The organism is Rahnella sp. CG8 (assembly GCF_023701875.1).
Lineage (GTDB): Bacteria > Pseudomonadota > Gammaproteobacteria > Enterobacterales > Enterobacteriaceae > Rahnella > Rahnella aceris.
Genome location: NZ_JABAED010000033.1, coordinates 1 through 46001, shown reverse-complemented (window position 1 = coordinate 46001; position 46001 = coordinate 1). Strand labels below are relative to the sequence as shown.

The window sequence follows — 46001 nt, the reverse complement described above, 5'->3', positions numbered from 1 at the left end:
AGACGCCGTATAGATTTAAGCAAGCCCATCATAAATCAAAATCAACGTTGCAAAAAAGGGGGTGACCATAGATTTTTTATGACTGAAAATCCGCGCGGGCAGGCTGTGCTCAGGATTTTTTCCAGACATTGCCTTCACGTACAAAACCGCAGGCCAGCATAAATGCATCCAGCACGGGTTCCGGATCCGCTTTCATCGTCCAGCTTTCCACCTGCGGCAGTTGCGCCTGCACATCTTCCATCAGATACAATCCGACACCGCGACGGCGCGTGACTTCGCGCACCAGCAAATCACTCAGTTCAGCCTGATTACCGTCGAGCCTGATTTTCACTGCGCCCAGAATGCGTTCATTAAACACCGCAGCGAACAGCGCGCGGTTATTTTGCAGGCTGGCTTGCCAGTCACTTTCAGTTTGCTCCGGCCAGATTTTTGCCAGGTCGATCAGGTCCTGCACGCTGAGCGACGTCAGTTTTTGGATAGTTAATTTCATGATGCGCAAGGTCAGAAAAAGGGAGCGTCAGTGTAGCGGAATCCACTAGAAATCGGGCGTAACTTTTTTTGTACAGTAACAGGTCGAAAAGTTTTTTAGTGATCTCTGCATAAGCGATAAATGTTGGCTTTAATCAATAAAGCCAGTGTTAACGACTGATTGTTTAAATCTACACCGCCTTTTCAGCCAAATAAAATTCTGTTTACACCTCATATTTCTGATTGTGCTATTTGATTTGCAGAAGAAAATTCCTGTTTAATGATATGAATTATAAAGTCTTATTCGAAAATAAGACGAAATAAGCCGGTAACTCGTTATTACTTATACTAAATTTCCTAAGTGATGATGTTTTGAACAGGCAACAAAGAGCAAACCACAACACACACATGAACGGGGTAATCGGATGAAAGTAACAAAGGGTAAGATCTGGCTGGCAGGGTGTATTGCAATAGCAATGAGTCAGGCGGCGTTCGCAAAAGACATCAAAGTCGCCATTGTCGGTGCTATGTCAGGTCCGGTCGCCCAGTACGGTGACATGGAGTTTACGGGGGCAAAACAAGCGATCGCTGATATCAATGCCAAAGGCGGCGTGAAGGGCGACAAACTGGTTGGCGTGGAATATGACGATGCCTGTGATCCGAAACAAGCCGTTGCGGTTGCCAACAAAGTGATCAACGACGGTATTCGTTACGTGATCGGTCACCTGTGTTCTTCTTCCACTCAGCCCGCTTCCGACATCTATGAAGATGAAGGCGTGCTGATGATCACCCCGGCGGCGACTAACGCTGACCTGACCACCCGTGGTTATAAAATGGTGATGCGCACTACTGGCCTGGATTCTGATCAAGGCCCGACCGCAGCGAAATACATCCTCGACACTATCAAACCAAAACGTATCGCCGTGGTGCATGATAAACAGCAATACGGTGAAGGCCTGGCCCGTTCTGTACAGGATGCGCTGAAAAAAGGCGGCGGCAACGTTGTCCTGTTTGAAGGCGTGACCGCAGGCGACAAAGACTTCTCCACACTGGTGGCGCGTCTGAAGAAAGAAAACGTCGATTTCGTTTATTTCGGCGGCTATTACCCGGAAATGGGGCAGATCCTGCGTCAGTCAAAACAAGCCGGTCTGGCAGCTAAATTCATGGGCCCGGAAGGTGTGGGCAACTCCTCACTGTCTAACATTGCCGGTGATGCTTCTGAAGGCATGCTGGTGACCCTGCCAAAACGTTATGATCAGGTACCGGCTAACCAGCCAATTGTGGATGCCCTGAAAGCCAAGAAACTGGATCCAACCGGTCCGTTCGTCTGGACGACTTACGCCGCATTGCAGGCGCTGACTACCGGTATGGAACGCAGCGGCAGCATGGAACCGGCAGATATCGCCAAAAACCTGAAATCAGCGCCAGTGGATACCGTGATGGGCCCGCTGAGCTGGGATGCAAAAGGTGACCTGAAAGGATTCGAATTCGGTATTTTCGAGTGGCATAAAGACGGCACGTCTACCCCAATCAAATAAAACCGCACCAAAGTGGTTCTCCGCTCCCTCCCCTGCGAAGGGGAGGGCTGGGGTGGGGTAGTAATGGCAACGGCGTTGTTTGCAAAACCCCCTCCCAACCTCCCCCTTCGCAGGGGGAGGAGTAGCACAAGTTATCAAACCCTTGATTAATAAGGATAGGGTATGTCAGAGCAGTTCCTCTATTTCATTCAGCAGATGTTCAACGGTGTCACGTTGGGCAGTACTTATGCGCTGATCGCCATTGGTTACACCATGGTTTACGGCATTATCGGCATGATCAACTTCGCCCACGGCGAGGTGTATATGATCGGCAGTTATGTCTCCTTTATTGTTATCGCCGCCCTGATGATGATGGGTATCGACGCCAGCTGGTTGCTGATCGGTGCCGGTTTTATCGCCGCGATTGTAATTTCCAGTGCCTATGGCTGGAGTATTGAACGCGTGGCGTATAAGCCGGTGCGTAACTCCAAGCGGTTGATTGCACTGATTTCTGCCATCGGGATGTCAATTTTTCTGCAAAACTACGTCAGCCTCACGCAGGGCTCACGCGATCTCGCCTTACCGAGTCTGGTGACCGGCCAGTGGAAACTGGGTGAAACCAACGGCTTTGCGGCGACCATCAGCACCATGCAGCTGATTATCTGGGTCGTCACGTTTGTCGCGATGCTGGCGCTGACGCTGTTCATCCGTTATTCGCGTATGGGTCGCGCCTGTCGTGCCTGCGCCGAAGACCTCAAAATGGCCAGCCTGCTGGGGATCAGCACTGACCGCGTGATTTCGCTAACCTTCGTCATTGGCGCGTTAATGGCGGCCGTAGCGGGCGTTCTGCTCGGTCAGTTCTACGGCGTAATCAATCCGTATATCGGCTTCATGGCCGGTATGAAAGCTTTCACCGCCGCGGTTCTTGGTGGGATCGGCAGTATTCCGGGGGCGATGATCGGCGGCCTGATTCTGGGCGTGGCTGAAGCGCTGACCTCAGCGTATCTGAGCACCGAATACAAAGACGTGGTTTCCTTTGCACTGCTGATCGTCGTGTTGCTGGTGCTGCCGACCGGTATTCTGGGTCGTCCGGAGGTTGAGAAAGTATGAAGCGCCTGAATCTGTTAAATGCGCTGGTCTCCGCTTTCGTCCTGCTGGTGCTGGCCGCATTCATCATGGGATTGCAGCTGAGCCTCGACGGCACAAAACTGGTGGTCAACGGCGCCGGTGAAGTGCGCTGGACGTGGATTGCCATCGGCTGCGCCATCGTGTTCGTATTCCAGCTATTCCGCCCGATGGTCAGCAGCGGCCTGAAAAAGGTCTCGGGTCCGGGCTGGGTTTTGCCGAGCTTTGATGGCTCGACGCCGAAACAAAAACTGCTGGCGCTGGTGCTGATTATCGCCGCTATCGCCTGGCCGTTTATCGTCTCGCGCGGCACGGTGGATATCGCCACGCTGACGCTCATCTACATAATGCTCGGCCTCGGTCTGAACGTGGTGGTCGGATTGTCCGGCCTGCTGGTGCTGGGTTACGGCGGCTTTTATGCCATCGGCGCTTACACCTACGCGCTGCTCAATCACTATTACGGCATCGGATTCTGGGAAGCCTTACCGCTGGCCGGTCTGGTATCGGCGGCGTTTGGTTTCCTGCTTGGCTTCCCGGTTCTGCGGCTGCGCGGTGACTATCTGGCGATTGTGACGCTGGGCTTTGGGGAAATCGTCCGCATCCTGCTGCTCAATAATACCGAACTGACCGGCGGACCGAACGGCATCAGCCAGATCCCGAAACCCACGCTGTTCGGGCTGGAATTCAGCCGGACACCGCGCGACGGCGGCTGGGATACCTTCAGCAACTTCTTTAATGTTACGTATGATCCCAGCGACCGCATTATTTTCCTGTACATGGTGGCGCTGTTGCTGGTGATCGCCACATTGTTCATCATCAACCGTTTGCTGCGTATGCCGCTCGGCCGTGCATGGGAAGCCTTGCGTGAAGATGAAATTGCCTGCCGTTCACTGGGCCTGAACCCGACCCGCATCAAACTGACCGCGTTCACCATCAGCGCTGCGTTTGCCGGTTTTGCCGGTACGCTGTTTGCGGCGCGTCAGGGCTTTGTCAGCCCGGAATCCTTCACCTTTGCGGAATCCGCCTTCGTGCTGGCTATCGTCGTGCTCGGCGGGATGGGCTCGCAGTTTGCAGTCATTCTGGCGGCTATTTTGCTGGTGGTTTCCCGCGAACTGATGCGTGATCTCAACGAGTACAGCATGTTGCTGCTCGGCGCATTAATGGTGCTGATGATGATCTGGCGTCCGCAGGGCTTACTGCCGATGAAGCGCCCGCAACTGAAACTGAAGCTGTCTAAGCAACAAATCGCAGATCAGGGGGAAAAGGCATGAGTACGCAACCTCTGTTAGCGGTTGAAGGGTTGATGATGCGTTTTGGCGGCCTGCTGGCGGTCAACAATGTGGCGCTGAACCTCAATCAGGGCGAAATTGTTTCGCTGATCGGCCCGAACGGTGCCGGTAAAACCACGGTATTTAACTGCCTGACCGGTTTCTACAAACCGAGCGGCGGCACCATTAAACTGCGTGATCAGCATCTGGAAGGTTTACCGGGGCAGAAAATTGCCCGCATGGGCGTGGTACGTACTTTCCAGCACGTGCGTCTGTTCCGTGAAATGACGGTGATCGAAAACCTGCTGGTCGCGCAGCATCAGCACCTGAAAAGCGGCGTGCTGGCTGGGCTGTTCAAAACGCCGGGCTTCCGTCGCGCTGAAGCCGATGCTTTGGATCGCGCTGCTGACTGGCTGGAACGTGTCGGATTGCTCGAGCTGGCAAACCGTCAGGCGGGTAATCTGGCTTACGGCCAGCAACGCCGTCTGGAAATTGTCCGCTGCATGGTGACGCGTCCTGAAATCCTGATGCTCGACGAACCGGCTGCCGGTCTTAACCCGCGTGAAACCGAAGAGCTGAACCAGCTGATTGCCGAATTGCGTAACCAGCACAACGTGTCTGTTCTGCTGATTGAGCACGACATGAAACTCGTAATGGGTATTTCCGACCGCATCTACGTAGTGAATCAGGGCACGCCGCTGGCACAAGGCACACCGGCTGAAATTCGTAATAATCCTGACGTGATCCGCGCCTATTTAGGCGAAGGTTAATGGGCGAAGGCTAAGGGACAGAACAAGATGTTGTCATTTAATCAGGTATCCGCCCATTACGGCAAAATTCAGGCGCTGCATGAAGTCAGCCTGAGTATTAATAAAGGGGAAATCGTCACGCTGATCGGCGCGAACGGCGCGGGTAAAACCACACTACTTGGCAGTTTATGTGGCGAACCACGTGCGACGAATGGCTCGATTATTTTCGAAGGAAAAGACATCACGCAGTGGCAGACCGCCAAAATCATGCGTGGCGATATCGCGATTGTGCCGGAAGGCCGCCGCGTGTTCTCACGCATGACGGTGGAAGAGAATCTGGCGATGGGCGGTTTCTTTGCCACACGCGATCAGTATCAGGAACGGCTGGAGCGCGTGTTTACGTTGTTCCCGCGCCTGAAAGAGCGTCGTGTGCAGCGGTCAGGCACCATGTCCGGCGGTGAGCAACAGATGCTGGCGATTGGCCGTGCGCTGATGAGCCAGCCACGTTTGCTGCTGCTCGATGAGCCGTCGCTGGGGCTGGCGCCCATCATCATCCAGCAGATTTTCGATACTATCCAGCAATTGCGCGAAGAAGGAATGACCATCTTCCTGGTCGAGCAAAACGCCAATCAGGCGCTGAAACTCGCTGATCGTGGTTACGTTCTGGAGAATGGTCATGTGGTGCTGGAAGATACCGGTGCGGCATTGCTGGCGAACGAAGCGGTGCGTGCGGCCTATCTTGGCGCATAAATTGGCATCGGATTTTAAAAATCTGTGTTAAATCTAACAAACCGCACGGCAAGCGCTTTGCGGTTTTTATTTTGTCTATAAATTAACATCTCTTACATTCGTATAACTTTGCACATCATCAGGAACATGTCATGAACACAGAAGGTTTACTCGCCGCCCGTATGGTCAGGCTTAAAAGTTCAGCCATCCGGGAATTGCTGAAACATAGCAAGATGGAAGGCGTTATTTCGCTGGCGGGTGGTATTCCTTCTTCGGCGCTTTTTGATTTCGACGGCCTGCGTGAAGCCACACAGCTGGCCATTACTGAACAGCCGGAACATGCATTCCAGTATGGTCTGACCGAAGGCAGTTATACGCTGCGTGAGCGTATTGCTGAGCTTTGTCAGGAGCGTGGTGTGGTTGCGCAGCCTGAAGATATCGTGGTCACTGCAGGCTCCCAGCAGGCGCTGGACTTGGTGATGCGCGCCGTGGTGAACCCCGATGATGTTTTCGTGGTGGAGCGCCCGACCTATCTGGCGGCGTTACAAACCCTGGAACTGGCTGAAGCTAAACTGCTGTCCGTCGGTTCTGATGGCGACGGCATGATTGTTGATGAGCTGGCGGAACGCCTAAAAACGCAGAAGATTAAAGGCGTGTATCTGGTGCCAACGTTCGGAAACCCGAGCGGCGTAACCCTGAGCCGTGCCCGTCGTGAGCAACTGGTGAAACTGGCAGCACAGCACGAATTCCTGATTGTCGAAGATGACCCGTACGGCGAACTGCGTTTCACCGACGAACGCCAGCCGACGCTGTTTGAGCTGTCGAAAGCGATGTTTGGTCACGCGGATAACATCATCTATACCTCAACGTTTTCCAAAATTCTGGCGCCGGGCCTGCGTCTGGGCTGGGTCATTATGCCAGACTGGTTGCTGCATAAAGTCGCCATCATCAAACAGGCCGCAGATCTGCATGCCAGCGCGCTGTCGCAGACCATTGCGGAATATTATCTCGGTCTGGGTCGTCTGCCGAAGCAGATCGAAACCATCCGTGCGGCGTATAAAAATAAATGCCAGATCATGGCCGGACTGCTGGAACGCGAGCTGGGCGATGTGCTGACGTTTGAATATCCGAAAGGCGGCATGTTCCTGTGGGCGCGTTTCCGCGAGCCGCGTAACTGCGCTGACTGGATGAAAAAGACGCTGGAGCAGGGCGTGGTGTTTGTCCCGGGGGAATTCTTCTATGCCGATAATCCGGATCACTCGACCTTCCGTCTGTCATTCGCCACCGCGACCGAAGAGCAAATGCACGAGGCAGTCGCCCGTTTGAAACGCGCCCTGTAATTTTCCCGTATTTCTCATCTAAGGCGCTTTGTTTATACAAGGCGCTTTATTTTTGCTCCGTCGCTCTGGCGCCAGAAGAAGTGGGGTCGTTTAAGGGTAAACCTCTATCTGCCAGACAGCCAGGGGCAGTTGCTGGCAGGTACAGTACCTCATTCATATTGCTCCCTGATATTCCACGGTATACCGCACATTTAATAAAAAAAATTGAATTTATAACACTTGGTCATTTAACCCTTATTGTATTAAGGTCATATCAACACGAAATCAGGGAGGTTTATCGTGGCAGATATCAATAACGTTTCAAGTGATATAGACGATGTTGCAAATAGAATTTCAGATATCATCATGTCCCCAGCCACAATTACCGGATTAATAAATGGAGCGCTTACCGTTCCTTTAGATATGGGTTACCTGGCCATAGGATATTTTGATACAGATTCCCGTTTTGCACATCAGACACAGCGTTTTCGCATGGCTGAAGCAATACATAATGACATACTCAATTACAAGCATATAACAAATGCGGTAGAGATCATATTTAAAGAATTCGATAAATATGCTTCAGTGACCAAACAAAATAATGTCTATCGTGGCGTGGCATCCTCGATTGCCGGGCGTTTACTTACCGCGAAACTTATTGCGGTGATTGGTGCTGCTGTGCTGGCGAGAGTGTCATTTATCGGTGCACAAAGTGCCAAAAACTGGATTGGCAGGGTGACGATGATTTTGCTTATAGGGGGAATGAGTGAGCGCTCAATAAGAAAATCAGAAAGCCTTGCCATCGAAGCACCGGAGATTTACTGGCTCCTTCGACCCCATGATTATGACCTTACCTACTTTCTTTTTGAACCCGCTGTTAAGCCGTTCATTGATGCGGTGCACATAGGTGCTACGCGCGGACAGCCTGCGTTTGACAGGATAATCGATGCTGTAGGGCGAAAACTGCATGTCACACAATAAACCGCTTCTTGTTGTCGCAAAAGGCGCAGCGAAATGGGTGATATTTGCCGTCGTCAACGTATGGGATTTTTTTGAATCTGTGCTTTTTGTTGGCGGGTTAATCGGAAGCCTTATGCTGCCAGTTGTGTGGCCTATGAAATTCGTTTATGCCGCAGGATGGCTGGTTTGTTTCTTCTTTGTATCAAAGTGCATCGGAAAAATAGAAGGCTATAGGAAAAAAAAGCCGAAACATTAAATTAAGGAAATAAAAATGTCTAATCCTGCTTATTTGTGGTTAACGGATGAAAATGGTTCTCCTGTTATCGGAAGTTGTAATGTTCACGGGCGTGTGGGTTCTATTGAAGTGAAATCACTTTCACACCACCTGACAGTTCCGACGGATAGAAATACTGGGAAATTGACAGGTACGCGTATTCATACACCGATATTATTTCAAAAGGAATTTGATCGCACGACGCCAATACTTTACCGTACGATTAGTCAGGGAATTACGCTTAAATCTGCTGAGTTTAAGATGTATCACATATTAGACGCGGGTGTAGAAGCAGAGTATTTCAACATTCGCATGGAAAATGTGAAGATCACCGGAATTACTCCTAGCCTTCATCCCGGTTCGGGAACAGGAACGCATCTGGAAAATATTGAAATGCGCTATGAGTCAATTCAATGGAAATATGTCGATGGGAACATAATATTTAAAGACAGTTGGAATGAACGCACCGTAGCATAAATCTAATAAGATAAGCCGTCCTGCGGACGGTTTTTCCTAACGTTTAACCGGCATGAACCTCATTTTCTGCCATCTGTCTGTCATCCCCGCTTAACTTTCCCGTAACCTTATTGTCATTTTTCCGTGTCATTTTACCTCCCGACTCTACCCGGCTTACTTCAGGCTGCACTTGCAGCACACCAGCAGAATTCAGGAGACAGGCATGTTCATCAACCTCAAAAAAACGGTCATTGGCACCGCGCTGACGCTGGCTTTCAGCGCCAATGCTTTCGCTGTGACAGAAATCCCTTTCTGGCACTCTATGGACGGCGAATTAGGCAAAGAAGTGAACTCGCTGGCGGACCGTTTTAACCAGACGCACCCTGATGTCAAAATCATGCCTGTCTACAAAGGCAAATACGACGAAAGCCTGGCGGCCGGTATTGCCGCGTACCGCACCGGTAATGCGCCTGCGATTTTGCAGGTTTACGAAGTGGGCACCGCGACCATGATGGCCAGCAAAGCCATCAAACCGGTTTACGAAGTGTTCAGCGATGCGGGCATTAAAGAAGACGTTTCCCAGTTCGTGCCGACCGTTTCCGGTTATTACTCCGATTCCAAAGGCCGTCTGCTGTCTCAGCCTTTCAACAGCTCCACGCCTGTGCTGTATTACAACAAAGATGCCTTTAAGAAAGCCGGTCTGAACCCGGATCAGCCGCCGAAAACCTGGCAGGATATGGCTGCGTACACCGAGAAATTGCGTGAAGCGGGCATGAAATGTGGTTACGCCAGCGGCTGGCAGGGTTGGATCCAGATTGAGAACTTCAGTGCCTGGCACGGTCTGCCAATCGCCACCAAAAACAACGGCTTCGATGGCACCGATGCGGTTCTGGAATTCAACAAACCAGAGCAAATCAAACACATCCAGATGCTTGAAGATATGAACAAGAAAGGTGATTTCACCTATTTTGGTCGTAAAGACGAATCCACCGCCAAGTTCTATAACGGCGATTGCGCGATGACTACCGCGTCTTCCGGTTCACTGGCTGACATCCGTCAGTATTCTAAATTCAACTACGGCGTAGGCATGATGCCTTACGACGCAGATATCAAAGGCGCACCACAAAACGCCATCATCGGCGGTGCAAGCCTGTGGGTGATGAACGGCAAAGACAAAGACACCTACAAAGGCGTTGCCGAATTCCTGCAATTCCTGACCACGCCGGAAATCGCAGCCGAATGGCATCAGAAAACCGGTTATCTGCCGGTGACGACTGCCGCGTATGAGCTGACCAGGAAAGAAGGCTTCTACGAGAAGAACCCGGGTTCTGACGTCGCCACCCGCCAGATGCTGAACAAGCCACCGTTGCCGTTCACCAAAGGTCTGCGTCTGGGCAACATGCCTCAGATCCGTACCATCCTGGATGAAGAACTGGAAAGCGTGTGGAGCGGCAAGAAAACGGCCAAAGAAGCGTTAGACACTGCAGTACAGCGCGGGAACTTACTGTTACGTCGCTTCGAAGCTTCTACTAAGTAATCCAGTTTTGCTCCCACCCCTGCGAAGGGGAGGGCTGGGGTGGGGTATTAAAGACAACTCAGTCGCTTGCCAAACCCCCTCCCAACCTCCCCCTTCGCAGGGGGAGGAGCCAAAAGCCAAATTCAAAACCAACCTGGTTTGCTCCCTTTCGGGGAGTCTTTTATATCAACGAGTAAACCATCATGAGTTCACACCGTCCCGGTTTTGGTTGCAGCTGGTTGCCCTACGCGCTGGTTTTGCCGCAGCTGTTAATCACCGCGATATTCTTCCTGTGGCCTGCCGGTCAGGCGCTGTGGTATTCGGTGCAGACGCTGGATCCGTTCGGCTTATCCAGTACCTTTGCCGGTCTGACTAACTTCGTGCAGCTTTTTCAGGACTCGTACTATCTCGATTCTTTCTACACCACGCTGAAATTCAGTTTTATGGTGGCGTTTATCGGGCTGGCCGTTTCGCTGTTTTTCGCGGCGCTGGTCGATCACGTTGTGCGCGGCAGCCGGATTTATCAGACGCTGATGATCCTGCCATACGCCGTTGCGCCTGCGGTGGCCGCCGTCTTGTGGATGTTCTTGTTCAGCCCCGGTCTGGGCCTGATTACTCATTTCCTCGGCTCGATAGGCTACAACTGGAACCACGCGCAAAACAGCGGTCAGGCGATGTTCCTGGTGGTACTGGCATCGGTCTGGAAGCAAGTCAGTTACAACTTCCTGTTCTTCCTGGCAGCGTTGCAGTCGATTCCTAAATCGCTGGTGGAAGCAGCGGCTATCGATGGCGCAGGCCCGGTTCGCCGTTTCTTCAATCTGGTATTGCCGCTGATTTCGCCGGTCAGTTTCTTCCTGCTGGTGGTCAATCTGGTGTACGCCTTCTTCGATACTTTCCCGGTGATTGATGCTGCGACGGCCGGTGGCCCGATGCAGGCGACCACCACCCTGATTTACAAAGTATATCGCGAAGGTTTCTCCGGTCTGGACTTGTCCAGTTCTGCCGCCCAGTCCGTGATTCTGATGCTGCTGGTTTGCGGCCTGACGTTCATTCAGTTTCGCTTTGTCGAGCGTAAGGTGCGTTATCAATGATTGAAAACCGCAGAGGGCTGGATATCTTCAGCCACATCATGCTGCTGCTCGGCGTGCTGGTGATCCTCTTTCCGCTGTACGTCGCGTTTGTGGCAGCGTCGCTGGACAACAAACAGATTTTTGACGTGCCGATGACGCTGATCCCCGGCACGCACTTGTGGGAAAACATCACCACGATCTGGACGCAGGGGGCGGGTAACAGCAGTCCGGCATTCGGACGGATGCTGATCAACAGCTTCATCATGGCGATGGTTATCACCGTCGGTAAAATTTCGGTGTCGATGCTCTCGGCTTACGCCATTGTCTACTTCCGCTTTCCGCTGCGTAACCTGTTCTTCTGGCTGATTTTCATGACGCTGATGCTTCCGGTGGAAGTGCGTATTTTCCCGACCGTCCAGGTGATCGCCAATCTGCATATGCTCGACAGTTACACCGGCCTGACGTTGCCGCTGATGGCCTCGGCGACCGCCACCTTCCTGTTCCGCCAGTTCTTTATGACCTTACCGGATGAGCTGCTGGAGGCGGCGCGTATCGACGGCGCGGGCGCGATGCGCTTCTTCTGGGACATTGTGCTGCCGCTGTCGAAAACCAATCTTGCGGCACTGTTCGTCATTACCTTCATCTATGGCTGGAACCAATATTTGTGGCCGATCCTGATCACCAGCGATGTCTCGATGGGCACGGCGGTGGCGGGGATTAAAAGCATGATTTCCTCCGGCGACGGCTCGACCCAATGGAATCAGGTGATGGCGGCCATGATCCTGACCTTATTGCCACCGCTGGCGGTGGTGCTCCTGATGCAGCGCTGGTTTGTGCGCGGTCTGGTAGACAGTGAGAAGTAAACTGAAATGGCAAATTTGAAATTACAGGCAGTGACCAAATCCTACGACGGCAAAAACCAGATTATCCAGAGCATTGATCTGGACGTCGCCGACGGTGAATTCATCGTGATGGTCGGGCCGTCGGGCTGCGGAAAATCCACCCTGCTGCGTATGGTTGCCGGGCTGGAGCGCACTACCTCCGGTGATATCTATATCAACGACCAGCGCGTCACCGAACTGGAACCGAAAGATCGCGGTATTGCGATGGTGTTCCAGAACTATGCGCTGTATCCGCATATGAGCGTGTTCGACAACATGGCATATGGCCTGAAAATTCGCGGCTTCGGTAAAGCGCAGATCCTCGCCCGCGTCGAGGAAGCGGCCCGTATTCTTGAACTCGGCCCGTTGCTGAAACGCAAACCGCGTGAGCTTTCCGGCGGGCAGCGTCAGCGTGTAGCGATGGGACGCGCTATCGTGCGTGAACCGGCGGTATTCCTGTTTGATGAACCGCTGTCCAATCTCGACGCTAAACTGCGTGTGCAGATGCGCCTTGAACTGCAACAGCTTCACCGCCGTTTGCGTACCACCAGTTTGTACGTCACGCACGATCAGGTCGAAGCCATGACGCTGGCGGAACGTGTGATCGTGATGAACAAAGGCATTGCCGAACAAATCGGTACGCCGTCTGAAGTTTACCGCCGTCCGGCAAGTCTGTTTGTCGCCAGCTTTATCGGTTCTCCGGCCATGAATTTGTTGCCGGGCCAGCTGACCACTGACGGTACATCGCTGGTAATGGAAGACGGATTCGAACTGCCGCTGCCGGTTCCACGCCCGGAATGGGGAGGCCGCGAACTGACAGTGGGCATCCGTCCTGAACATATTCATCTGACTGATGATTCGCAGAAGGGGATCCCGATGGTGCTGAATACGCTGGAACTGCTGGGCGCGGATAATCTGGCGCACGGCAAACTGGCGGACAGCGGTGTCGTGGTGCGTTTATCCCATGAAGTGTTCCCGACAGCAGGCTCGCTGTTGCGCTTGGATTTCCCGGCGAAAGCGTTACACTTTTTCGATACTCACAGCGGATTACGGATGGAATAAACATGAAAGCCTGGCCATATCCTCGCATTGTGGCACACCGTGGTGGCGGCGCACTGGCACCGGAAAATACACTGGCGGCCATCGACACGGGCGCCAGATACGGTCACACCATGATCGAATTTGACGCCAAACTGGCGCAAGGCGGGGAAATCTTCCTGTTGCATGACGATACCCTGAACCGCACCAGCAACGGCTGGGGCGTGGCCGGTGAATTGCCGTGGGAAAAACTCGAAAAGCTCGATGCCGGTAACTGGTACAGCGCCGCTTTTAAAGGCGAGAAATTACCGCTGCTGGCGCAGGTAGCCGAACGCTGTGCGCGCCATCACATGATGGTGAATATTGAGATCAAACCCACCACCGGAACCGATGAGAAAACCGGCACCGACGTCGCGCTGGCCGCCCGGGAGTTGTGGAAAGATCAGGCCGTTCCGCCGTTGCTTTCCTCGTTTGAATTCGACGCGCTGGTTGCCGCCAAAAAAGCCGCACCGGAATTACCGCGTGGCTTGCTGATCGACGAATGGCACGAAAACTGGAAAGCGCTGACTGACGAACTGGAATGCGTTTCCCTGCATCTTAATCACAAATTGCTCAACGAAGAACGGGTTAAAGCCATCAAAGACGCCGGGCTGCATATTCTGGTGTACACGGTGAATAATCCGGCGCGTGCCCGCGAATTGCTGGGCTGGGGCGTGGACTGTATTTGTACCGATAAGATTGATGTGATCGGGCCGGATTTTATCTGACAGGAATAAGGCGCGGATCCCGCGCCTTAATTATTTTACCGCTGAGAATACTCAGTGTTTGAGCAGGCGCGGGAGTTGGTTATCCAGTTCCAGCAGGCAGGAATCCATATATTTCTCTGTGGTTTTGGTGACCAGCGCATAGTTATTTTCCTGCCAGTCAGCAAGCGGGGCGGTCACGACAGTTGGCGTACATTCTGCAATAACCCATGCGGAGAACATATTCGCATCTTCAGGCTTTTTATAGAATTTAATGGTGTAACGCAACTCGTAGTCCGAGTTGGCGCTGGAGAGGTCTTTATAAACCAGTAACCACTGTGCAGCCACAATATTCAGATTGTTTTTATACTGATAGCCGTTGCCATTTTTTTGCAGCCAGTTTGTGATGAGCGGCCTGGCCCGGGGTGTCAGATAGTTTTTCGTCGGTTCAGGCAGGGTTTTGATTTCAGACCCTTTCAGGTTTTCCTTACTGAAGGTATTCACGGCAATACCGCCGGCAAGCACAGAAGTCAGGACATTAAGTCCAACGCCCGCAGCGGTGTAAGAGGGCGTGACTTCACGCAAATACACATCAGGCGAGCGGTTATTATTCATATCTGCCGAGGCAAAACCTGAGTACAGGCCAATAGTGCTGCCATTGGCGGCAGAGATCTTTTCAGATTGGGTCGTCGCACAGGCGGATAATAATAAACTGGCAGCAACTACGGTAATCCCTGTTGAAACTTTCATGCAATAATTTCCCTTTTAATTTTATAAAACACTATTAATGCGTCTTCAGGTGCGGATCCTGTTTTATTAGCCGCGCTGATTCAGGGGCAGAAAGACTTTATTCTTATCGGTTGGGAATAATAAAAGCATTAATAATAAATGCAAGGGGAGGGATATTTTTATTGTTTCTGGTGGTGATATTACCGGAGGTAAATAGTCAGTACAGCATTACGGCGATGAGGAATTTAAGAGGCACTGAGTGCCTCCCGGAATATTAAGGTGTCTGATTCAGCTTCTGCCCCAGCGTTTGATTATTCTGCTGGATCTGCAATCGTTGCTGATTGCTCTGGATTTGCGACTTCAGCTTGAGCTGCTGTTGCTGCTGGCTGGTGCGTAAATCCTGCTCCTGCTGACGTTTCTGCATTTGCTGATTGTTTTGCTGTTGTTGTTGCATGCGCTGTTGCGACGGATTGGTCAGCAACGGATCGTTAGGGTTCGGCACCTTTTCGACTGCACTGGCGGTCTGAACGGCAAACAGCAGCGGCAGCGCGGCGAGCATTCCATATAAACATTTCATCAGTTCATCCTCCGTTTCCAGTCATACGTTAAGTGTATGCCATCATGCCCCCGGACGGGGTATTTGAGCGCACGTTTCCCTCAAAGCGTGGTATTGCTCTCGTTTGCTCTATAATTGAACAGATGTAAACCACCTTCGCACTTCGTGGTTTTCCCCATTCCGTTACAATCGTGCATCTTTCACACTTATCACTGACAACAGGGCTCAATTGCCGTGCCTTTACTCATAATCACCACTATTTTGTGGGCTTTTTCCTTCAGCCTGATTGGCGTGTATCTGGCCGGACAGGTCGACAGCGTATTTTCCGTGTTAGTCCGTTTAGGGCTGGCGGCGCTGGTTTTCCTGCCGTTCCTGCGCTGGAAAGGCCATCAGCTTACGACCATTCTGTTGTATATGGCGGTGGGGGCAATGCAGCTCGGGATCATGTATCTCATCAGCTTCGAGGCGTACCTGTATCTGTCTGTGCCGGAATTCCTGCTGTTTACGGTCATGACGCCGCTGTACGTCACGCTGATTTATGACCTGATCAGTGGCCGCAAAATCCGCATCGGTTATGCGCTCAGTGCGTTACTGGCGGTGGCGGGTGCAGCGATTATCCGTTACGACCACATCAGCGAACATTTCATTATTGGCTTATTACTGGTGCAGGCGGCGAATATCTGTTTTGCCATCGGACAGGTGGGCTATAAACGCCTGATGGAAACCCGGCCGATGCCACAGCACACGGCGTTTTCCTGGTTCTATATCGGCGCGTTGCTTTGCGCGGTGGTGGCGTGGTTCCTGTGGGGCAATCCGCAAAAACTGCCGACCACTGACCTGCAATGGGGCATTCTGGTGTGGCTGGGGATCGGCGCTTCAGGGCTGGGATATTTCATGTGGAACTACGGTGCGACGCAGGTCGATGCGGGAACGCTGGGGATTATGAACAACTTTCACGTCCCGGCCGGGCTGCTGGTTAACCTGGCCATCTGGCAACAGCAGCCGCACTGGCCGAGCTTTATTATCGGTGCCGCTGTGATTATGTCCTCACTGTGGGTACACCGGCGTTGGGTCGTGCCGCGTCGCGCACAAACGGCAGATGATCGCACGCGTGCTGCCGCGCCGAACGAATAAAGGCTTCCGTCACCGGCTGGCGCTGTTCGCCGTCACGTACGGCGGCGTACAGGCGGCTCCATAAGCCATCGCCCAGGGTTTTGGTCACCACCAGACCCTGGCGCTCAAAACTCTCTACTACCCAGTGCGGTAACGCTGCAATTCCCATTCTCGCCGACACCATCTGAATTAATAACAACGTGTTATCGACACTTTTCAGTGACGGGCTGACGCCTGCCGGTTGCAGGAAATGACGCCAGATATCCAGACGCTGGCGTTGCACCGGATAAATCATCAGCGTTTCAGTGCTGAGATCTTCCGGCGTGATCACCGTTTTGGTCGCCAGCGGATGATCCGGTGCCAGCACCAGACGCACTTCAAAATCGAACATCGGGGAATAGTGCAAACCGCTGCGCGGCAGGATGTCAGAGGTTAATACGATGTCCAGCTCGCCCTGTTGCAGGGCGGGCTGCGGGTCGAACGTCACGCCGGATTTGAAATCCATTAACACCTGCGGCCAGTTCTGATGGAAGTTATCCAGTGCAGGCGTCAGCCACTGAATACAACTGTGGCATTCAATCGCGATACGCAGTGAAGTCTGGTGCGGCTCATTGCATGCCTGCAATGCCTGTTGAATTTGCGGCAGCACCTGTTCTGCCAGATTCAGCATGATTTCGCCCTGCGGGGTAAAACGCAGAGGCTGGCTTTTTCGCACGAACAATCTGAAACCGAGGCGTTGCTCAAGGTCACTGAACTGGTGCGACAGGGCCGATTGGGTCTGATGAAGCTGCGAGGCGGCTGCGGCCAGTGACCCGGTGTTGCGCAGTGCTTGCAACGTTCGCAGGTGTTTCAGTTCGATCATGAGAGTCCTTCACTGTGTCATGAATAATTTGCGCTTGTGGAATATACACTACCTGCGGATTATGGATGTGTAAACATCTGGATGGCTAAACAGGAATTTAAAAGATGACGATACTGAATCACACTCTGGGTTTTCCACGCGTTGGTCTGCGTCGTGAACTTAAAAAAGCACAAGAAAGCTACTGGGCAGGCAATTCCACTCAGGAAGAACTGCTGGCAACCGGACGTGAACTGCGCGCCCGTCACTGGAAGCAACAAGCTGAAGCAGGCGTGGATTTGGTGCCGGTGGGCGATTTCGCCTGGTACGATCACGTACTGACCACCAGCCTGTTGCTGGGCAACGTACCGGCCCGTCATCAGAATGCCGATGGCTCTGTTGATCTCGATACTTTATTCCGCCTTGGCCGTGGCCGTGCGCCGACCGGTAAACCGGCTGCCGCGGCGGAAATGACCAAATGGTTTAACACCAACTATCACTACATGGTGCCGGAGTTCGTGAAAGGTCAGAAATTCAAACTGGCCTGGACACAACTGCTGGAAGAAGTGGACGAAGCGCTGGCGCTCGGCCACAAAGTGAAACCTGTTCTGCTGGGCCCGCTGACTTATCTCTGGCTCGGCAAAGTGAAGGGCGAACAGTTTGACCGTCTTTCCCTGCTCAACGATATTCTGCCTGTATATCAGCAGGTTCTGGCTGAACTGGCAAAACGCGATATCGAATGGGTGCAGATTGACGAACCGGCTCTGGTTCTGGAACTGCCGCAGGAATGGCTGGATGCGTACAAACCGGCTTACACCGCGCTGGAACAGAGTAAAACTAAACTGCTGCTGACCACTTATTTCGACAGCGTCGGGCACAACCTCGACACCATTCGCCAGTTACCGGTTCAGGGTCTGCATATTGATGCCGTCGCCGGTCGTGACGATCTGCAAACCGTCATCAACGCGCTGCCAAAAGACTGGCTGATTTCTCTGGGGGTCATCAATGGCCGTAACGTCTGGCGCGCGGATCTCAGTACCTGGTTTGACCGTCTGAAGCCACTGGTTGAAGACCGTAAAATCTGGATCGGCAGCTCCTGTTCACTGCTGCACAGCCCGATCGACTTAAGCGTCGAAAGCCGTCTGGATGAAGAAGTGAAAAGCTGGTTCGCCTTCGCCCTGCAAAAATGTGCCGAACTGGCGTTGCTGACCGCTGCCCTGAACAATCCCACCGCCGAAGCGCAGCAAAAACTGGCGGAATACAGCGCGCCAATCCGCGCCCGTCGTGAATCCACCCGAGTAAACAATGCGGCCGTCGGTAAACGTGTTGCCGCGATTACTGCTGCGGATATTGAGCGTCAGCATGTTTACACCGAACGCGCCAAAGCGCAGCGTGCCCGTTTCAACCTGCCGGCATGGCCGACCACAACCATCGGTTCATTCCCGCAAACCACTGAAATCCGCGGCCTGCGTCTGGACTTTAAACAAGGCCGTCTGGATAACACTAAATACCGTACCGGTATCAGTGAGCATATTAAGCAAGCCATCAAAGAACAGGAACGTCTGGGTATCGACGTGCTGGTTCACGGCGAAGCTGAACGTAATGACATGGTGGAATACTTCGGTGAACATCTGGACGGTTTTGTGTTCACGCAAAACGGCTGGGTACAGAGCTACGGTTCACGTTGTGTGAAACCTCCGGTCATTATCGGCGACGTCAGCCGCCCGCAAGCGATCACCGTAGAGTGGGCGAAGTACGCGCAGTCTCTGACCGAAAAACCGGTGAAAGGCATGCTGACCGGCCCGCTTACGATCCTGTGCTGGTCGTTCCCGCGTGAAGATGTCAGCCGCGAAACGATCGCCAAACAAATCGCGCTGGCACTGCGTGATGAAGTCGAAGATCTGGAAAAAGCCGGTATCGGCATCATCCAGATTGACGAACCGGCACTGCGGGAAGGCCTGCCATTGCGCCAGTCTGAATGGAATGCGTACCTGCGCTGGGCGGTGGATGCGTTCAAACTGAATGCCGCAATTGCCCGTGACGACACGCAGATCCATACCCATATGTGTTACTGCGAGTTCAACGACATCATGGATTCCATTGCCGCACTGGATGCTGACGTGATCACTATCGAAACCTCACGTTCCGATATGGACTTGCTGGAGTCGTTTAAAGATTTCGAATATCCGAACGAAATCGGGCCGGGCGTTTACGACATTCACTCGCCAAATGTGCCCAGTGTGGAATGGATTGAAGACCTGCTGCGTAAAGCTGCAGATCGTATTCCGGCAGAACGCCTGTGGGTCAACCCGGACTGCGGCCTGAAAACCCGTGGCTGGCCGGAAACCCGCGAGTCGCTGGAAAACATGGTGAAAGCCGCCAGGCGTCTGCGTGCTGAGAAAGCCTGAGTGAACGCTCTCTAGATTTACGTTGTGTTGTTGCTGAAACGTTTGGGGCACTCCGGTGCCCCCTTTTTATTTGAGTTTTTTGCGTCCCCGTGCCATTGCCGCATCAGTCCGCCCTCTGAAAGTGACACATGCCCGTGACGCTTTACAGGTGGAACCCTTCCGCCTGAAGGCTGCACCGGATGTGCAACGCCTGGCGGGGCGGAATTTCCATCTTCTTCCGCAAATTTTGGTCTTGTTTTTCTTTCTCCGGCGCAGATTCGCTATCATGGTGTGATTCTGCTGAAAGGTAGCCTGACCATGACCCATCTGCTTTTTCCCCTTTTAACGCCAGTACTTGAACATCCGCACGGTATCCGCCAGGTGTATTTTGCCGGTGCTCAGCATTCCGTGCCTGAACTGTCCTATCAGGTCGATTTCCCCCGGCTGGAACTGATTCTGGAAGGGGAGCAGATGATGAAATGCGAGGACGAACAGGGGAACAATCAGGATGTCCGCATGCTGGCGGGCGATGTGTTGTTCATTCCCGCTAAAGGCTGGAACAGCCCGCAATGGCAAGAACCGGTACGCACGCTGACTCTGTTATTTGGCAAGCAGCAACTGGGCTTTAGTCTGCTGAACTGGGATGGCGCGCAGTTTACGTCCGGCGAAAAAGGCAATGTGGGCAGGCGCGGGCCGCGCGTGGGGGCGTTTATGTTGCAGGCATTAAACGAACTGGCCTGGCACCGCAGCGATCAGACTACGGCGCAGTTTCTGGTGAAAGGGTTGTTGAGCCACGCGCTGGACTTGTTCAGTTCCTTTGTGAAAACTGCCTCGCGCAGTCAGGCGCTTTTTGAGGCCGTTCGCCAGTATATCGAAGAACATTACCGCGAGCCGCTGACCCGTGATTCTGTCGCTAAGGCTTTCTATATTTCGCCAAATTACCTGTCGCATTTATTCCAGAAAAGCGGCGGTATCGGGCTGAACGAATACCTGAATTATGTCCGCCTTGAACAGGCGAAGAACTTGTTGAAAGGCTACGACATGAAAGTGAGGGAAGTGGCGCACGCCTGTGGCTTTGTCGACAGTAACTATTTTTGCCGCCAGTTCAGGAAAAGCACTGAGCGTTCTCCGTCAGAATACCGGCGGCAATACCGTAGCCAGTTGGAAAATAGGGCGTCGTAATCGTCAGGGCAGAACGATTTTCGTTCCCTGAGGCGAGGTGGCGAGTTTCTTTACGGCAGCCATCACTTTCTCCGGCGTGCGTAAAAAGGTGTGGATGCCGGTTTGGACGCAACGGCTGTGCGCAAATCGCTCACCGTTTTCCAGTTGAATTTCAGTGACTAAAAGAACAACATCGGCCTGAGCAATGTCGGTTTCTGACAGTGCATTTTCGAGGCCCAGCGCACCCTGAGTTTCAACTTTTACCGGCCATTTTTCGTGCTGACACAGTTTTTCCAGCTTTTCTGCCGCCATATAAGTATGCGCCACACCGCTGATACAGGCGGTTACTGCGACCAGTTTGAGCGACATAGTGTTTCCCCTGATTAAGAAAATTTATCCACCGAGCGTCACGGTATAACCGTATTTTTCGGCCATCGCATAAAACGGCGCAATAGCTGCGGCATCCGGTGCCGTCGTCTTATACATTGAATACGCTTTATCCAGTAACGGATACTTCGCTTCGCCGTATTTGTGAAAGGGCAGCAGATGGATTTCAGTTAAATTGAAGGGCTGCAGGAAATCCAGAATTTGTTGCATATTTTCAAGTGTTAACGTGAAACCGGGGATCAACGGCAGGCGGGGCAGCAGCTTAACGCCGCGTCGTGCCAGCGCCGTGAAATTCTGCAACACACGCGGCTGATCCATATTGAGCACTGCTCGTGCCTGAGCGGGATCCATTATCTTGAAGTCATACAACACCTGATCGCAGTGATCAGCAAGTGTCAGAAGATGACCCAGCGGTGCATCGCCCGCCGTTTCGATCGCTGTCGGAATGCCTAAAGCCTGCAATTCCCTGAGCAACTCACCGGCAAATGTGTATTGCATCAGCACTTCGCCGCCGGAAAGCGTGACACCACCGCCCGACGAGCGGAAAAAAATCTCATCCTTGAGCAGGCGCGTCATTAAGTCCGGCAGCGTAATATCTTCGCCGACATACTCCATTGCACCACTCGGACATTCGTTCGGATCCTGCAAACAGGTGCGGCAGTTCAGGCATTTTGCCTGCCTTTTGATGACCTGAATGCGTGGTGACATCGATTCAGGGTTGGCGCACCACGGACAGCGGTGGGGGCAACCTTTGAAGAAAACCAGGGTACGGATACCCTGGCCATCGTTGAGTGAAAAACGCTGAATGTTGAAGATGCGCCCGCGTCTTTCCGTTGCTTCCATAACAGGGATCCGCAGGTCAGAGCTGGTGCGCGGTGCGGCCGATAATGTCATCCTGGATCTCCTTTGACAGCTCAACAAAGAACGCGCTGTATCCCGCCACCCTGACGACCAGCCCCGCAAAATCCTGTGGACGTTTTTGCGCTTCACGAAGCTGCTCAGCATTCACCACGTTGAACTGCACATGCTGCAACTTCAGGCGGGTGAACGCGCAGAGGAAATCGGCCAGTTTATTCAGCCCCTGCTGGCCTTCAAGCGTTGATGGCGTGAACTTCACATTCAGCAGCGTACCGTTGGAGAGCAGTGTATTGTCGAGTTTACTGACGGATTTCAGTACCGCCGTTGGCCCCTGATGATCCTGGCCCAACATTGGCGAAAGTCCGCCATCTGCCAGTTGTTCACCGGCAAAACGGCCATCCGGCGTTGCGCCGACTACCGCACCTAAAGGTACGTGTGCGGAAACAGTATAAGAACCCGGCGTAAACTGACCACCGCGTGGATTGCGATACTGCTCGACTTCCTTACAGTAAAAACGCAGCAAATCTGCACTGATCAAATCGACTTCATCAATGTCGTTGCCATACTTCTCAAAGCGGTTGATCAGGCGGGCGCGAATGGCGCGGCCTTCCTCGCTGGCAAAATTCTCTTTCAGCGAAGCCAGTAATTCATCAAAGGTAAGGCGTTGCTGATCAAACACCATGCCTTTCAGCGCATACAGGGAATCGCTGAGGTTGGCGATGCCGATGCCCTGAACACCGGAAAAATTATAACGTGCGCCGCCAGCGGTAATGTCTTTGCCGCCGTCCAGACAACCTGTAATAAAGGAGGACAGCAGCGGAACCGGTGCCCAGTCGCGGTGGCCGATATCACAGATATTGCTGCCCTGCGCCATCAGCCTGACGTAATGGCTGATTTTCCGGCGGATCTGTTCCACCAGCTCAGGATAAGTAATCGCGGTGTTTCCTTCATTTTCATGCAGCGTCAGTTCCATGACTTTCAACAGGTTAAACATGGCAATATCATGCAGCCCGTAGGTTTTGCCAGGGATGGATAATTCCACGCAGCCCACTACCGCATAATCCCGCGCATCCTCAAGGCGCACGCCACGATTGAGAAATGCCGGAACCACCACTTCATCATTAAAGATTTGTGGAATGCCGGTGCCGAGGCGGATTGTTTCGGCGGTTTTCAGCAGGAACGGGCGGTCGATCAGTTCATTGACTCTCACGCCAAGGTTAGGCTGTGGCAGACAAATACTCTGATAGGCATCCAGGCACAGGAACGACAACACATTGACGGCGCTGCGTCCGGTGTCGGTCAGGCCGCCGAGTAAAATGGTGTAACCCGTCGGGAATCCGGCGAAGTAACGTGCGCTGGACGACGAGCGCAGCAGAACGATGTCGTTGCATTTCACCCACAGGCTTTCCAGCAGTTCTTTAAGAAACGCCGGGGATTCGCCGTGGGACAGCGAGTGCTGATAGAACGGCAGCATGTACTGATCGAAGCGCCCGAGGGACAGCGAACTGGCATTGGATTCGTATTGCAAAATGATATTCATATACCAGAACAGCTGGCAGGCCTGATAGAAATCCTGTGGCTTATGGCCGGAAATATGTCGCGAAATGCGGGCAATACGCGCCAGTTCTTTTTTTCTTGAGTCGTCCTGACAGGCTTCTGCTAACTCTTCTGCCAGCGCGGCGTAGCGCAAAATATGCCGCTGTGCTGCCTGCAGTGTCATCAGCGCTGCCTGATAAAAGGCATTATCCGGTGCGCCGGCAACGTGTTGCTGAAGTTCTGAAACTAAGCTATCCAGGCCCGAATTCAGCAGACGGGGATAATCGATAATGATGTGCCCCTGACCTTTGTCAGTCTGGTTGATACTGAAAATCTGCGTCTGAGTGGCCGCTTTCACTTCTTCCGGCATCTGGCTGTTAATGAAATCCTTCATCGAATGCGATTCCCAGTAAGGGAAAAGCTGCCTGCGGTAAATCTGTTTATCCTGCTCAGAAATGTTGAAACGGTCCTGCGGACGGGTGGGAAACGTGTCCAGCTCTTTCAGCAGCCAGCAGGGGTCCATTTCAGGGGAGATGATCCCCGCACGTGGTTTGACCGTACGGTTACCGACAATCAGCTCGTCTTCACGCAAGGCAATCTCAATGTTATCCAGAATGTATGCCGTGGCTTTCGCGCGGCGCAAAAGCGTGGGTTCGCCTTCTGTGCTGCGGTGACTTTCGGTATACAGCAGGGCACGTTCCAGCGAGATTTCACGCGGGCTGGCGAAAAGTGCGGCTTTAAGACGTTCTGTGCGGGAAGTCATCTCGTTCTCCTTGGGATCAATCCGTGACAGCAGCTTTAGCGAGATGCGCTGCGATTTTTTCCATGATGGCATCTGCGCGTTTTACGGCATCGCTGATGGCCACGCGCACCGTCACTTTGCCTTTGAAACGCTCTTCCTGTTTGATACCGATGTCTTTGGTCAGGATCACGATGTCGGCGGCCGCCACATCTTCCGGCGTCAGTTCGTTTTCCAGACCGATTGAACCCTGCGTTTCAACTTTGCATTCCCAGCCTTTAGCTTTTGCCGCACGTTCAATCGCTTCAGCCGCCATATAAGTATGAGCAACACCGGACGGGCACGCGGTGACAGCAATAATGTGAGTCATGATGTTTTCCTTTGGGTTCAGTTAATTTCGAAGTCCAGATCAAGGTCAGATTCCTGACGCGTTTTTGCCGACTGCTTTTTGGCGGCCAGATATTTCAGCGTGTTGACGCACAGTGCAGTGACAACCATGCCGACCAGCAGCGCGCCGATATACCCCAGTTTTCCCTGCACGACCGGCAGTACAATCAGCCCGCCCCAGCCGGCATAGCATTGCGCGCCAACCAGGGCGGCAGTCACCGCCGCACAAGCAGAACCGAACATGATGGAAGGAATGACACGCAACGGATCAGCGGCGGCAAAAGGTATGGCGCCTTCGGTGATACCGACACAGCCCATCAGCATGGCGGCTTTGCCCGCTTCGCGCTCTTCGGTGGAATAGTATTTACGGCCAATCAGCGTGGCAAAGCCCAGCCCCAGCGGCGGTGTCGCGATAGCCACGGCGGCAATCGCCACCACGGTATACACGCCCTGTGCCACGCAAATCAGCATGAAAGCGTAGGCCACTTTATTAACAGGTCCGCCCATGTCGAAGGCCAGCATCAGCCCCATGATGATGGCGAGCACAATAATGCTGCCCTGCTGCATGCCTTGTAGCCAGTGAGTCAGGGAGGTGGTCAACAAACCAACCGGTTCGCCCAGTCCCCACATCATGACCCCCGCAGTCAGCAGGGTGCCGATAATCGGGATCACGAAGATCGGCATCACCGAGCGCAGGATCTTCGGTACGCGGATCTTCTTAAGATAGAAAACGATAATGCCGCCCAGCAAACCGGCGATGATCGCGCCAAAAAATCCTGCGCCGAATGAGGCGCCGACCCAGGCGCCGATTGCCGAAGGGGCGAGCGCGGAACGGTCAGAGATGGAATAACCGATATAAGCCGCCAGAAAAGGCACCATCAGGGTTAAACCGGCGACGCCGATATCAAATAACTTTTTCAGGTTCGGATCGGTTGCCGCGTCCGGTACGGCACCTTTGCCATACAGCATCACCGAGACCGCCAGCAAAATGCCACCCGCGACCACAAAGGGGATCATATGAGACACGCCAGTCATCAGATGCTGGCGGGTATTTTTTAGAATATTGAGTAAGTCTTTCATGATGAACTCCACGAAAACCGGTGTCGGGCTGAAAATCGCAAATATCAGGGGTTTCATTTCAAAAACCGCAGATACAGAAAGGCTATCGACCTCAACAATAGGCTGCTGGCTGTGGCGCTCATAGTGGACAAATTTGTGTTTTACTGGACTTTTGTAATGTCCTCACAAAAATGCGAGCCGGTTCAAATAACCCGAGACAATACGCGGTTTAGTGACGGTAGTGGCGCGTGAGCTGGCTCGCAAAAAACGATACACATTACATTTATCCAGTGTTTGTCATTTTTGTCTGGTAGCTATCGGATCCGCCTGACTCTTATGCTGCAAGGAGCCGGTGCATTACACCGGAATTTGGGATGAGGATTCAGAAATGGCCAAGAAGTTGAGCTTCACCTGCATGTTGGTAAATGGTGTTCACGCCCGCCCGGCCAGCCATATTGAAACGCTGTGCAACAGTTTCGGGTCTGTATTTAAGTGGCACAATGGGCGTACTGACCGCATTGCAGATGGTAAAAGTGTCCTTTCACTGATTGGTGCCGATATTCTGTTTAACGATGAATGTCACGTGACCATCGAAGGGAATGACGAAGATGCCGCGCATGCTGCGCTGGCACATTTCATTAAACATCAGCTGCCTCATTGCGATGAAGCCCTGCCTGAGCATGATGAAAACGCTGAATTTGAGCCGCTTCCTGAATCCCTGATGCATCTTTCTCCGCTGGTTTTCCGCGCCCGTTCAGTCAGTGAAGGCTGTGCGCTGGGGAAACTGGTCAGCCTGTCGAATGTGAATCTGGCGACACTCAGGGATTTACCGGAATCTCAGGGTAAAGATAAAGAACAAAGTCTGCTTTCCACCGGACTGGCACAGCTTGAAAAATCACTCGAATTACAGCCGATGGCGGACAACGGGACGATCACGGCAGTGCTGGAAGCGCACCGTTCTTTGCTGCGTGATAACAGCCTGCGGGAAGCCTTGCTGAGCCGCGTGGCGCAAGGCCGGAGCTGTGCGCAAAGCATTGTCGACACCGCCGCGCATTTCAGCTTGCAGCTCGCACAATCGTCCAGCGCCTATTTACGTGAACGCGAGCTGGATATTCGTGATGTCAGCTTCCAGCTTTTACAGCAAATCTATGGCGAGGAGCGTTTTCCTTCCCAGCAGGCACTGAGCGAAGCCAGTATTTGTCTGGCAGATGAACTGACGCCAAGTCAATTTCTCGAACTGGATAAAACACATCTGAAGGGTCTGTTGCTCGGCAGCGGAGGCAGTACGTCGCATACTGTGATCCTTGCCCGATCGTTTAATATTCCTGCACTCGTTGGCGTTGATCCACAGCCACTTCAGGCTTATTTGCAGCAGAATGTGCAGATCGACGGCGATCTCGGACTGATTGTCTGTGCGCTCAGCGAACCGGTGCGCCGTTATTATCGTCAGGAACAGGCGGTGCATCAGGCGCTGCGTGAACAGCAAAGTGAATATCTCAATAAACCGGGGTATACCGCTGACGGTGTGCGCCTTGAAGTGGCGGCCAATATTGCCCACTCGGTCGAAGCCAGCGCGGCGTTTGGCAATGGGGCAGAAGCTGTCGGACTGTTCCGTACAGAAATGCTGTATATGGATCGCGCCAGCGCTCCTTCCGAAGATGAGTTGTACAACATTTATTGTCAGGCTACGGATGCGGCCAACGGCAAAACCATCATTGTCCGCACCATGGATATCGGTGGCGATAAACCAGTTCATTATCTGAACATTCCTGCCGAAAACAACCCGTTCCTCGGTTATCGCGCCGTGCGTATTTATCAGGAATACCTGCCGTTATTCCATACGCAGTTGCGCGCGATCCTGCGCGCCTCGGCGCACGGATCGCTGAAAATCATGATCCCGATGATCTCCTCTATGGAAGAGATCTTATGGGTGAAAGATCAACTGGCTGAAGTCAGGCAGTCGTTGCGCAGTGAGCAAGTGCCGTTTGATGAAAAAATTCAGCTTGGGATCATGCTGGAAGTGCCGTCGGTGATGTTCATCATCGATCAGTGTTGCGAAGAGATTGATTTCTTTAGCATCGGCAGTAATGACCTGACGCAGTATCTGCTGGCGGTCGACCGTGATAACGCGAAAGTGACACGCCATTACAACAGCCTGAATCCGGCCTTCCTGCGCGGCCTCGACCACGTTGTGCGCGAAGTGCATCGCCACGGTAAATGGATTGGTTTATGCGGTGAACTTGGCGCGAAAGGCTCGGTATTGCCGCTGCTGGTCGGGCTGGGGCTTGATGAAATCAGCATGAGTGCACCGTCGGTTCCTGTGACCAAAGCACGGCTGGCCAAACTCGACAGCCGCGAATGTCGCCTGCTGCTGAACCGCGCCATGCAGTGTCGCACGTCGCTGGAAGTCGAACACCTGCTGGCGCAGTTCAGGATGGCGGTCAACGATGCCCCGTTGATTACGGCGGAATGTGTGGCGCTTAATGCTGACTGGCGCAGTAAAGAAGAAGTGATTAAAGGCATGGTGGATAACCTGATGCTGGCAGGGCGTTGCCGTTATCCGCGCAAACTCGCCGCCGATGTCTGGGCGCGCGAAGCCGTATTTTCCACCGGCCTCGGGTTTGGCTTTGCGATACCGCACACCAAATCAGAACACATTGAGCAATCGACTATCAGCGTCGCGAAACTCCCGCAACCGGTGCGGTGGGGCGATGAAGAAGCGCAGTTTGTCATCATGCTGACTCTCAATAAACACGCTGCAGGCGATCAGCATATGCGGATTTTCTCAAAGCTGGCGCGACGGATTATGCATGACAGTTTTCGTGATGCGCTGATGCATTCCACCACCGCAGCACAGATTGAAGCGCTGCTTAAACAAGAACTGGAACTCTGACAGGAGAGAATATGGAACTTTATCTGGATACGGCTGATATCAGTGCAGTAAAACGTTTATCGCGGATTTTACCGTTACAGGGTGTGACCACCAATCCGAGCATTGTGGCTAAATCGCAGACTTCCGTGTGGGAGGTTTTGCCCGCGCTTCGTGATGCATTAGGTGGTGAAGGGAAACTGTTTGCACAAGTGCTGGCGAATCAGACCGAACAGATAGTGGAAGAAGCTGAACTGCTGCATTCCCGCGTGCCGGGGCTGGTGGTCAAAGTGCCGGTCACCGCCGCCGGTCTGGCAGCGATTAAGATCTTACGTACCCGCAAAATTCCAACGCTGGGAACCGCGGTGTATGGTGCCGGGCAGGGACTCCTGTCGGCGCTGGCCGGAGCAGAATATGTCGCGCCGTATGTTAACCGGCTGGATGCCCAGGGGGGAGATGGCATTGCGATGGTGACGGAGTTGCAGCAATTGCTGTCCCTGCATGCGCCGCATGCCAAAGTGCTGGCCGCCAGTTTTAAAACGCCGCGTCAGGTGCTGGCCTGTCTGCTGGCAGGTTGTCAGTCGGTCACTATCCCGGTGGACGTAGCGGAGCAATTTATCAGTGCGCCTGCGGTACAGGCGGCTGTCGATAAATTTGAACAAGACTGGCAGGGTGCCTTTGGGCAGTTGTCGCTGTAACGGGTTAACTTCCCGTAAAAAGCCCGGCAGGAAAAACCTGTCGGGCTTTTGTCATTCTGGTCGGTGTCCTTTTACTGCACACCATACTTTTTATTACTTAACCCCATACTGCGCAAAGAAATCCAGCATCCGTTGCCAGCCGTCGGCGGCGGCTTCAGCGTGGTAACTCGGGCGATAATCGGCGTTAAACGCGTGGCCCGCTTCCGGATATACCACGATTTCCGCCGTAGCATTGGCTGCGCGAATGGCCTGACGCATGGTTTCAATGGTATCCAGAGGAATGCTGGAATCTTCTGCGCCGTATAAACCCAGAACCGGTGCATCCAGCGCGGCGGCGCGGTCAACCGGATTTGACGGGCTGGTCAGCGTTTTATCGCCGACCAGTTTGCCGTACCACGCCACGCCCGCTTTCAGCTGCGGATTGTGCGCCGCGTACAGCCAGGTAATGCGCCCGCCCCAGCAGAAACCTGTGATGCCTAATTTAGAAATGTCCCCGCCATGTTGTGATGCCCAGTGTGCAGTGTGATCGAGATCTGCAAGCACCTGCTGATCCGGCACTTTACTGACCAGTTTAGCAAAAAGCTCACTGATTTCAGTGTAGTCACGCGGGTCGCCCTGACGGAAGTACAACTCCGGCGCGATGGCCATATAACCCTGTTTCGCCAGACGGCGGCAGATATCCTGAATGTGTTCGTGTACACCAAAAATTTCCTGCACCACCAGCACGATCGGCAATTTACCGGTGAACTGTTCCGGACGGGCGAGGTAGGCGGGCATATCTTCGCCCTGCGAGGGTATGGTGGTCTGGCCTGCGTGCAGCCCGTCAGTATCGGTATGGATAGTGGTGCTGGCGACGGGAGTGACGGCAGGGGCAAAGCTGGTCGGAGCCTGTTTCAGGGTAAGCAATTCTTCTTTTTTCATTGGGGTCTCCAGGCAAGTGTCCATACGAAAATCTGTGGCTATGGATTAAAACTATAGCCGGAAAGCATGAACAGCAAGGCGCAAGAGATGTTCTATAGTTAAAAGTTAATCAGGAAAGTCATCATGGAAGATTTACAGAACGTCTACAGAACACCCGAAACCTTTGTCGAGGAGCTATGTTCAATGTCAAAATCACCCTCTAAAGTGACCAAGAAAAGCGAGTCAAAATCGGTAAGCCGCGCCCCCGCCACGGGCATTGAATCTTCACAGCCAGGCCTGGGGGATCTTGCGCCCGGCGATCGTATTTATCAGCCTTCGCCACAACCGACACCGCCAGGAAAAGAACCGACAGCGTCCGGCAGTGCGAAGAGTCCGGAAAATACCAATGCTAAACTCGATGCATTAGAACGCCACCGCAAAAATGGTGAAAAACAGCCGCTGACCACCAATCAGGGCACCAAAATCTCTGATGATCAGAACTCGCTGAAAGCCGGAAATCGTGGCCCGACACTGCTTGAAGATTTCATTCTCCGTGAAAAAATTACTCACTTCGACCATGAGCGCATTCCCGAACGTATCGTTCATGCGCGGGGCGCTGCGGCGCACGGTTATTTCCAGCCCTATCGCAGTATGAAGGCGGTGACCAAAGCCAGCTTCCTGTCTGATCCTGAAAAGAAAACGCCGGTATTTGTGCGTTTCTCTACCGTTCAGGGTTCCCGTGGTTCGGCAGATACCGTGCGTGATATCCGCGGCTGGGCGACCAAGTTTTATACCGATGAAGGCATTTACGACCTGGTCGGTAACAATACACCGGTGTTCTTTATTCAGGATGCCCATAAATTCCCTGATTTTGTGCATGCGGTAAAACCCGAACCGCATAACGAAATCCCGCAGGGAGCGAGTGCGCACGATTCCTTCTGGGATTACGTGTCCCTGCAACCGGAAACCCTGCATAACGTGTTCTGGGCGATGTCTGACCGGGGCATTCCGCGCAGTTACCGCACGATGGAAGGTTTTGGCATCCATACTTTCCGTTTCGTGAATGCAAAAGGCAAAGCCACTTTTGTGCGTTTCCACTGGAAACCGCTGGCCGGAAAAGCCTCTCTGTTATGGGATGAAGCGCAGAAACTGGCCGGGAAAGATGCCGATTTCCACCGCCGTGATTTGTGGGAAGCCATCGAAGCCGGAGATTATCCGGAATACGAACTGGGTGTGCAGTTGATCCCTGAAGAAGATGAATTCAAATTTGATTTCGACCTGCTCGACCCGACCAAACTCATCCCTGAAAAACTGGTGCCGGTAGAACTGATCGGCAAAATGGTGCTCAACCGTAACCCCGATAATTTCTTTGCTGAAACCGAGCAAGCCGCGTTCCACCCGGGGCACATTGTGCCGGGCATAGATTTCACCAATGATCCGCTGTTGCAGGGGCGACTGTTCTCTTACACCGACACGCAAATCAGTCGTCTGGGCGGGCCTAATTTCCATGAAATTCCGATTAACCGGCCGACGTGCCCTTTCCATAACTTCCAGCGTGACGGCATGCACCGTCAGGACATTGATACGAATCCGGCGAACTACGAGCCGAATTCCATCAACAATAACTGGCCGAGGGAAACACCTCCGGCAGCGTCCGGCGGTGGCTTTGAAAGTTATCCTGAACGGGTTGATGCAGAAAAAATCCGTCAGCGCAGTCCGTCATTTGCCGAATATTATGCCCATCCGCGCCTGTTCTGGCTGAGCCAGACAACAGCGGAGCAGGATCATATTATCGGCGCTTTCTCATTTGAATTATCGAAGGTGGCGCGGCCGTATATCCGCGAGCGGGTCGTGGATCTGTTAGCGCATGTTGATCAGACGCTGGCGCAGAAAGTGGCGAAAAATCTGGGTATTACCCTTTCCGCTGACACCCTGAAGATCAAGCCGCCGAAGCCCGTGAATGGGCTGAAAAATGATCCGTCGCTGAGTTTGTATGCCAGCGGTAAAGGCACGATCAAAGGGCGGCAGGTGGCGATATTGCTGGGTGAAGGTGTGAATGCGGCGGATGTTCTGGAAACCTTACAGGCACTTCAGGCCGCTGGCGTTCACCCTAAGCTGCTGGCCAGTCACTTAGGGAGTGTGACTGCCGATGATGGTTCTACGTTGCCGGTTGATGCTACGTTTGCCGGATCGCCTTCCATCACCGTTGATGCAGTGATTGTTCCGCATGGGCATATCGACGCACTGCTGATGAATGGCGATGCACGGCATTATGTGCTCGAAGCCTACAAACACCTGAAAGTGGTGGGGCTAAGTGGCGATGCACGCCGCTTCAAATCGCTGCTGGGGCTGACGGATGATGTGCCGAAAGAGGGCGTTGTGGAAGGTGAAAAAGCAGAAGGAGCGTTGCTGAAGGCGTTTCTGAAAGACATGCTCAAACACCGGATCTGGTCGCGCAGTGCGGCGGCAGATGCCGTTCCTGCCTGATTAACTGTAACTGATAAACAGGCAATCCCCGGCAGCGGAGATTGCCTGTTTAAAATTCCCTCACCCCTCCTTATTTTGTGACTTGAATCACAAAATAAATGTATGTGAAATTCCTGTTGTTACATCATAGTGACGACCGTCACGAAATAACGTCACAATGTTCAGTACAGTTGCCGGGTGTTCCTCCTGCCAATAAATGACCTTACACACAGAGGAGTTTGTTATGTCTCAGCCTGAAGTTTTCCATCTTGGCCTGGCCAAAAAAGATTTAAACGGCGCGACGCTGGCGATTGTTCCCGGCGACCCTGAGCGCGTGGAAAAAATTGCCAAATTGATGGAGAACCCGGTTCGTCTGGCTTCCCACCGCGAATTTACCTCATGGCGTGCTGAGCTTGATGGCAAATCTGTGATTGTTTGCTCAACCGGTATTGGTGGCCCTTCGACCTCTATTGCGGTTGAAGAACTGGCGCAACTGGGGATCCGGACTTTCCTGCGAGTCGGCACAACTGGCGCTATCCAGCCACACATCAATGTCGGTGACGTTCTGGTCACGACCGCTGCCGTTCGCCTTGATGGCGCGAGCCTGCACTTTGCGCCGATGGAATTCCCTGCAGTAGCCGATTTTGCCTGCACCACCGCGCTGGTTGCGGCGGCAGAAGCCGTGGGTGCCGCGACGCACATTGGCGTTACCGCCTCTTCTGACACCTTCTATCCGGGTCAGGAACGTTATGACACTTACTCTGGCCGTGTTGTCCGTCGCTTCAAAGAATCGATGAAAGAGTGGCAGGAAATGGGCGTCATGAACTACGAAATGGAATCCGCGACTCTGCTGACCATGTGTGCAAGCCAGGGTCTGCGCGCGGGGATGGTGGCGGGTGTTATCGTGAACCGCACGCAGCAGGAAATCCCTAATGCGGAAACCATGAAAAAGACTGAAAGTCATGCGGTGAAGATTGTTGTAGAAGCAGCCCGCAGGCTTATTTAGTCCCTATAAAACTAAAACAACCACATCACATCATCACATCAATGGGCTGCCTCTGGCGGCCCGTTTTTTTGCCCTGCTAAGCAGATCTGTTAAGGTCATGTTAGTAATCCATCTGGAATAATTGATGAACCTCCTCCCGGATCTCTGACAAAAGGAACTGCATTTTTGACTGTTCACGACCTTCTTGAGTACACCACTACCTTCATCCGCGCCCATCAGGTGTGGGCTGCACCGATCGTTTTCTTTCTGGCTTTTGGTGAGTCTCTGGCATTCCTTTCCCTGCTGCTCCCGGCAACGTTTATCTTGCTGGGACTCGGCGCGCTGATCGGCGAAACCGGTATTCCGTTCTGGCCCATCTGGGCCGCCGCCGCCGCAGGCGCTTTCTTGGGAGACTGGCTTTCTTACTGGATTGGTGCCCGTTATCAGGATCGGGTTGGCAATTTCTGGCCTTTCTCCCGCCATCCGCAAATGCTGGTTCGTGGACATGCTTTCTTTGAAAAATGGGGCATGCCCGGGGCTTTCATTGGCCGCTTCTTTGGCCCGCTTCGTGCCGTTGTGCCACTGGTTGCCGGTATCTGCGGTATGCCGCAAAAATATTTCCAGATTGCGAATGTGACGTCTGCACTCATCTGGGCTTTCGGCATCCTGGCGCCAGGTGCTTTCGGCATTCAGTGGCTGAGCCGCTGGTTTTGAATGCTGCTCTCTGTGGCTGGCTATCGCAAGGGGGCAAATACAGAGAAATTCCTTTTTGGAAGACGTCTCGCAAAGGCTCAATGCAACAGAAAATAGACTGGACATCCATACAGCCTGACATTACCTTGGCCGCAAGAGACTTTAAGAGGGAAATCGCGTGGATATCAGCATCCTGACAGCCCTGGGGGCGGGGTTAGTGGGCTTACTCGTAGGTTGGCTTATCGCCAGCCTGCGCCAACAGCAACAGCAGACGGAGTATGAAACGCAGCGCCGTTTGCTGGAACAATCGCTGGAACAGGCTAAAGCGGAAAATGATACGCACAAAAGCGAGCGGCAATCAGGGCAGCAGCAACTGCGTGAGGCTGAACTTGAGCTGCGAAAACTGCATAGCCTGCAGGCGGCCAGTCAGGAAAAATTACAACTGCTTGCCCACTGGCAAAACGAGTGTGAGCAACTGAATCAGGAACTGCGTGCGCAGCGGGAAATCAACAGCGCGCAGGAAGCAGAGTTGCGTGAGGTTTCAACCCGTCTGGATGAAACCCGCATGGCGGCTGAAGAAAAGCAGCGTCTGCTGATTAACAGCGAACAGCGCCTGAGCAGCCAGTTTGAAAATCTGGCTAACCGGATTTTCGAACAAAATGGCCGCCGTGCCGACGAACAGAACAAGCAAAGTCTCGACAAGTTACTGTTGCCGTTGCGCGAGCAACTGGATGGTTTCCGTCGTCAGGTGCAGGACAGCTTTGGGCAGGAAGCCCGTGAACGCCATACGCTGGCGCATGAGATCCGCAATCTGCAGCAACTGAATGTGGAGATGGCCCGTGAAGCCGTCAACCTGACCAAGGCACTGAAAGGTGACAACAAAACGCAGGGCAACTGGGGGGAAGTGGTGCTGAGCCGCGTGCTCGAGGCTTCCGGTTTACGTGAAGGGCATGAGTACCAGACTCAGGTCAGCGTGCAGGTTGACAGCAACAGCCGGATGCAGCCCGATGTGGTCGTCAGGTTACCGCAGAATAAAGACGTAGTGATTGATGCCAAAATGACCCTGGTCGCGTATGAGCGCTATTTCAACAGCGAGGATGACAGCGAGCGGGAAGCGGCGCTCAATGAACATATTGCCTCGGTTCGCGGACATATCCGCCTGCTCGGGCGCAAAGATTACCAGCAACTTCCCGGTCTGCGCAGCCTCGATTATGTGCTGATGTTTATCCCTGTTGAGCCCGCTTTTCTGCTGGCTATCGACCGTGAGCCAGAATTGATTAGCGAAGCGCTCCGGCACAATATTATGCTGGTCAGCCCGACGACCCTGCTGGTGGCGCTGCGAACGATCAGTAACTTGTGGCGCTATGAGCATCAGAGTCAGAACGCCAAACGTATCGCCGACCGCGCGGCACGTCTTTACGACAAACTGCGGCTGTTTGTGGATGACATGGAGTCGATGGGACAAAGTCTCGACAAAGCGCAGGGAAGTTATCGATCCGCGATGAATAAACTCTCGCAAGGCCGTGGTAATCTTATCGGACAGGTGGAAAGTTTCCGCGCGCTGGGTGTTGAAGTTAAACGGCCTATCAGTCCGTCTCTGGCTGAAATAGCGAAAGCGGAAAATGAACCTGAAGACACCGCATCTCTGCCCGATACCTCTGATGCGGAAGAAGAACAGACGCTGAACCCGGGTGAGTTAACTCCCCACCAGCAGACATAGCGGGTCAGAGGGCCTGCACTGTATTTGTGATTCAATGCATGAATTTTTGCAATATGTTGAATCACCATCGGTGATGGGGCTTTCGAACGGGTTCTGATACACTTCTCCCCAAGAGTTCGACTGAAAAAGCAGGCATAAATAATGGAAAAGCAGACGCCGGAAACCACCCATTTTGGTTTTCGTACAGTAGCCAAAGATGAAAAACAGGAAATGGTGGCAGAAGTCTTCCATTCCGTTGCGGCAAAATATGATTTGATGAATGATCTGATGTCTTTCGGTATTCATCGCATCTGGAAACGCTTCACTATTGATTGCAGCGGTGTCCGTCAGGGACAACGTGTGCTGGATCTGGCCGGTGGTACGGGCGATCTGACCGCAAAATTTTCCCGTCTGGTGGGTGAGAAAGGCGAAGTCGTGCTGGCGGATATCAATGATTCCATGCTGAAGATGGGCCGCGAAAAGCTGCGCAATCTTGGCATCGTCGGCAACGTCAGCTACGTTCAGGCGAATGCCGAGGCTCTGCCGTTCCCGGATAACTATTTTGACTGTATCACCATCTCTTTCGGTCTGCGTAACGTGACTGAAAAAGAGAAGGCGCTGCGTTCCATGTTCCGCGTACTCAAGCCGGGCGGGCGTCTGCTGGTACTGGAATTCTCCAAACCGGTGCTGAAGCCGCTGAGCAAAGCTTACGACACCTATTCCTTCCATATTTTACCGCGTATTGGCGAGCTGGTTGCACACGATGCCGAAAGCTACCGGTATCTGGCTGAATCAATCCGTATGCATCCGGATCAGGAAACACTGAAAGGAATGATGGCGGACGCAGGTTTTGAAAATGTGACTTATCACAACCTGACTGGCGGCATTGTGGCGTTACATCGGGGTTTCAAATTCTGATATGAGTATGCCGATGTTGTTAACGCCGTTACTGACTGCCGCTATCGAGACGCCGCTTAATTACCTGCTTTTCAGAGATCGCAGCATGAAGGCGGCGCGGACACGTCTGGCCGGTAAAGTTCTGCGTGTTGAATTGCAGGAACTGAGTACACCACTGACGTTTGTGTTCAGTGAACAGAAAATTGATGTGCTCGGGCAATGGGACGGCGCGGCAGATTGCACCGTCACCTCGAAACTGTCAGTGCTGCATAAGTTACGTGATCGCCAGCAGTTGTCGCCCATGATGCGCAGTGGCGAGCTGGTAGTTGATGGCGATATCGCCCTGGTTCAGCAGTTCTCTGCATTGCTGGATATGGCGGAAATTGAGCCTGCGGAATTTCTGGCACCCTATATCGGTGACATTGCGGCACAGGGGCTGAGTCAGACCGTGCAGGGCGTTTTCAGCTTTTTGCAAAAAGGGTTGAAACACCAGCAGAGCTATGTGGCGCAAACGCTGACTGAAGAGTGGAAAATGGCACCCGGTCCGCTGGAAGTTGTCTGGTTTAGTGATGAGGTTTCCGCACTGGTGTGTGAGCTGGATGCGCTGGATAAACGTATCAAAAAACTGGAGGACAAACCGTGACGCCTAGGGAAATGCGACGTTTATATCTGATTATCCGCATGTTTCTGATCTACGGCCTTGACGAACTGATCCCTAAAATCCGCTTAACGTTACCACTGAGAATTGGTCGTTATCTTTTTTTCTGGTTACCAAATCGTCATAAAGAAAAGCCGTTAGGTGAGCGCATGCGCCTGGCACTGGAACAGCTTGGGCCGGTTTGGATCAAGTTCGGTCAGATGATGTCTACACGCCGCGATCTTTTCCCCCCGCACATAGCCGATCAGCTGGCTTTGCTTCAGGACCATGTTCCGCCGTTTGATGGTGCGAAAGCCCGTCAGCAAATTGATGCCGCGCTGGGTGGCCCGCTGGAAACCTGGTTTGATGAGTTCGATCAGACGCCGCTGGCGTCTGCGTCGATTGCTCAGGTGCACACGGCGATCCTGAAAGAAAACGGCAAACCGGTGGTGCTCAAAGTTATCCGTCCGGATATTTTACCGACCATTGTTGCTGATATCCGTTTGATGTCGCGTCTTGCTGGCTGGCTACCGATTTTGTTACCGGATGGTCGCCGTTTGCGTCCGCGTGAAGTGGTACGTGAGTATGAGAAAACGCTGCTCGATGAACTGAATCTGTTACGTGAAGCCGCGAATGCCATTCAGCTTCGCCGTAACTTTGAAGGTAGCCCGATGCTGTATGTGCCGGAAGTGTACCCGGACTATTGCAGCGAACAATTGATGGTGATGGAACGTATTTACGGGATCCCTGTTTCTGATATTGAGGCGCTGAAAAAACAGGGCACCAATATGAAATTGCTGGCGGAGCGCGGTGTACAGGTCTTCTTCACTCAGGTTTTTCGCGACAGTTTCTTCCATGCGGATATGCATCCGGGCAATATTTTTGTGAGCTACGAAACGCCTGAAGATCCTTGCTACATAGGCATTGATTGCGGCATAGTTGGTTCGCTCAATAAGGAAGACAAGCGCTATCTGGCGGAGAATTTCATCGCGTTCTTTAACCGTGATTACCGCAAAGTAGCTGAATTGCATGTCGATTCCGGCTGGGTCCCGCGAGATACCAACGTTGAAGAATTCGAATTTGCAATTCGGACAGTGTGTGAACCGATTTTTGAGAAACCGCTGGCGGATATTTCCTTCGGTAACGTATTGTTAAATCTGTTTAATACGGCTCGCCGTTTTAATATGGAAGTCCAGCCTCAGTTGGTGTTGCTGCAAAAGACACTGTTGTATGTAGAAGGCCTCGGGCGTCAGCTTTATCCTCAACTGGATTTGTGGACAACGGCGAAACCTTTCCTCGAAAGCTGGGTTCGTGATCAGGTGGGTCTGCCGGCGATGATCCGCGCACTGAAAGAGCGTGCGCCGTTCTGGATTGAGAAAATGCCTGAACTGCCAGATTTGGTTTATCAGAGCCTGCATCAGCACAAGCTGTTGCAATACAACATTGAGAAGCTTTCCTCCCAGATCCATAACCAGAGTTCCCGTCAGGGGCAGTCTCGTTATTTGTTGGGAATGGGTGCGACGCTGTTACTGAGCGGAACCCTCTTACTGTTGGGTGGCGTTAAGGTTTACCCCGCCTGCCTGATGGCAGCCGGTGTTGTTTCCTGGTTAATCGGATGGAAGCGCGCCAGCTGAGCAAATTGTTTTAAATCGAATGCCGTTTGCGGACGGCAATAAATGTCGTTCCTTCCTGTTTGAGGTGAAAATAATGGGTGGTATTAGTATTACAAAAATCCTGATCCTCGTTGTTCTTGTGGTACTGCTGTTCGGTACGAAGAAACTGCGTGGTCTGGGTTCTGATCTGGGTGCTTCCATCAAAGGCTTCAAAAAAGCCATGAGTGACGACGACAGCCAGTCAAAAACTAAAGACGCTGACGTTTCTCCCACTGATGCTGATTTCGTAGCAAAGTCTGTTGAAAGCAAGCCAGAAGCGAAAGCAGAAGACACCAAGAGCCAAAACAAAGAGCAGGTATAAGCCGTGTTCGATATTGGATTTAGTGAACTGCTGCTGGTATTGGTGATTGGCCTGGTTGTCCTCGGGCCCGAGCGTTTACCTGTAGCAGTCAGAACAGTAGCAGGCTGGATCCGTACGCTTCGTGCCATGGCTGCTTCAGTTCAAAGCGAATTGTCGCAGGAACTGAAACTCCAGGAATTGCAGGATAGCCTGAAGAAAGCGGAAGAAGCCGGTCTGAAGAATCTCACGCCAGAAATCAAAGCGTCTATGGACGAGTTGAAAGAAGCCGCAGAATCTATGAAGCAGTCGATCAATTCAGGATTGAATCCTGCAGAGAAAGCTGTGGAAGAAGCCAAAGCGGAAGGCAACACCATCCACAACCCTGTTCTGGATGAAGCTGAAGCGCACCATGATGCGGGTGTCTCTCCTGCTGCTGCCGACAATGTGGTTTCTGCACCGGCAACGGCACCGCAAAGTGCTGTTGATGCCGCTCTGGCCTCAAATAAAACGGCGCATGTTGCGGCTGAAAAGCTGACGGCCTCGGCGGAACACGCGGCTGACGCTTCTGTTGACGTTTCACCGGTTGTGAAAACTGCTGCTGAAGCCCCTGTGGCTGAACCCGCAGCACCGGCTAAACCGGCTTCATCAACTCAAACGACAGGCGAGCGTTAAACATGGCAGTTGAAGATACACAACCCCTTATCAGTCATCTGATTGAGCTGCGTAAGCGCCTGTTAAATGCCATTATCTGCATTATTGTGGTGTTTTTAGCGCTGGTTTATTTCGCAAATGACATCTATCAGTTGGTGGCTTCACCGCTGATCAAACAAATGCCGCTGGGCGCGAGCATGATTGCGACTGACGTCGCGTCGCCGTTCTTTACGCCTATCAAACTGACCATGATTGTCTCGGTGTTTGTCTCTGCACCGTTCATTTTGTATCAGGTCTGGGCATTTGTGGCTCCGGCGCTCTACAAACACGAACGCCGTCTCATGATGCCGCTGCTGTTTTCAAGCTCCGCGTTATTTTATCTCGGTGTGGCGTTTGCTTATTTCGTCGTGTTTCCGCTGGCGTTTGCTTTCTTTGCGAAAACTGCACCGGCTGGCGTGCAGATAGCCACCGACATTAACAACTATCTCGATTTCGTGATGGCGTTGTTTATGGCGTTTGGCGTCTCCTTCGAAGTGCCTATCGCGATTGTGTTGCTTTGCTGGAGTGGTGTAACGACACCCGAAGACTTGAAAAAGAAACGTCCGTATGTGCTGGTCGGGGCTTTTGTGGTCGGGATGTTGTTAACACCGCCGGATGTGTTCTCGCAAACATTGCTGGCCATTCCAATGTACCTGTTGTTTGAAATCGGCGTGTTCTTTGCCCGTTTCTATGTCGGAGGCCGTCGCCGGTCGGACGTCGACAACGAGACCGATCCGGATCAGCCTGCTTAAAGTTTCTTTCGTTATACATAGAAACCGCCCTGTTGGGCGGTTTCTGTTTCAGGACTCCCCATGTTTGAAATCGGTATAAATCTCACCAGCAGTCAGTTTGATAAAGATCGGCTGCAGGTAGTGGAAAGAGCCAGAACTGCCGGTCTGAGCGGCATGTTGATCACCGGAACGTCAGCGCAGGAAAGTGTCGAAGCGCAGAAAATGGCGGATGAGCATCCTGATTTTTGCTGGTCGACGGCGGGCGTGCATCCGCATCAGGCAAGTCACTGGGATGCGCAGGTTGAAGCCGGTATCCGTGAGCTTGCAGTGTTACCCAATGTTGTGGCTATCGGTGAGTGCGGGCTGGATTTCAATCGCAACTTTTCTCCGGCAGATCGACAGGAAGCTGCTTTCACGGCACAGCTGGCGCTGGCGAAAGAATTACAGTTGCCGGTGTTTCTGCATTGTCGCGATGCTGGTGAGCGCTTCGCCGCGTTGCTGAAACCCTGGCTGTCCGATTTGCCGGGCGGCGTGGTTCATTGTTTCACCGGCACCCGTCAGGAGCTTGAGTTGTATTTATCTCTCGGACTGTCGATTGGTATTACCGGTTGGGTGTGCGATGAGCGTCGCGGGCTGGAATTACGTGACATGCTGCCGCTGATCCCTGCGGACAGGTTAATGCTTGAAACCGATGCACCGTATTTACTGCCGCGTGATATGGAAAACAAGCCGAAAAACCGCCGCAATGAACCGGCTTTCCTGCCGCATATTGTTAAACAGGTCGCGCTGTGGCGCGGGGAAGATCCTCAGTGGCTGGCAGATATCACGGATGACAATGCACGTAAACTTTTTGCATTGTCCGCGCGCCGCTGAACCCAATGATAAAGGCACCTTTAACGGTGCCTTTATCATTTGTACTGGGCGGAGATGCCGGTCAGATTTTTTGGAAGTGCGTATTTTCGATGCTCTGACGAACCGGCTGGTTGATGAGGTTAAGCATCAGCAGTGAACGTGCTTCGCCGTCCGGTTCAGTATAAATCGCTTCGATACCGGCAAAAATCCCGTCGGTAATCACCACCTGATCGCCTTCATATGGCGTATCAGGATCACGAATTTCAATTGTTGGTGGCTCCATCAACTGTTTGATGACATCTGGCTGGACGGTGGCCAGTTTCGCACCAAAGCGGATGAAGTGGCTGACGCCACGCGTTGCGTTGATCGTCGTGGTATGGATCCGCTCAGGGTCGAACTCGATGAACATGTAATTTGGAAACAGTGGCTCGCTGACCGCAGTGCGGCGTCCGCGCACCAGTTTTTCCAGTGTGATCATCGGCGTCAGGCAGTTAACGTTCTGGCGTTCAAGATGTTCTTTTGCGCGAAGAAGCTGACCACGTTTGCAATAGAGTAAATACCAGGATTCCATAGTTTCCCACATAAAAGCGTTGAGCGGGGCAGCATACCAAAAGCCGCTCATGAGATACAGACAGTGCAAGTCTATGCAGACGTTTGCTGATTGTCGGCCCGTTATCTTTTATTATCGGAGAAAAGCGCGTTCTTATCCCCTCTATTAATCCTATTTTATCAGGAGAAATCTCATGGAGCTGTTTTTACTGAGTAACGGCAAGCTTTCAGGTGAATCTGAGTTACTGGGTTACGCTAAAACGCGCATCCAGACTATGTTTGAGGCACACAATATCACCTCTGCCGTGCTGGTCCCCTACGCCCTGATCCGCAGTGATTACGATGCCCGCGCCTTGGAACTTTCTGATACGTTGGGCATTCGCGTCAGTAGCATTCATCATGCAGAAAATCCTGCTGAAGCTATTGCCGGCGCACAATGCATTTTGATCAGCGGCGGGAATACCTGGATGCTTAATCAGATGCTGCATGAACATAGCCTGATCGTACCGATTCAGCGGGCAGTGCGTGAGCGCAATGTGCCTTATGTTGGCTGGAGTGCGGGTTGTAATGTCGCCACACCAAGCATCCGCACCACCAATGATATGCCTGTTCGCAACTCTGTGGTTCTGCCTGCTCTCGGCCTGTTCCCGGTGCAAATCAATCCGCATTACATCGATGCCCATTTAAGCGGTCATATGGGCGAAACCCGTGATGAGCGCATTGCGGAATTCTGCGCGGTTAACCCGTCTGAATCAGTGATTGCGTTGCGTGAAGGCAGCCTGTTGCAGGTGTCCGGCAATGATCTGAGTTACTTCAGTGCTAAAAATCAGGGGTTTAAGGTTTTCCGCCACGGGCAAGACACACAGGAATATCAGGATACTCAGGCGCTCCAGCCTCTGGTGTCTTTTAACTGCGTGTGATTGTCGTCGCGATATAACTTCCGCACCGTCAGACCAACAATACCCGGCCTGACGGTTATACTGCTTTTTCGTTATCAGACTTTACTTACCAATAAGAAATTTACTGATAACAAACTTGCTGATAACAAAAAAGCAGCAACAACTCTGGAGAGGCTCTATAATGCTCTCCTTCAACCTGGCGACTCAGAATCAGCATGAAATACCGTGATTTACGTGACTTCCTCTCGTTACTCGAAAAGAGAGGCCAACTGAAACGCATTAGCCAGTCAGTTGACCCTTATCTGGAAATGACCGAAATTGCCGATCGTACCCTGCGTGCAGGTGGTCCGGCGCTTTTGTTCGAAAATCCTAAAGGCTACGACATGCCGGTTTTGTGCAATTTATTCGGCACACCTCAGCGTGTGGCGATGGGCATGGGCAAAGAAGATGTCAGTGCGTTGCGGGAAGTCGGTGAATTACTGGCGTTTCTGAAAGAACCTGAGCCGCCACGCGGTTTTCGTGATTTATACGACAAAGCGCCGAAGTTTAAACAAGTGCTGAACATGCCGACCAAAATGCTGCATTCGGCACCTTGTCAGCAGCAGATTTGGGAAGGTGATGCGGTCGATATCACCAAAATTCCGGTGATGCAGTGCTGGCCGGAAGATGCCGCGCCGCTCATCACCTGGGGCCTGACTGTGACTCGTGGCCCGAACAAGCCGCGTCAAAATCTGGGCATTTATCGTCAGCAGGTGTTGGGTAAAAATAAAGTGATCATGCGCTGGTTGTCCCATCGGGGCGGCGCGCTCGATTTCCAGGAATGGTGCCAGCAGAATCCGGGCCAGCGTTTTCCGGTTTCCGTGGCGCTGGGTGCCGATCCGGCAACGATTCTTGGCGCTGTGACGCCGGTGCCCGATACGCTGTCTGAATATGCCTTTGCCGGGTTGTTGCGTGGTAACAAAACGGAAGTGGTGAAATGTATTTCCAACGATCTGGAAGTGCCTGCCAGCGCCGAGATTGTGCTTGAAGGGTATATCGAGCCGGGTGAAATGGCACCGGAAGGCCCTTATGGCGACCACACCGGCTACTATAATGAAGTGGATAGCTTCCCGGTGTTTACCATTACGCACATGACGCAGCGAAAAGATGCCATCTATCATTCGACCTACACCGGCCGTCCGCCGGATGAACCTGCGGTTCTGGGTGTGGCGTTGAATGAAGTGTTTGTGCCAATCCTGAAAAAACAGTTTCCGGAAATTGTTGATTTCTATCTGCCGCCTGAGGGTTGCTCCTACCGTCTGGCTGTCGTTACCATGAAGAAGCAATACGCCGGTCATGCTAAACGCGTGATGATGGGGGTCTGGTCATTCCTGCGTCAGTTTATGTACACCAAGTTTGTGATTGTGTGCGACGACGATGTGAATGCCCGCGACTGGAACGACGTTATTTGGGCGATCACCACCCGGATGGATCCCGCGCGGGATACGGTTCTGGTGGAAAATACCCCGATTGATTATCTCGATTTTGCCTCTCCGGTTTCGGGGCTTGGCTCAAAAATGGGGATGGATGCGACCAACAAATGGCCGGGTGAAACGCAGCGTGAATGGGGACGTCCGATTGTGAAAGATCCGGAAGTCACCGCGCGTATCGATGCTATTTGGGATGAACTCGCTATTCTTAATGATAAAGACGATGCGAAAAAATAATCGAATCTTTGTCCTACGCTTTGCTTTGATGACCCACAGAGGGAACGCATGACAACATTGAGCTGTAAAGTGACCTCGGTTGAGGCGATAACGGATACGGTGTATCGCGTCCGCTTGGTTCCGGAAGCGCCTTTCTCGTTCCGCGCGGGTCAGTATCTTATGGTGGTAATGGATGAGCGTGACAAGCGCCCGTTCTCGCTGGCCTCGACGCCGGCTCAACACAATGTGATTGAGCTGCACATCGGCGCGTCTGAACTGAATTTGTACGCGATGGCCGTGATGGATCGCATTTTGAAAGAACAGGCAATCACCGTTGATATTCCGCACGGCGATGCCTGGTTGCGCGAAGATGGCGAGCGTCCGCTGGTATTGATTGCGGGCGGAACGGGCTTCTCTTACGTGCGTTCCATTCTGATCACAGCACTCGAGCAGCAACCGCATCGTGATATCTCGATTTACTGGGGGGGCCGTGAGCTGAAGCATTTGTACGATCTCGGTGAACTGGAAGCGATGAGCATCAATCATCCGAACCTGAAAGTGATCCCGGTGGTTGAACAGCCGGAAGAGGGCTGGCAGGGCAGAAGTGGCACTGTTCTGAGCGCGGTTTTACAGGATTTCTCTTCACTGGCTGAGTACGACATTTATATCGCCGGTCGTTTTGAGATGGCTAAAATCGCCCGTGAACGTTTTGTCGCCGAGCGCGGTGCGCAGGAAGACCGTCTGTTTGGTGATGCTTTCTCTTTCATCTGATTGAACAATGAAAAAGCCCGCCCCTGACAGGCGGGAAAACGGCAACTAAAACAGGCAGAACACATTGATGAAAGCGGGCTAAATGCCTAATGCCGATCGTTTAAGGATCAGTTGACCGATCCGGTGGCTCGTGTAAAAAGGGTTCATGCTCATCATGGACCCTT

The 46001-nt window shown here is 52.8% G+C and carries 44 protein-coding genes; 33 read left to right on the top strand and 11 right to left on the bottom strand.

The features are described from left to right. Positions 1-109: 109 nt before the first annotated feature. Entirely contained in the window at positions 110-490 is a 381-nt protein-coding gene (gene panM / locus HGO41_RS22350) for an aspartate 1-decarboxylase autocleavage activator PanM (RefSeq protein WP_013577469.1), read from the bottom strand. A gap of 403 nt (positions 491-893) precedes the next feature. Between panM and HGO41_RS22345 the strand changes: the two genes are divergently transcribed. The 14 genes from HGO41_RS22345 (at position 894) to ugpQ (ending at position 14137) form a co-directional block, all read left to right on the top strand. Continuing rightward, positions 894-2006 (top strand): branched-chain amino acid ABC transporter substrate-binding protein, encoded by a 1113-nt coding sequence (locus tag HGO41_RS22345; protein WP_112152571.1) that lies wholly within the window; start codon positions 894-896, stop codon positions 2004-2006. A gap of 162 nt (positions 2007-2168) precedes the next feature. After that, positions 2169-3095, top strand: a complete 927-nt coding sequence (gene livH, locus HGO41_RS22340) for a high-affinity branched-chain amino acid ABC transporter permease LivH (RefSeq protein WP_013577467.1) — start codon at positions 2169-2171, stop codon at positions 3093-3095. Continuing rightward, the gene (locus HGO41_RS22335) at positions 3092-4381 is read left to right on the top strand and encodes a high-affinity branched-chain amino acid ABC transporter permease LivM (RefSeq protein WP_037035404.1); all 1290 of its coding nucleotides are present in this window, start codon (positions 3092-3094) and stop codon (positions 4379-4381) included. Before livH ends, HGO41_RS22335 begins: the two co-directional genes overlap by 4 nt. Further along, a complete protein-coding gene (gene livG, locus HGO41_RS22330; protein ID WP_013577465.1) occupies positions 4378-5148 on the top strand; it encodes a high-affinity branched-chain amino acid ABC transporter ATP-binding protein LivG in 771 nt (256 codons plus the stop codon). The genes HGO41_RS22335 and livG overlap by 4 nt, the downstream gene beginning before the upstream one ends. Before the next feature lie 27 nt (positions 5149-5175). Further along, the gene (gene livF, locus HGO41_RS22325) at positions 5176-5877 is read left to right on the top strand and encodes a high-affinity branched-chain amino acid ABC transporter ATP-binding protein LivF (RefSeq protein WP_013577464.1); all 702 of its coding nucleotides are present in this window, start codon (positions 5176-5178) and stop codon (positions 5875-5877) included. Positions 5878-6008: 131 nt separating this feature from the next. Continuing rightward, a complete protein-coding gene (locus HGO41_RS22320; RefSeq protein ID WP_013577463.1) occupies positions 6009-7196 on the top strand; it encodes an aminotransferase-like domain-containing protein in 1188 nt (395 codons plus the stop codon). A gap of 279 nt (positions 7197-7475) precedes the next feature. After that, positions 7476-8156, top strand: a complete 681-nt coding sequence (locus tag HGO41_RS22315; RefSeq protein WP_013577462.1) for an Ssp6 family T6SS pore-forming effector — start codon at positions 7476-7478, stop codon at positions 8154-8156. After that, positions 8143-8391, top strand: coding sequence for a hypothetical protein (locus tag HGO41_RS22310; RefSeq protein WP_013577461.1), 249 nt, complete (start codon positions 8143-8145; stop codon positions 8389-8391). Before HGO41_RS22315 ends, HGO41_RS22310 begins: the two co-directional genes overlap by 14 nt. A 15-nt stretch (positions 8392-8406) precedes the next feature. Beyond that, on the top strand, positions 8407-8886 hold the full coding sequence (locus HGO41_RS22305) for an Hcp family type VI secretion system effector (protein WP_013577460.1): 480 nt from the start codon (positions 8407-8409) through the stop codon (positions 8884-8886). Positions 8887-9088: 202 nt separating this feature from the next. After that, a complete protein-coding gene (gene ugpB / locus HGO41_RS22300) occupies positions 9089-10402 on the top strand; it encodes a sn-glycerol-3-phosphate ABC transporter substrate-binding protein UgpB (protein ID WP_013577459.1) in 1314 nt (437 codons plus the stop codon). A 182-nt stretch (positions 10403-10584) separates the two neighbouring features. Continuing rightward, on the top strand, positions 10585-11472 hold the full coding sequence (gene ugpA / locus HGO41_RS22295) for a sn-glycerol-3-phosphate ABC transporter permease UgpA (RefSeq protein ID WP_013577458.1): 888 nt from the start codon (positions 10585-10587) through the stop codon (positions 11470-11472). Continuing rightward, positions 11469-12314, top strand: coding sequence for a sn-glycerol-3-phosphate ABC transporter permease UgpE (gene ugpE, locus HGO41_RS22290; protein ID WP_013577457.1), 846 nt, complete (start codon positions 11469-11471; stop codon positions 12312-12314). Before ugpA ends, ugpE begins: the two co-directional genes overlap by 4 nt. Positions 12315-12320: 6 nt before the next feature. Continuing rightward, positions 12321-13394 (top strand): sn-glycerol-3-phosphate import ATP-binding protein UgpC, encoded by a 1074-nt coding sequence (locus HGO41_RS22285; RefSeq protein WP_047607693.1) that lies wholly within the window; start codon positions 12321-12323, stop codon positions 13392-13394. A 2-nt stretch (positions 13395-13396) separates the two neighbouring features. Beyond that, complete coding sequence (gene ugpQ, locus HGO41_RS22280; protein ID WP_013577455.1) at positions 13397-14137, top strand: glycerophosphodiester phosphodiesterase; 741 nt, start codon at positions 13397-13399, stop codon at positions 14135-14137. A 51-nt stretch (positions 14138-14188) separates the two neighbouring features. Here ugpQ and HGO41_RS22275 read toward each other — a convergent pair whose 3' ends face one another. Further along, positions 14189-14863: a hypothetical protein gene (locus tag HGO41_RS22275; protein WP_112152568.1), complete on the bottom strand. Its 675-nt coding sequence runs from the start codon at positions 14861-14863 to the stop codon at positions 14189-14191. Positions 14864-15116: 253 nt separating this feature from the next. Next, positions 15117-15419 (bottom strand): DUF2756 domain-containing protein, encoded by a 303-nt coding sequence (locus HGO41_RS22270; protein ID WP_013577453.1) that lies wholly within the window; start codon positions 15417-15419, stop codon positions 15117-15119. A gap of 213 nt (positions 15420-15632) precedes the next feature. Between HGO41_RS22270 and HGO41_RS22265 the strand changes: the two genes are divergently transcribed. Next, entirely contained in the window at positions 15633-16532 is a 900-nt protein-coding gene (locus HGO41_RS22265) for a carboxylate/amino acid/amine transporter (protein ID WP_013577452.1), read from the top strand. Here HGO41_RS22265 and metR read toward each other — a convergent pair. Next, the gene (gene metR / locus HGO41_RS22260; RefSeq protein ID WP_013577451.1) at positions 16438-17373 is read right to left on the bottom strand and encodes an HTH-type transcriptional regulator MetR; all 936 of its coding nucleotides are present in this window, start codon (positions 17371-17373) and stop codon (positions 16438-16440) included. The two genes, HGO41_RS22265 and metR, sit on opposite strands and share 95 nt — an antisense overlap. Positions 17374-17477: 104 nt before the next feature. Between metR and metE the strand changes: the two genes are divergently transcribed. Both metE and HGO41_RS22250 read left to right on the top strand, forming a co-directional pair. After that, positions 17478-19757 (top strand): 5-methyltetrahydropteroyltriglutamate--homocysteine S-methyltransferase, encoded by a 2280-nt coding sequence (gene metE / locus HGO41_RS22255; RefSeq protein ID WP_119262170.1) that lies wholly within the window; start codon positions 17478-17480, stop codon positions 19755-19757. 297 nt (positions 19758-20054) lie between these two features. After that, positions 20055-20918 carry an AraC family transcriptional regulator gene (locus HGO41_RS22250; protein WP_217216822.1) on the top strand — a complete coding sequence of 288 codons (864 nt, stop codon included), beginning with the start codon at positions 20055-20057 and terminating at the stop codon, positions 20916-20918. Between the two features lie 3 nt (positions 20919-20921). On the opposite strand, the gene HGO41_RS22245 is transcribed toward HGO41_RS22250, so the two are convergent. Genes HGO41_RS22245 through HGO41_RS22225 form a run of 5 tightly spaced genes read right to left on the bottom strand, consistent with a single transcriptional unit; the run spans position 20922 to position 25884 of the window. Continuing rightward, complete coding sequence (locus HGO41_RS22245; RefSeq protein WP_013577448.1) at positions 20922-21266, bottom strand: PTS fructose-like transporter subunit IIB; 345 nt, start codon at positions 21264-21266, stop codon at positions 20922-20924. Between the two features lie 24 nt (positions 21267-21290). Further along, positions 21291-22178, bottom strand: coding sequence for a [formate-C-acetyltransferase]-activating enzyme (locus tag HGO41_RS22240; protein WP_250981476.1), 888 nt, complete (start codon positions 22176-22178; stop codon positions 21291-21293). Beyond that, entirely contained in the window at positions 22144-24441 is a 2298-nt protein-coding gene (locus HGO41_RS22235) for a formate C-acetyltransferase (protein ID WP_250981475.1), read from the bottom strand. The genes HGO41_RS22240 and HGO41_RS22235 overlap by 35 nt, the downstream gene beginning before the upstream one ends. 16 nt (positions 24442-24457) lie before the next feature. Next, on the bottom strand, positions 24458-24787 hold the full coding sequence (locus HGO41_RS22230; protein ID WP_013577445.1) for a PTS fructose-like transporter subunit IIB: 330 nt from the start codon (positions 24785-24787) through the stop codon (positions 24458-24460). A gap of 17 nt (positions 24788-24804) precedes the next feature. Continuing rightward, positions 24805-25884 carry a PTS fructose transporter subunit EIIC gene (locus tag HGO41_RS22225; RefSeq protein ID WP_013577444.1) on the bottom strand — a complete coding sequence of 360 codons (1080 nt, stop codon included), beginning with the start codon at positions 25882-25884 and terminating at the stop codon, positions 24805-24807. Positions 25885-26251: 367 nt separating this feature from the next. On the opposite strand from HGO41_RS22225, the gene ptsP reads away from it, so the two are divergent. Together ptsP and fsa are read left to right on the top strand one after the other, a co-directional pair. Next, positions 26252-28756 carry a phosphoenolpyruvate--protein phosphotransferase gene (ptsP, locus tag HGO41_RS22220; protein WP_250981474.1) on the top strand — a complete coding sequence of 835 codons (2505 nt, stop codon included), beginning with the start codon at positions 26252-26254 and terminating at the stop codon, positions 28754-28756. Between the two features lie 11 nt (positions 28757-28767). Then, on the top strand, positions 28768-29430 hold the full coding sequence (fsa, locus tag HGO41_RS22215) for a fructose-6-phosphate aldolase (protein WP_112197620.1): 663 nt from the start codon (positions 28768-28770) through the stop codon (positions 29428-29430). Positions 29431-29523: 93 nt separating this feature from the next. Here the strand turns inward: fsa and HGO41_RS22210 are convergent, their stop codons facing one another. After that, complete coding sequence (locus HGO41_RS22210; protein WP_013577441.1) at positions 29524-30351, bottom strand: dienelactone hydrolase family protein; 828 nt, start codon at positions 30349-30351, stop codon at positions 29524-29526. A 183-nt stretch (positions 30352-30534) separates the two neighbouring features. On the opposite strand from HGO41_RS22210, the gene katE reads away from it, so the two are divergent. From katE to tatD, 11 genes are all read left to right on the top strand, one after another. Continuing rightward, on the top strand, positions 30535-32817 hold the full coding sequence (katE, locus tag HGO41_RS22205) for a catalase HPII (protein ID WP_250981473.1): 2283 nt from the start codon (positions 30535-30537) through the stop codon (positions 32815-32817). Positions 32818-33040: 223 nt separating this feature from the next. Continuing rightward, a complete protein-coding gene (gene udp, locus HGO41_RS22200; protein ID WP_013577439.1) occupies positions 33041-33802 on the top strand; it encodes a uridine phosphorylase in 762 nt (253 codons plus the stop codon). Positions 33803-33967: 165 nt separating this feature from the next. Beyond that, positions 33968-34495 (top strand): DedA family protein, encoded by a 528-nt coding sequence (locus HGO41_RS22195; RefSeq protein WP_013577438.1) that lies wholly within the window; start codon positions 33968-33970, stop codon positions 34493-34495. 157 nt (positions 34496-34652) lie between these two features. After that, on the top strand, positions 34653-36194 hold the full coding sequence (gene rmuC, locus HGO41_RS22190) for a DNA recombination protein RmuC (RefSeq protein WP_013577437.1): 1542 nt from the start codon (positions 34653-34655) through the stop codon (positions 36192-36194). A 141-nt stretch (positions 36195-36335) separates the two neighbouring features. Continuing rightward, positions 36336-37091 carry a bifunctional demethylmenaquinone methyltransferase/2-methoxy-6-polyprenyl-1,4-benzoquinol methylase UbiE gene (gene ubiE, locus HGO41_RS22185; protein WP_013577436.1) on the top strand — a complete coding sequence of 252 codons (756 nt, stop codon included), beginning with the start codon at positions 36336-36338 and terminating at the stop codon, positions 37089-37091. A gap of 13 nt (positions 37092-37104) precedes the next feature. Continuing rightward, positions 37105-37713 carry a ubiquinone biosynthesis protein UbiJ gene (ubiJ, locus tag HGO41_RS22180; protein ID WP_013577435.1) on the top strand — a complete coding sequence of 203 codons (609 nt, stop codon included), beginning with the start codon at positions 37105-37107 and terminating at the stop codon, positions 37711-37713. Beyond that, positions 37710-39341: a ubiquinone biosynthesis regulatory protein kinase UbiB gene (gene ubiB, locus HGO41_RS22175; protein WP_013577434.1), complete on the top strand. Its 1632-nt coding sequence runs from the start codon at positions 37710-37712 to the stop codon at positions 39339-39341. The genes ubiJ and ubiB overlap by 4 nt, the downstream gene beginning before the upstream one ends. Before the next feature lie 73 nt (positions 39342-39414). Then, positions 39415-39681 (top strand): twin-arginine translocase subunit TatE, encoded by a 267-nt coding sequence (gene tatE / locus HGO41_RS22170; protein ID WP_013577433.1) that lies wholly within the window; start codon positions 39415-39417, stop codon positions 39679-39681. A 3-nt stretch (positions 39682-39684) separates the two neighbouring features. Beyond that, the gene (gene tatB, locus HGO41_RS22165; RefSeq protein WP_013577432.1) at positions 39685-40332 is read left to right on the top strand and encodes a Sec-independent protein translocase protein TatB; all 648 of its coding nucleotides are present in this window, start codon (positions 39685-39687) and stop codon (positions 40330-40332) included. A 2-nt stretch (positions 40333-40334) separates the two neighbouring features. Next, positions 40335-41102 carry a Sec-independent protein translocase subunit TatC gene (gene tatC, locus HGO41_RS22160; RefSeq protein ID WP_013577431.1) on the top strand — a complete coding sequence of 256 codons (768 nt, stop codon included), beginning with the start codon at positions 40335-40337 and terminating at the stop codon, positions 41100-41102. 60 nt (positions 41103-41162) lie between these two features. After that, positions 41163-41954, top strand: a complete 792-nt coding sequence (tatD, locus tag HGO41_RS22155) for a 3'-5' ssDNA/RNA exonuclease TatD (RefSeq protein WP_166861428.1) — start codon at positions 41163-41165, stop codon at positions 41952-41954. A gap of 61 nt (positions 41955-42015) precedes the next feature. On the opposite strand, the gene rfaH is transcribed toward tatD, so the two are convergent. Then, positions 42016-42504, bottom strand: a complete 489-nt coding sequence (rfaH, locus tag HGO41_RS22150; protein ID WP_015690568.1) for a transcription/translation regulatory transformer protein RfaH — start codon at positions 42502-42504, stop codon at positions 42016-42018. 172 nt (positions 42505-42676) lie between these two features. Between rfaH and pepE the strand changes: the two genes are divergently transcribed. The 3 genes from pepE to fre all read left to right on the top strand — a co-directional run bounded on the left by pepE (position 42677) and on the right by fre (position 45837). Beyond that, entirely contained in the window at positions 42677-43402 is a 726-nt protein-coding gene (gene pepE, locus HGO41_RS22145) for a dipeptidase PepE (protein ID WP_013577428.1), read from the top strand. Positions 43403-43596: 194 nt separating this feature from the next. Further along, positions 43597-45087 (top strand): 4-hydroxy-3-polyprenylbenzoate decarboxylase, encoded by a 1491-nt coding sequence (gene ubiD, locus HGO41_RS22140; protein ID WP_112152560.1) that lies wholly within the window; start codon positions 43597-43599, stop codon positions 45085-45087. Between the two features lie 48 nt (positions 45088-45135). Further along, a complete protein-coding gene (gene fre / locus HGO41_RS22135) occupies positions 45136-45837 on the top strand; it encodes an NAD(P)H-flavin reductase (protein WP_013577426.1) in 702 nt (233 codons plus the stop codon). Positions 45838-46001: the final 164 nt, after the last annotated feature.

Coding starts and splice junctions, on each gene's coding strand:
- panM (WP_013577469.1), bottom strand. CDS start 490: ATGAAATTAACTATCCAAAAACTGACGTCGCTCAGCGTGCAGGACCTG.
- HGO41_RS22345 (WP_112152571.1), top strand. CDS start 894: ATGAAAGTAACAAAGGGTAAGATCTGGCTGGCAGGGTGTATTGCAATA.
- livH (WP_013577467.1), top strand. CDS start 2,169: ATGTCAGAGCAGTTCCTCTATTTCATTCAGCAGATGTTCAACGGTGTC.
- HGO41_RS22335 (WP_037035404.1), top strand. CDS start 3,092: ATGAAGCGCCTGAATCTGTTAAATGCGCTGGTCTCCGCTTTCGTCCTG.
- livG (WP_013577465.1), top strand. CDS start 4,378: ATGAGTACGCAACCTCTGTTAGCGGTTGAAGGGTTGATGATGCGTTTT.
- livF (WP_013577464.1), top strand. CDS start 5,176: ATGTTGTCATTTAATCAGGTATCCGCCCATTACGGCAAAATTCAGGCG.
- HGO41_RS22320 (WP_013577463.1), top strand. CDS start 6,009: ATGAACACAGAAGGTTTACTCGCCGCCCGTATGGTCAGGCTTAAAAGT.
- HGO41_RS22310 (WP_013577461.1), top strand. CDS start 8,143: ATGTCACACAATAAACCGCTTCTTGTTGTCGCAAAAGGCGCAGCGAAA.
- HGO41_RS22305 (WP_013577460.1), top strand. CDS start 8,407: ATGTCTAATCCTGCTTATTTGTGGTTAACGGATGAAAATGGTTCTCCT.
- ugpB (WP_013577459.1), top strand. CDS start 9,089: ATGTTCATCAACCTCAAAAAAACGGTCATTGGCACCGCGCTGACGCTG.
- ugpA (WP_013577458.1), top strand. CDS start 10,585: ATGAGTTCACACCGTCCCGGTTTTGGTTGCAGCTGGTTGCCCTACGCG.
- ugpE (WP_013577457.1), top strand. CDS start 11,469: ATGATTGAAAACCGCAGAGGGCTGGATATCTTCAGCCACATCATGCTG.
- HGO41_RS22285 (WP_047607693.1), top strand. CDS start 12,321: ATGGCAAATTTGAAATTACAGGCAGTGACCAAATCCTACGACGGCAAA.
- ugpQ (WP_013577455.1), top strand. CDS start 13,397: ATGAAAGCCTGGCCATATCCTCGCATTGTGGCACACCGTGGTGGCGGC.
- HGO41_RS22275 (WP_112152568.1), bottom strand. CDS start 14,863: ATGAAAGTTTCAACAGGGATTACCGTAGTTGCTGCCAGTTTATTATTA.
- HGO41_RS22270 (WP_013577453.1), bottom strand. CDS start 15,419: ATGAAATGTTTATATGGAATGCTCGCCGCGCTGCCGCTGCTGTTTGCC.
- metR (WP_013577451.1), bottom strand. CDS start 17,373: ATGATCGAACTGAAACACCTGCGAACGTTGCAAGCACTGCGCAACACC.
- metE (WP_119262170.1), top strand. CDS start 17,478: ATGACGATACTGAATCACACTCTGGGTTTTCCACGCGTTGGTCTGCGT.
- HGO41_RS22250 (WP_217216822.1), top strand. CDS start 20,055: ATGACCCATCTGCTTTTTCCCCTTTTAACGCCAGTACTTGAACATCCG.
- HGO41_RS22245 (WP_013577448.1), bottom strand. CDS start 21,266: ATGTCGCTCAAACTGGTCGCAGTAACCGCCTGTATCAGCGGTGTGGCG.
- HGO41_RS22240 (WP_250981476.1), bottom strand. CDS start 22,178: ATGACATTATCGGCCGCACCGCGCACCAGCTCTGACCTGCGGATCCCT.
- HGO41_RS22235 (WP_250981475.1), bottom strand. CDS start 24,441: ATGACTTCCCGCACAGAACGTCTTAAAGCCGCACTTTTCGCCAGCCCG.
- HGO41_RS22230 (WP_013577445.1), bottom strand. CDS start 24,787: ATGACTCACATTATTGCTGTCACCGCGTGCCCGTCCGGTGTTGCTCAT.
- HGO41_RS22225 (WP_013577444.1), bottom strand. CDS start 25,884: ATGAAAGACTTACTCAATATTCTAAAAAATACCCGCCAGCATCTGATG.
- ptsP (WP_250981474.1), top strand. CDS start 26,252: ATGGCCAAGAAGTTGAGCTTCACCTGCATGTTGGTAAATGGTGTTCAC.
- fsa (WP_112197620.1), top strand. CDS start 28,768: ATGGAACTTTATCTGGATACGGCTGATATCAGTGCAGTAAAACGTTTA.
- HGO41_RS22210 (WP_013577441.1), bottom strand. CDS start 30,351: ATGAAAAAAGAAGAATTGCTTACCCTGAAACAGGCTCCGACCAGCTTT.
- katE (WP_250981473.1), top strand. CDS start 30,535: ATGTCAAAATCACCCTCTAAAGTGACCAAGAAAAGCGAGTCAAAATCG.
- udp (WP_013577439.1), top strand. CDS start 33,041: ATGTCTCAGCCTGAAGTTTTCCATCTTGGCCTGGCCAAAAAAGATTTA.
- ubiE (WP_013577436.1), top strand. CDS start 36,336: ATGGAAAAGCAGACGCCGGAAACCACCCATTTTGGTTTTCGTACAGTA.
- ubiJ (WP_013577435.1), top strand. CDS start 37,105: ATGTTGTTAACGCCGTTACTGACTGCCGCTATCGAGACGCCGCTTAAT.
- tatE (WP_013577433.1), top strand. CDS start 39,415: ATGGGTGGTATTAGTATTACAAAAATCCTGATCCTCGTTGTTCTTGTG.
- tatC (WP_013577431.1), top strand. CDS start 40,335: ATGGCAGTTGAAGATACACAACCCCTTATCAGTCATCTGATTGAGCTG.
- tatD (WP_166861428.1), top strand. CDS start 41,163: ATGTTTGAAATCGGTATAAATCTCACCAGCAGTCAGTTTGATAAAGAT.
- rfaH (WP_015690568.1), bottom strand. CDS start 42,504: ATGGAATCCTGGTATTTACTCTATTGCAAACGTGGTCAGCTTCTTCGC.
- pepE (WP_013577428.1), top strand. CDS start 42,677: ATGGAGCTGTTTTTACTGAGTAACGGCAAGCTTTCAGGTGAATCTGAG.
- ubiD (WP_112152560.1), top strand. CDS start 43,597: ATGAAATACCGTGATTTACGTGACTTCCTCTCGTTACTCGAAAAGAGA.
- fre (WP_013577426.1), top strand. CDS start 45,136: ATGACAACATTGAGCTGTAAAGTGACCTCGGTTGAGGCGATAACGGAT.